The following is a 57,671-nucleotide window of genomic DNA, read 5'->3' on the forward strand; positions in this document are numbered from 1 at the left end:
TTACCATGCGTTACATCGCAACGTTTATGAGCTTTGAGAACCAGTTCCTGAGCACGATCTTTACGGTTTGATTCATAGATTTTTAATGCAGATTCAACGTCTTTCGTTTCAGAAAATGCTTTACCTAGCTCGACTGCGTCTTCCATTGCAGAACAACCGCCTTGGCCAATATCTGGTGTGGTTGGATGCGCAGAGTCACCTAATACAGCAATACGACCTTTTACAAAATGAGGTAATGGGGCGGCATCATGCACTTCAACACGATTGGTTGTTTGCGGATCAAGGGCATCGATTAAGGTTTGAACAGGTTGACACCAATCAGAAAAATAACCTTTTAAATCAGATCTTAAAGTAGTGCGATCTTCCTCCAATCCAATTGGCAACGGTACATCAAAGAAGAAATAAAAACGATTATCAGCAATGGGCATCAATGAGACACGTTGACCATCTCCAACAAAAGTTGTCCATTGCTCTGCAGGTGCAATCGCTTCATCAATTTCAACCAAACCATTCCAGTTAACATAACCTGCATAGCGGCGTTCAAGTTCATAACCAATCACATGTGAGCGAACCGTTGAAGCAACACCATCAGCGGCGATCATAAAATCTCCCTTAGCAATACTACCATCTTCAAAATATGCAGTAACACCATTATCATCTTGCTCAACACTTTGGATACGCTTACCAAACTGCACTTTATCTCGGCCCCAATCATCGATCATCATTGATTGTAAATCAGCCCGAGAAACAGGACATGGACGTTCACCAACGGCTTCGATCAAAGGAGCAAGGCTAAACTGAGTCATCACTTGCCCCGTTTTGGCTTCCTGATAAGCCATGCTTAACATCGGCCCTCCAAGCTTATCCATGATATACCCCATCCCGAGGTGGTTCATGCATTTAACACCATTTGACCACACTGAAATAGCTGCACCAACAGGTTTCATCTCTTCGACCGCTTCAAAAATCTCACATTCGATGCCCTGTTGCTTAAGCGCTGCAGCAGCAGACATTCCGCCCATACCTGCACCAATAATCAATGCTTTCATAATTACTTCCCTTTCATCTCAATATTATTCACTTACATAGAAAACGAATTTATAAGCTTTCTAAATATCTTAAATTTCTTAATTAAATACTTTCGGTACTTGCTTGTTTAAACACCGAAATATTTTTCTTACTTAAACTGATATAAAACACAGCACCTAGAATTGCCCCAAGTAACCATGCATAGCCAGATAGTGCGGCTAATGCGTCAACCCAAACAGTTGCAATTGAAAAAATAGCACTGATAGAAAAAGCAATTAATGCTGTTTTATTCCAACCATTTGAGAAATAGTATCGACTAGTCGGTGACGAATTATAAAGCTCGTCAATGTGAAGCTTTTGCTTACGGAATACGTAATAATCGGCGACCATAATCCCGTATAATGGCGCTAAAGTAGCTCCCAAAGTATTAACAAATCCGCCAATACCAACCTGACTAATAAAACTCGTCCATAATGCACCAATAACCAAAGCAAAAAGAGAAGTAATCATGCCAGCTTTTTGAAAATTTATTTTAGCTGGGGATAGGTTCGAAATACCATTTACTGCAGGAATGAAATTTGCGACAAGATTAATACCAACGGTCGCAGCAAAAAAAGTAATCGCAGCAATAATACTTAATAAGGTGTTATCTGCTTTTTCTACAATTGCGGTTGGATTTGTTAGCTGTTCACCATAAACTACTGTTGCCCCTGCAGTAATTAATAGCGCTAAAGTGGAAAATAAAATCATATTAATAGGTAGCCCAGTAAGGTTCCCGAAACTAACAGCTTTACGATCCTTGGTATAACGAGAAAAATCACTGAAATTAATCATAACAGCAGAAAAATAAGCGACCATAGTACCAACAATAGCAATAAACCCTTTCATCTCCGTACTAAAACTTGCATCTTCTGATTTAAAAATCGAATTAGCAGAGGACAATAATTGACCATCTGATTTCTGCCAAAGCACCACGAGTAAACCGATCATCACGACATACACAAAAGGCCCTGCAAGATTAAGGAATTTACTCACCCAAACCATGCTTTTTGAAAAAATGACCATTTGTAATAACCAAACAATAATAAAGGAAAACCAACCTAATAACGTCATGCCTAGGTAAGAGTCTCCTTCTGATACGCCGGTAAGCGTAACTAATAAAAGATGTAAAGCTGTTGAGGCAAAATAAGTTTGAACACCAAACCAAAATACCGCCACTATAGCGCGTAATAATCCGGGCAACTTAGCACCCTCGGTTCCCATGCTGGCTCGTGCTAATACCGGATAGGGAATACCATAATCAACCCCTGCACGTCCTGATATATTGACCAAAAACATGACCAATAGTCCTGATACAATTAACCCTGCAAATGCAGTCCATCCTGTTACACCATAGCCAATAAATAAAGAAGCAACTAAGGTATAACCAAACAAACTCTGGATATCATTCGCCCAAATATTAAAGACTTCGAACCATCCCCAATTCCTTTGCTCTTTGGTTAAAGGAGAAAGTGTTCCATTATTATTCATCTCTTCATTCGACATATTTTGCTCTCCTTTGATACTTTTTTATATCTAGCTAAAAAATTGTATACAATAAGAAAGGCAAATGTCGTGCCAACAGCTCTAAACCCGCGATACCAAGGATAACAACCTGACAGATCGGTCAATTTTTATTTCAGAGCACCAACAAAAGGCACAAACAACCATTATTGGTGCAAAGTAAAGTGCATTTACAGCATTATTCTTCTTCACTATTTATAAGTAGAGGATCTAAATTATTGGCACATTTCTCGCTTTAATTTAAAATAAAATATTGTATACAATTATAAATATCCATAAATACAAAGAGCTAAATGATGTTAACTGACGATGAGATATACCAAAAGATATTAAAAGCAATCGTGGAACATCAACTTCCTCCCGGTACTCGACTACCGGAAGATAAGTTATCAGAAGCATTTGGTCGAAGTCGTACCGGTATTAGAAAGGTATTACAAAGATTAGCAATTGAACGTGTTGTCGAAATCAAGCCGAATAAAGGCGCACAAGTTAGTAGTCCGAGTGAGCAAGAAGCGGAAGAAGTATTTGCAAGTAGAATATTAATCGAGCCTATTTTAATGCCCGATTTAATCTCTCGATGGACTAAAAACAATGCTCTACATTTTCGTAAAATGGTCGAAGCGGAACACCTAGCAGAACAACAAGGTGATTTAGCACAATCAATTCAGCTTACTGCTAAATTTCACTACGAATTAGCTCAATGTGCAGGCAATTCAGTAATGGCAGAATTTATAGGCCAACTCTGTAATCGTTCCTCTCTAATTATTGCGGCCTATGGCTCAAATAAAAGTGTGAGTTGTGACTGTGGCGATCACGGTGAGTTACTTGATTTAATTGATGCAAATAGTGAACAACAGGCAATTAAGTGGATGGAGCACCATCTGCTAACGATTAAAGGATCGTTAACCTTGAAGAGTAAAAGCAATCAAGCCATTAATTTTCATCAGCTTTTTACCGAATAAATAATGATGAATATAGTATATCAACAGGGAGAGGTTTAACCCCATGAATGAAAACAATCCACGCGACTATATCGGCTACGGACGAGACAATGTACCCGATGCGAATTGGCCTAATAAAGCAAAGATAGCAGTACAATTTGTCCTTAATTATGAAGAAGGCGGCGAAAATTGTGTCTTACACGGTGACCCCCATTCCGAAACATTCCTATCTGAGATAGCAGGTGCCGAAGCTTACCCTGAACGTCATATGAGTATGGAATCTCTTTATGAATATGGCTCCCGCGCAGGTGTTTGGCGTGTTCTTAATGAATTTAAAAAACGTGAAATTCCGCTAACTATTTTTGCAATTGCAACGGCGCTGCAACGTAATCCGGAGGTCACTAAAGCCATTATCGCCGATGGTCATGAGATTGCTTGTCATGGATTAAAATGGCTACATTACCAAAGTATGCCAATAGACGAAGAACGCGAGCACATGCAGCAAGCGCTCGCAATTATTGAAAACTTAACCGGTAATAAACCCATGGGATGGTACACCGGACGCGACTCGCCAAACACTCGAGAATTAGTCGCAGAACAAGATCAATTACTCTACGATTCAGACTATTACGGTGATGATTTACCCTTCTGGATGCAAGTCCCTAGTAAGGAAAACACGCAACAAACTCGCCCACATTTAGTCATTCCCTATACCCTTGATAATAACGATATGCGTTTTTCATCTCCCTACGGCTTTAGCCATGGTGAGGAGTTTTATCAGTATCTAAAAGATAGTTTTGATTGTCTTTACGCAGAAGGAGATAGCAAACCCAAAATGATGTCGATTGGATTGCATTGCCGTGTCATTGGCAAACCAAGCCGTTTTATGGCATTGAAGAAATTCTTAGATTATGTTCAATCCTTTGATGATGTTTGGATTGCACGAAGAGATGAAATTGCACAGCATTGGATAGACAATCATCCGTATTCTGAGAAGTAAAAATAACCAAAAGCGACGAACTGCAAAGTTCGTCGCCACGATTATTAGAGATAATTATAGCTATTGTAGATGGTTATAGCTTTCAGTCGTCAGTAAAAATCAACACCCTAACCACAATGACTTGGTGCGCACAGCACCCCAAAAGCTTACCGCTGACTAAACCTCCCCCTTCGCAGCTCGGCCTCTCGGAGCTCGGAGCACGTATTATTACTACCAAACCAAACGGCTAGGGACTTTGACTGACAGCTAACCGCTGACGGCTAATTTCTTAACCATCTCCACCAAACAAGTCAGCGCAACACCAACATCCGAAGTCATCACTTGCTCCCTTGGATTATGGCTAATACCTTTTTCACAGCGCACAAATAGCATTGCAATATCTGCTATTTTAGCAATAACCATCGCATCGTGACCTGCGCCACTGTGTAACAAACACGCTTCTTTTTGTGTTTGTTGCTCAACCACTTCAGCCCATTGCTGTTGTAACTTTGAATTACAGGGAACCGCTTCGGCTTGGTAAATTTTTTCGCTTTGGAATGTTAACTGACGTTCTTGAGCAATTGCTTCTAGCTGATTCAATAAAGTAACACAGCTACTTTCTAAAATAGCTTGATCCTGACTACGAATATCTAATGTAAAATTCACTTCTCCCGGAATAACATTAACGGCACCGGGTTTAACCTCACATTTCCCCACGGTAGCCACGACATCGTGATTACTCGCAAAATATTCTATCGATGAGATCATTTGCGCGACACCACACAGTGCATCTTGGCGAAGATCTAAAGGCACAGTACCTGCGTGCCCCGCCATGCCTCGAACATTAAACTGGTAGCGTTTTGCACCGGCAATGGCAGTGACCACACCGACGGCGAGATCTTTACTTTCAAGCACAGGGCCTTGCTCTATATGCACTTCTAAGTAAGCAAGTAGTTGCTCTTTGGTGTATTGATCATGGCCAGCTATCTCTGGCTGTAAACCAAAATCAAGCATTGCTTGTCTCATCGAAATACCGTCGTTATCTTCGATATCCAACCAGTTTGATTGAAAACAACCAGCAACCGCACTTGAACCAATTAAAGTAGTATTAAAACGTGTACCTTCTTCATCGGCAAAGGCAACGATATCAATGTTAAACGGAAGATCAATATCAGAGAGCACCTGCATCGCTTCAATGGCTAACAACACTCCTAGGTTACCGTCATATTTTCCAGCATTAGCAACGGTATCACTATGGGAACCAATCATCAGTGTTGGTAACGTTGGATTACTGGCAACTTTTCTACCCCATTGATTACCAACACTGTCTTCCCACACCTGTAAACCAGCCTCTGTCATCCAGTCTGCTATTTGCTGATGTGCTTGCCTATGCTCGGGGGTTAAATAAGCACGAAGCAATCCCCCCTCCATCGCAGTAAACTCAGCAAGTTTATTGGCCTGTTGCATGATTTTACTGGCACTTTGATTGATTTCCATAGTCATTCCTGTGTTAATTTACGTAAAACTGCATGGCAGCTTTCACCGCTTGTCCCGGTGCAATTTTAGCGTTATCTTTTAACAAAATAGCTTCAAGCGCAGCCAATGTAGTCAGTACACACTCTTGACGAGCATTAAATCCCATGGTGCCAATACGCCAGATCTTTCCGTGTAATGGGCCAAATGACGTACCAATTTCAATACCAAAGCAGTTCAATAATTCCTGACGAACTTTTTCACCATCCACTTCTGCGGGAATATACACACCAACAACGTTGTTCATTTTGTATTTAAGGTTACCGAAGAGTTTCAAGCCCATTGCTTGTAAACCTGCGACCATCGCATCACCCGCTTGTTTATGACGCGCAATCACATTGTCTCCGCCCTCTTCAAGGTAAAGTCGTGCACACTCACGCGCTGCATATAACATGCTTGTTGCTTCGGTGTGATGGTTTAAACGATCAGGTCCCCAGTAATCCATAATCATGGCTAAATCAAAGTAATTGGATTGAATAATCGCGCCTTTACCGGCGATATGATGCTCAGAACGAATGCCTGCTTCGATATGTTTACGACTATTAATCACTTCAGCACACTTATCGCTTAAGGTAATAGGTGAACTTCCTGATGGTCCACCCAAACATTTTTGTAAGCCTGAAGAAACCGCATCTAAATGCCACTCATCAACTTTTAAATCGTTACCTGCAATCGATGCAGTTGCATCACAATAGAATAAAACATCATGACGTTTACACACTTCACCAATTTCAGCTAAAGGTTGATTCATGGTGGTCGATGTATCGCCTTGCACCGTTGCCAATAATTTAGGTTGGAAGGATTTAATCGCTTCCTCCACTAGCTCTGGTGGACACACTTCACCCCATTCAATATCAATGGTTTTAACCACAGCACCAACACGTGTTGCGATTTCACAAAGCAAATGACCAAAACGCCCCATCACTGGAATTAAGACTTTATCACCGGGTTGTAATACGGATACTAAGACTGCTTCGATACCTGAGCGCGCGGTGCCATCGACTAACATTGTTTGTTTATTTTTAGTTTCAAACAAATCACGGTATAGGCTTTGAACTTGATTCATATAGCCCGTCATTACAGGGTCGTACTGACCAATTAAAGCAGAAGAGAGAGCTTGATGAACGCGTGGGTAGGCATTAATTGGCCCAGGTCCCATTAATAATCGAGTTGGAGGATTAAGCGTTTCAAAAAGGTTATTCGTTGTCATTTTTTTCTCCAAGTAAACTACGGCCATCACTACGAGGGTCGCTGGAAGCAGTCGTATTGCCCATTGTATCAAGTACAATCGCGCCGGCATGCCCCATCAATTCATTATTATCAGCAACGCTGGTAACATCATGTCCAAGGGCTTGAAGTTCAGCCCCGTAAGTTTGGTAAAGTTGTGTTTCTAAACGTAAGTTATTAGTGGTATCACCCCAAGTACGACCTAATAACCAACGAGGTTGTGCAATCGACTCAGATAACGTCATGCCTTGATATAAATAACGACTAAATAAACAAGCTTGGGTCTGTGGTTGACCTTCACCTCCCATGGTCCCGTACACGATCCGGCGACCATCCTTAAGTTCAGCATAAGCAGGATTTAGGGTATGAAATGGTTTTTTCCCCCCTTTTAACACATTATGATGACTCTCATCGAGGGTAAAACTCTTGCCACGAATATTCCAAATAATTCCGCTGTTTGGTAAAACAACGCCGGATCCAAACTCCCAATAAATACTTTGAATAAAACTCACCATGGTGCCATTTTTATCGGTAGCCCCCATCCAGACGGTATCGCCGGGTTTTGCAATATGTGGCCAAGGTAATGCTTTTTGCATTGAAATATTATTAACGCAGTCGATGATCACTTCATCGTTTAACCAAGTTTGTAGGGGGGTATCTAAATATTCCGGATCAGTGATCTGCTGATCGCGAATAATAAATGCTTGCTTCGTTGCTTCAACTAACAGATGAATATGATCACATTCAGATTTTGCTTGGTCGGCAAGTTGATCATAGATAGCGAGGGTTAGCAACGATGCTAATCCCTGAGTTGGTGCATCTAAATTATATAAATTCCCCTTCGAAGTCGTAACCGTTAAGGGAGCCATCACTTTTGCTTGGTAAGATTGAAGATCAGAAAGTGTAATGGGGCTACCTGCAGACTTAAGATCCTTCGCTACCTGTGATGCTAATTCGCCACGATAAAAACTCTCTAGGCCCTGTTCTGCTAATTTTTTAAATGTATCTGCAAGTGGTTTATTTGTTAGATTACTACCAAGGGAAAGCACTTTTCCATTATCTAAAAATGCCGAACTAAAATGCGTTAAATTTTCTAATCGCTCAAAGGTCTTAACGCTCGCATCAACTAAACTTTGCGTCACTTCAATACCTTGTTCTGCCGCATCAATTGCTGGTTGCAATAAAGTTTGCAAACTCATACCCGAGTTATCTATCTCTAATGCTTTTTGCCAGCCAGAGAGAGTACCTGCCATCGTAATCGCTGAGCGACCTCCTGCTTCTGGGATTTCCCCCTGTAAACGATAGCTTTCAACATCAATATTGATTGCCGCTGCGCCACAGGCATCAATCGCAATTGGTGCTTGTCCGGGTTTGCTAATAATCCAAAAACCATCGCCACCAATACTATTCATATGAGGATATTGCACCGATACCATAGCAGCCGCAGCCACCATTGCTTCGCTTGCCGTGCCACCTGAATCTAGAATAGCTTGACCAACTTGTGCTGCTTTATAATGCGGGGCTGTAAATGCCGATTGATATGCCACGTTGTTACTCTCCTTTTAAAAGCTGTCCAGCCGTTAAAAGCTGACATTCTTGATTCGGTAATCCCATTACAGAGACACCACAAGGGCCTTCCGACAAGCCATTCATCGGTAAATGTAATTGTGGAAAACCAGATAAACCGGCAATACTGGTTAAGCCCATTAAATTTGAACGATAAGCTGCAAGCACATCCCCTTCCATCGTCAATTCAGGAGGCCCTGATGGGGTTGTTGGTATCACCCAAAGCACTTCATTGGCATGTAATTGTGTGGTTAATTGTTGTTGAAAGTTTTCTTGTTGTTTTTGTGCTTCAACGTATTGATCACGACTAATACCGCTTGACCACTTAACCCGCGATAAAATAGCAGGATCTAAGCTATCACCGTACTCAGCTAACCATTCGCCATGTTTCTCTATAATTTCAAAGCCCTGAATAGTACGGAATAACTCGCTTAATTCAGTTAAATTCCACTGGCCTTGTGCTAAAAAATCACCTTGAATTAATTTCACCCCCGCTTTCTCAAAACATGTTTGTAAACGTGCTAAACGCTGATCACTAAAATAAGGAAGAAAACTATTATCCAGATAAAAAGCATTCACATTTTGAATCGCTTCATTTTCTGGTACGAGGGCTTTATAAATTTTATTTAATAACTCAAGGTCGCGCGTTAAAATGCCAGCTGTATCGAAGCTTTTCGATAATTCAAAACAGTTTGATAAATCGAATTTACCTAATGTTGGACGCAATCCGAATAACCCACAATAGCTAGCAGGTACACGTATCGAGCCTCCCGTATCGGTCCCGATAGCAAAATCAGCCTCTCCACGCGCAACGGCAACGGCACTACCACTTGATGAACCGCCAGGAATACATGCCGGCGCAACAGGGTTGATTGGTGTACCGTAATGAATATTTTGTCCATTAAGGCTATAGGCAAGCTCATCGGTTTGCACTCGGCCCACACATTCTGCACCGTGATTTAGAAACGTAAGGATTAAAGATGATGTCGCGGTTGCGGGGGGATGACTTTCGAGCCATTTCGGATTACCCGCGCCGGTTTGGTAGCCTTTAACATCAAACAGATCTTTAAATACAAAACTGTAACCAGATAATGCACCACTTGACGTGGGGACGATTGAATCTGGGCCCTGTGTACAATAAACCTCTGTATCTTTAATCATTGTTATTGTCCTTTAATTAATCCGTCGCCAGTTGTTCTGCTTGCGCACTTTTGGCTGCATATCGATTCGCTAATACAGCACAGTAGAAAATTTGAATGGGGTGATAAAGCATAATAGGTAATAGCAACATTCCCAATCTTGGGTCTGCGCCGAAAATAACCTTCGCCATTGGCACACCAGCCGCTAGGGTCTTTTTAGTTCCACAAAAGACAGCTGCGACTTCATCGGGTTGTTGAAAACCGAAACGACGTGCAAACCATTGCAGAGAGTGCACCATCACCAATAAACAAACAAAACAAATAATAATCGATGTCGCTAGCATAGAGATAGTGAAACCACTCCAAATACCATTTGCAACTGAATCACAGAACGCACTATAAACAATCAGTAAAATGACATATTTATCGACTTTACCTACTACCGATTTATGTTTTTGTGCAAACTCTAATAAGTAGGGGCGCAATAACTGCCCAACAATCATTGGTAATAATAATAATTTAGAGATCGAAATAACCGATGCCATTAAATCTAATTCCGCACCTTCAAACCCCATAAATAATTGAATCAATAACGGCGTAATAAATACCCCTAAAATACTTGATAAAGAAGCATTAAAAATAGCACCAGGTACATTACCTTTACCGACACTTGTCATTGCGACCGAAGAAGAAATAGTGCTCGGTAAAACAAATAAATAACAAAAACCAAAGGCAAGCGCAGATGGCATATAAGCAAGGAATGTTGAACCAAAGATAACCCAAATTAACGGATAAATAGCAAAGGTGGCAAGCTGAATAAAGATATGTAAACGCCAATTCGATATACCTTCTTTAATGGCCTTTGGCGATAAACCTAAACCATGTAAAAAGAACACGAGTGCGACACCAATACCGGTGACAGCATCAAGATGTAACACACCGCCCGACTTGCCTAAATCTGACGATATTACCGCCAGCCCGATTGCCACTAGCATCCCGACCAGAAACCATTCTTTTTTCAATTTATTAATAAAAGCCATAAAGTATTTTCTTCTCAATTAGTATTCATTTTGCCAAGACCTAACAGAAGGTCAGGTACATGTTTATTATTTATCTATAACTGTGCTTGACTAAGTAAGCCCAAGAAAAGAGCAGTTATCACTCGAGTTCATTTAATGCCGTATAACTTGCACTAATTTTGCGACTAATCTTTGATGCTTTGCTGTCTAAATGAATATAAATCCGGTTAACCAAATACGACACTAAACTCATCGGTACGGCATAACTATCTAATGGGATTTGATTATTCATAGAACAAACCAATACCTGACTAACATCGTTAGCATATTTCTGACCAGATTGATCGGTAATCAGCAATACGCGTTGTTTAGATAACTGTTCAATAATTTTTGAAAAATTATTCACTCGACGGCGAATGCCTAACACAATCACAAAATCATCGGGTTCAATAGCATTCAAATCCTCCCCCAAGGTTTGCCCAGGCAGGGGTAATAAATCAACGCCTGCTCGACACTGCATTAACTGCTGACGAAAGTGCATCGCTATCGGATAACTATTACGATAACCGATAATTTTTACGCGCTTAGCCGTCGCAATTTCATCAATTAAGTGATCTAAATTCATTTCACTTAACTGTTTCCATAACAGCTCGAGAGATTTAACTTCCTGTTGTAACGCCGAGTCATCAATATTCGTCGTCAAAACAGGTACCCCCTGTTCACGTTCCACCATCATTTCACTACGTAAAGCGAGGTGATCGTCATACCCTAATTGACGAATAAAACGACTGACACTGGCCTTTGATACCCCACATGCCTCTGCAATTTCTCCCGTGGAAAGCATTAAAATCTTTTCCGGATTATGTTGCAGGTAATCGGCAATACTACGACTACTCTCGGTTAATTTAGGATAATGTAAGGTGATGCGTTCAGCTAAGGAGTTACTTATATTGGTCATAATTCAACCTTTATCGAAACCTGTCTATCGGATAAGTACAATATTCAACCAATCTATTGTAACAATCGTTTCATAAAAAGCAAATTACGTACCAATTGAAACAAAAATATAACTACCATTACTTATCAGTTAGTTATAGGGAATTTAATAAATGTGAATAATATTATTTATTTTTATTGCAGTTAAATAGTGCGGCAATGCACCGAGGTTGTGCTGAAATGGTCACCTCTATCTCAAAATGTTTTTTGATTTATGACGCTTCACTCAGCTTAGAGTCACAGCAATGAATCCCCATCAGTTGAAAGATTCAGAAGTGTAAGCTCTTTATTCTACAGGTAGACATGCTAGCTACGTGACATTCGGAAATAAACCAATCTATATAGGAAAGACAACACTTACTGCTGATTATGAACAAGCTAAATCTGAATAAGATAAATTACGAGATTAAATATAATCAAAATGATTAAATGAAAAGTTATCATGTAAATAATTAACTTTCTTCAGTATATTTAAACTTAAAAACGCATTACACCTAACAGTAAACTGTCATGTAATTAATAAAAATAAATTTAGGAACAACATGAATTCAATCGAGCTTTTTGCTGGCGCGGGTGGTTTGGCACTTGGCTTAGTAAATAGTGGTTTTCAACATAAAGCCATTGTTGAAGTAAATAAAGATGCGTGTAAAACAATTCGAAATAACAATGTATTTGATTATGGTAAAAAACTCTACGAAGGCAATATAATTAATTTTGACTATACAACGATTGAAAATGAAATAGATCTTATTTCAGGTGGACCGCCATGCCAACCTTTCTCACTAGGTGGGAAATCACAAGCAAATAACGATTCAAGAGACATGTTTCCTCAAGCCGTTAACGCGATTCGTGAAAAAAAGCCCAAAGCATTTATTTTTGAAAATGTTAAAGGATTAATGAGAAAATCCTTCGAACCTTATTTCAAATATATTATTTTGCAACTTCAATATCCTTCCATAGAAAGATCAACCAATGAATCATGGGAACAACATCACGCTGCATTAGAAAAGTATCACGCTCAATCCGCACATACAGGCTTAGAATATAATGTAACTTACAAACTAGTCAATGCGGCTGATTATGGCGTACCACAAAAACGAGAACGTGTATTTTTCATTGGGTTTAGAACTGACATTCATATTAATTGGACTTTTCCTGAACCAACACATTCTGAAGATGCCTTAATATGGGAAAAATGGATTTCTAAAGATTACTGGAAGCAACACCAATTATTGGTACCAACAATAGATGAAAAAACATTAAAAAAAGTAGAAAAAATTAAAAAGAAATATGGCTCATCTAAACCTCAATATTTACCTTGGGTAACAGTTAGGGATGCGATATGCAATTTACCCGATCCTCAAAAGGCACACGCAAAGAACTTTAATCAACATATTTTTAAAGGCGGAGCAAAAATATATCCAGGTCATACGGGGAGTTATATCGATGATCCTTCTAAAGCACTCAAAGCCGGTACTCATGGTGTTCCCGGTGGAGAAAATATGATTCGATATGAAGATGGGAGTGTTAGATATTTAACGGTAAGAGAAAGCGCAAGAATCCAAACCTTCCCAGATAACTTCCAATTTGAAGGCTCTTGGAGCGAAGTAATGCGACAACTGGGTAATGCAGTACCCGCTAAATTAGCAGAAAAAATTGGCTTATCAATCTTTAACGCATTAATTGAAATAAAAGGTTTAACCTAATAACAATTTTACTCAAAAATAAAGATGCTTTTTAACTTGTGCGACTTCTTCTTTCATTGCACCAATAAAAATTTCAGTTAAAGGATTCAGAGGGCGATATTTGGGTAAAATAACACTAAATTTAAAGGGGTGAGAAAAGGCAATAGGCCGTATTTTAAAATCATCGCCCTTAAAATCATAGGCGGTTAAAGGATTTATAATTCCAATACCTAACCCAGAACGAACAAGACAACATAGCGAGGTTGTCGAGGACGTTTCGATAACGTGATTGCGCTTAATATGCTGACTATCAAAAATTCGGTCTAACTTTATGCGGTAGGGATCGTTCGGAGAAAGGTTAATAAAATCATGATCGGATAAATCGCTTATCGTAATCTCTTTATTGGATAACAGAGGGTGATTATTAGGCATCACACACACTTCATTCCCTTCAAAAATTTCTTCAGAGTAGGTATCAACGGGTGCATCTTGCTTTTCTGATATCCCCAAATCAAAAAGTTGATTTGATAGTTTTCTTTCCAAAAAAGGTGAGTCTTCTAATAAAATAGATATATTACTATCACCTGCAATTTCTTTAAAACGTTTACATGCACCGGGAATTAACGCGTGCGCAAAGGTCGGTTGAGCAATGATTGATAACTGACTAAGCGTTTCCTCTTTCAAACCTTTTACCATATCCGATATTTTTTCAAGTCCCACATAAGCACTTTTGATTTCCTCAAATAAACGATAGGCATTGGCCGTTGGTTTGAGTCGTCCTTTAATTCGTTCAAACAACAAAAAACCTGCAATATCTTCCATTCGCGCAAGCTCTCGACTAATCGTTGGTTGCGAAGTCGAGAGCATTTGTGCTGCTGCTGTGACGGTATTTGTTGTCATCAACGCATGAAAAACGTCAATGTGTCTATGGGTTATTTTAAGCATATATCAAATCCGAATAGATTACTTAATTATTGATATTTTACATTTTTATAGACCAAAAGCATTATTAGCATCAACGAATATACAAAGGGTAATGGATAAAAATGAATTTAATTAGATATATCAAAAAAGAATTATATGTAGAAGATTGTGCAGTCAGTAGATTAGTAGAAAAACATTCAACACCGTTGTTTGTCTATTCTAAAGCCATGATCGCACATAACTGGAGACAGTTTGAATCACCCGAATTTAAAAACAAACAGATGGTTTGCTATGCCGTTAAAGCAAACAGTAATATTTCGATATTAAGCACCCTTGCTAAACTTGGAGCTGGATTTGACGTCGTATCTCAAGGAGAATTAGCCAGAGTAATTGCTGCAGGCGGTGATCCTAAACGCATTATTTTTTCAGGTGTGGGTAAAAAAAGTAGTGAAATAGCCTATGCATTAGATGCCGGTATTTTTTCTTTTAATGTTGAGTCCGAAGCAGAGCTTTACCGTATTAATAAAGTCGCTGCTGGCATAAATAAAATAGCGACCATTTCGATACGCGTAAATCCCGATGTGAGTGTGGATACACACCCTTATATTTCGACGGGGCTAAAAGAAAATAAATTTGGTGTCAGTATTGAAGATGCGAAACCTTTATATATCCAAGCAAAAACACTGAGTCATGTATCACTCAAAGGTATCGATTTTCATATTGGCTCCCAAATTACTGACATTTCCCCCTTTCTAGATTCAATCGATAGAATGCTACAACTAATTGATGAATTGAGCGATCTCGGCATTTCATTGACACATTTAAATGTCGGCGGAGGCATTGGAGTTCAATACGATAATAAGTCACCATTATTAGCAACAAACTATGTAAAAGCAGTATTTGAAAAAGTTAAACAACGCGATTTAACGCTTATTTTTGAACCTGGCAGAGCTGTTGTTGCCAATGCAGGCGTTTTGATCACCGAAATAGAGTTGATTAAAAATAATGGTGAGAAAAACTTTGCGATTGTCGATGCCGCCATGAATGATTTATTGCGCCCCGCACTTTACGGTGCTTGGCACAATATACACCCCGTCGTTGAGCACGATAACTTAACGAGTAAAGTTTATGATGTCGTCGGACCCGTTTGCGAAAGTAGTGATTTTTTAGGAAAAAACCGCACACTAGCGATTGAAGAAGGAGATTACCTAGCAATTTTTTCCACGGGTGCCTATAGCTTTTGCATGAGTTCTAATTACAACAGCCGCCCTAAAGCCGCTGAAGTATTAATAGATGGCGACACAGCTCATCTGATTAGTAAACGCGAAAGCATCAATGATCTGTGGCGCAATGAAGTACTAATCAAATAAGTACATTTATCAAAAACAAAGCGGCTTATGCTGCCGCTTTGATTACTTTTTACAAGCAACGATTTGCACCACGGCACTTTCGCCCTGATGGTATTTACCTTCTGAAATATGCCGATCAATTTCTTCACCGATAATAAATTCAAGACCATGAAGTTCACTTTCTAAGGATTCTAATGACATAAATAATGCTTTTTGCGCAGCAGGAGGACCACCAATACCCTCCATTTCTAAATGACGCTCTGTATATGCTTCCAAAATAAATATGCCTGTATCGCTCAAAGAATTAACCACTTGACCATGAATATTTTCACGTATAAAAGGCGGTACATGCGCTGTGATAGAAACAATGCCATCCCAAATCGCATTGCTAAAATCATAATCATTCAAATCAGTAACAACCGTTGAAATGTTAACCCCCTGCTGAGCAGCAAATGCTTTTGCTTTTTTAAGTCCTACAGCGGATTGATCGACCGCCGTTACGTCATAGCCTTGCTTTGCTAAAAACACGGCATTGCGACCTTCACCTTCAGCCAAACAAAGGACTCTTCCTCCCTTTGGTATTCGATGATACTCCGCTTTTAAGAAATGATTTGGCTCGGTGCCATAGGCAAAGCTTTCTTCGTTATAACGTTGATCCCACATTGGCATTCCTTTATTTACGATTTAAAAACTGATATTTAAAATAATTAGTATTCGAAATAATTTAACTGGTTACTTTACCAATGCATTACACGCGATAACAGATAAATCAACACTTGCGTGGTTAAGCAGATGAAAAAAGTGATACTAAAATTAAGCAGGTAGTGAGGAAGATAAAATAGCGGAATTTAAAAATAATGTTAAGCGCCGACTTTGACGCTTAACATATTAAGTGTGATTAGCCGTTAGAAACAAGTTCCATGCTAAATCCACCTAAACCAGCAAAGGTGACTTCTGCTTTAGAGCCAACGCCTACATTTTCATCATGTACGCCAGTAATAGCGCCCGTTGATGCCATTGTACCTTCGGGTAATTCTTTACCCTGTGCTTTCATGTGCTCAATTAAGAATTTCACTGCACCGTATGCGCCGACAAAACCAGAATTAGGTTTAACCGGACCAAATAATTTACCATCAATCGTGATTGATACATCAACATCAAATAGATCAACGTTTTTCCAATCTTTCACTTCTGGGCCAATAATACAACCTTCATTGATACCAAAGTCACAAATAACAGCCATTGAACCAACGTTATTCACATCTTGGATTGGGCTACTTGCCATTTCAAAACCAATAAAGACACGTTTGATAACGCTTCTAATTTGCTCTTCAGTGATACCCGTTGCAGGTAGATGCGACGTATCACCTAACTCCATGACGTATTCCACTTCATAAGCTGAATAACCGTCTTTAAATACAGGCATTAATAAACGTTCACTACCGTCTGTATACTTAACCATTTTTTCAAAAATAGGCCCACATAAACGCACTGCATTTAGCTTTTCTTGTAGGTCAGGTGTAATACCACCAATTTTCCAACCAACAATTTTGTCATCAATTTTACTGATGCTACGATCTTGGATTTTATAAGCCGTTTCTAATGTCGTCGGTAATTCACCAGGAAAATCAGGTAAGCCAGTACTTGTTTTACGTGCTTCAAGCAATTTGTCTGAGATTTCTGCGATATAGCTATCGGACTGAGTGTCGATCAACGTCATGGGTAAACCCTCTAATGTAAATAAATGAATTTCACTATATAGTAATATTGTAGTATTTAAAGTTATGTGTAAACAAATAGTATATTAAGTGATTCCTTATTTTTGTGCAAAAGCGCGCATCTTTGATAAAAATAGCGATTATTTACTGACTTTTTATTCACGATCAATACCACTACTTTGAAAGCAGAATCACTTAATCTAAACCGTGTATAATCAGAAACACTTGATTAATTTTGATAGGAATCATCCGTGAAAAACTTACGCCCCGCCACCGCCAATGATATTAATCGTATTTCTGCGATCGAAAATGCGTGCTTCCCAGAAGCTGAAGCTGCCAGTTTAGATTCATTTAAGAAACGATTTGCAGCCTTCCCTGAATGTTTCTTTGTATTAGAAATAGAGGGAGAAATTGTCGGTCACGTAAATGGATGTATCTATGACCGTCCAGAATTGCCCGATGCATTGTATGCCGATGCGACACTTCATTGCCCAAATGGTCAATACCAAACGGTTTTTGGTTTAGCTGTGTCGCCTGAATACCAGCGCAACGGGTACGCATCTTTATTGATTCAGCATTTAATTAAAGTAAGCCAAAAACGAGGACAATTAGGCATCGTGTTAACCTGCAAAGACTATTTAATCGATTTTTATAAACGTAATGGATTTGAACATTTAGGGCAATCAGCATCAAGCCATGGCGGTGTTAGTTGGAATGATATGCTACTCACCTTTTAATTTGGCAACTATCTTGCTTATATACCCGTTACCATTCAAGATGCAGAAATCAGCAAGACGAGAGGTGAGCAGATTCTAAGCATAAAGGTGAAGATCTAACGGGTTAAATCGAGACTTTATAACAACGAAAATGTTTGCCTCTCATCTTGCCCTGCAGGTCACTAGCTCGAACACCAATACTGCGTTATAACATTCGATAAGGACTAGCCATTGTCATCATGTTACGCCTTGGTATCCGAGCTAGTGACTGATAAACGCATCTTGATTGGTAACAGGTATAACACTAATTGATAACATCAATCATGCTGCCGATGACAGGGATTATTGAGATATTTATCTTACACGCTCAATTCAGCAATCACATAAATAGACCAAGGCTTCATCATGAACTTAGACACGCGATGGCTCGAAGATTTTTTAGCGCTTGCAGAAATTCGTCATTTTTCTAAAGCAGCTGAGGCGCGACATATTACTCAACCCGCTTTTGGTCGTCGCATTAAAGCACTTGAAACGGCTGTCGGTCATACCTTAGTGGATAGAAGTACTACACCGATTGGTTTAACACCAACGGGGCGTCAATTTCATTCAACGGCACGAAATATATTGGTACAAATGCATCAAGGCGTCGAAAATTTAGATCAATTAAATGCCCCTTTACTCAACCCAATTATTATATCCTGTCCACATTCATTGGCCTCTCCCACTTTGATAAACTTAATTGATAGCGTCACCAATAATAATCAGACGCTACCTTTTTCCATTGATATATTACGCGTTGAAGTGGGTATTGAAGCACTAAAGGAGGGCAATTGTGATTTTCTGTTTTGTTTTGAATTGATGGAATTAATGCAACCTCCCTTTACCAATATTCGTTTGGGTGATGGCCAGTTTCTGTTGGTTTCTGCCGCTGATCGAGATGGGCAACCGCTATTTAATCTTAATATGCCAACGTTACCTTATTTGCGTTATACATCGGGCAGCAATTCAGCACGCCTCATTGAACAATATCAACCTTCGTTGGATGTGAAATTGTCCGGTGTGTTTGAATCGTCTATGTGTCAAATGCATAAGGAGATGGTGCAACGAGGAAAAGGTGTTGCTTGGTTACCTGACAATTTAATTCAGGAAGAACTCAATAGTGGTCAATTTATCGCTCTCAATCCAAGCCGTTTGCATATTCCCTTTCAAGTGCGCCTATACCGCAACAATGGAACCTTACACCCCGATGCAGAAAAATGGTGGGATCATTTAGATAATGCTTGTCAAAATGGCTGCCAATTAATCTCACCGTGGCAAGAGAAAAAAGGCTAATTCCGCTAATGCCAAATTAACACTAACGAAGCCAAAACAGCATTTCACATTATCCTCATTATTGATAATACTTTTCGGTATTGATTATTTACGTAATGAGAGATTCATGAAATCACTATCCCTAGAGGATTTTTATCGGCAAATCCCCAAAGCAGATATCCACTACCATTTACTTGGTGGTGTTCGCTTACACACGATGTGTGATTTCGCTAAAAAATATAACGTTGCATTAACCGAAGCAGATGCGAAGGCCTATTACCGCGCTTATCAACAACCGGGAATGAAACGTAAAGGAGGTATCGATGCGCTCACTTTTCTATATCAAATCATGCGAGAAGCTGCCGATTATCAGCGTGTTATTTTAGAAGTAGCAGAAGATGCACAACACGTAGGCTTACGTTATATAGAAACCTTTTGGAACCCCAGCGATACTCACTTACCCTATAATGAACTTAACCAAATAATGGTTGAAGCTGCTGATATGGCAGAACAATTATTTGGCGTCATCATTCGCTTTATCCCTTCTATCAATCGCGAAAAAACACCTGAGATTGCAGTTGATATGGTTAAAACATTAATTCAATGCCCTCATCCTTACGTATTGGGTATCGGCATCGATTACCGCGAAGAAAATGCGCCCGTAGAACATTTTTGGAAAGCTTACTCATTAGCGATGAACAATGGATTAAGATTAACCGCCCATTGCTCCGAATTCGGCTTGCATTGGCGCAATGTTGAAACCGGTATTGAACTGATTGACTGTGAACGTATTGACCACGGTTATACCATTATTGATAATCCAGAACTTACACAAAAATATGCACAACTCGGCATTCCTTTTACGGTGATCCCATCCAATACACACTACTTGAAGCAATGGCCAGATAAGCAACAATGGCGTACGCAACACCCTATTCGAGCCATGGCAAAGGCGGGATTGAATATTATCCCCTGTACCGATGATTGGCACATTCACGCAACCAACAGTGCAAATTGTTATCGGGTATTGGTCGAAGAATTTGGATTCGATTTAGATAGCCTACGCGTTATCCTCGCTAATACTATCGATGCCTGCTGGGTCCCCCAGATACAAAAAAACCAATGGAAAAGCCTTTGGTTGTCAGAATTTGATCAGCTCCGAAATAGATTAGTAACGGAACCATCCATTAAAGAAGATCATCGAATTAGATATCAAAGAATACACGCTTAGGAGAGAGCATATGAAAACTGAAATACAATCGAGAGGGAACATTGCCCGTTGGTTCAAGTTCCAAGAAAATGGGACAACAATGCGAAAGGAGATCATTGCTGGCTTAACCACTTTTGCGACCATGGCGTATATTATTGCCGTTGTCCCCGGTATGTTATCCAAAGGCGGTTTACCCTTCGATAGTGCATTAACGGTCACCATTTTAATGACCATTATTACCACGGTTGCAATGGCTATTTATACTAACCGCCCCTTTGTACTTGCTCCCGGATTAGGTAGTGTTGCGATTTTCTCGTTTACGCTGCTAGGTAATGATGTCCCGCTCAGCATTGCGGCAGGCATTGTATTTATCAGCGGTTTTTTATTTATGTTAGTTTCATTTTTCGGGGTGCGTGATTTTGTGGTTCGGGTCATCCCACACAGTGTTAAAGTGTCAGTCGGCGTGGGGATTGGCCTATTCATCGCCCTACTTGGGTTTAAGCACGCAGGGATTATCGTTGCCAATGCCAAAAAGAATGTTCTAATATTCGGAGATTTAACTGCAACGACTTCGTTACTCGCTATTTTTGGCTTCTTCCTGGTTTTATTTTTCACGACAAGAAAAATTCAAGGTGGGATTATTCTTTCTATTATTACCACCACATTAATCAGCTTACCCTTAGGTATTTCTCAAGTACCGGACCATTTCTTTAGCCTGCCAGCCAACATAGACAGCATGTTTATGCAACTCGATATTATTGGTGCATTAGATCCAACATACTTGCCATTTCTCTTAGCCTTTTTTATTCCCGACTTTTTCTCAACATTAGGCACCTTACTCGGTGTCGGTGGACAAGCAGGGTATCTCGATAAAGATGGAAATTTACCGGGCATTGAAAAAAACTTCCATGTCGACTCGACCGCAACCACCTTTGGCTCGTTATTCGCTTGCCCAGTGCTCACCACTTATCTAGAAAGCTCTGCTGGCGTTGAAGCGGGTGGCCGCACCGGATTCACTGGAATTGTTACCGCAATATGTTTCCTCGCAACACTCTTTATCGCCCCCATTGCAGGAATGATCCCTAGCGTCGCGACGGCACCGGTACTCATTTATATCGGCATTTCAATGATGGGTTCAATCAAAAAAGTTAACTTTGATGATATTACTGAATACTTCCCTGCCTTTGTTTGTGTGGTCATCAGCATCTTCACCTTCAATGCGGGTAATGGAATTGCTGCTGCGATGTTAGTTTATGGCTTTTTAAAGGTAATCACAGGCCGTTATAAAGAAGATCATTGGTCTGTATATGTGATTGCACTGTTTATGATTTACTATTTCTATATCGTTGCAGGACACTAATCATCAATATCTAAAATGCCTCTTACTTTGAGGCACTTTTCCATTAATCCCACCTCGCTAACTATTACATTATGACACTGTAAAAATTTCATACTTTATCTCATCCTCTTTCTCACCATGCAAAATATACCTTTAAAAACAGCAAGTTAAAAACTGGCACAGTCTTCGCTATAGCTAGATGGATAGATAGACAAATGACATACGTTTCAAATAAAGGAGAAAAATATGAACAGCATGATTACTCGTATCGCACTTCCTACTGTACTACTTGCATCATCAACGGTTGCATTGGCAAACCAACAAACATGGAAAGAAGAATCTCTCGATGCATGGATAGATGGCAAAGCTGAAACGATTTTATTATTTAATCCAGATTTAAATTCCTTCGATATTAATACCCATGTTAACCATGGTGTGATCACCTTAACCGGTGACGTAGATAATCGTATAGAAAAATTACTCGCAAGAGAACTGGTTGAAGATTTGGATGGTGTTGAAGCTGTCGATAACCAACTAACTATTTTAAACACCCCCGTTGAAAAGAATCGTAATAATAAAGCATTAGTTGCTTTAACGGATGCAAAAATCACCACAGTGATTAAAACACGACTATTAATGGAAGACGACATTAGCGGCTTAGATATTAACGTAGACACCAATGAGCATACCGTCGAGTTAACTGGCGAAGTTGCTTCTGTTAAACAACATGATTTAGCAATGAACATCGCACGTAATACGCAAGATGTGAAACATGTGATTAATAATCTAGAAGTCATCCAATAAATACAGCTTATAGAAAAGGAGAAACATTATGCTTCGCTGGGTACTTATTTTTTTAGCCATTGCATTAATTTCAGCAATATTCGGATTTGGTGGTATCGCAGGTGCTGCAGCAGGTATTGCTAAAATTATTTTTTATCTATTTGTTGTCCTATTCATTATATCGCTCGTGTTAAATATGATGAATAACACTCAAAAATAAGTGGGAATATTATGATTCAATTAAAAAATTGTAAGTCTTTTTTAGCCATTTCAAGCCTAGTTATTTTACTCAGTGCCTGTTCCGAAGGCCCAGCAGAAAAAGCAGGTGAAAAATAGATGATGCATCTACCGATGTACAAAATAGCATTGAAGATGCCTGTGAAAATGTAAAGGACACCCTGAATGCCGAAGATAAAGATTGTTAACCTCTGCCATTCGCTTTACTGAAAATGATGTCTCCCATCATTTTCACCTTTACTCACTTCGTACAAGGAATAAATTATGAATAATATTTTTGATACATTACGCGAAAGCCATGAAAAACAACGTTTATTATTGGATACATTAGTTTCAACAACCGGTGATTCATCCGCAAGAAGAGAGTTCTACAATGAACTAAAACACGAACTTGAACAACACGCGATCGCAGAGGAACGTTATTTTTACGCGCCTTTAATTGAGCAGGATAAAACCATTGAGATGTCGCGACACGGTATTGCAGAACACCATGCTATCGATAAGATAATTGCACAACTCGACGACACGGACTTTAGTTCACCCGGTTGGTTAACAACGATGCGATCATTAAAACATAAAGTATCGCATCATCTTGAAGAAGAAGAACATCGCTTTTTTCAAATGGCAGGCAAAGTCCTAACAGAACAACAAAAACACACCTTAGCGGAACAGTACAATAAAGAAATGTCGTACTAGTATTTCAGCGCATACGATAATCGATAAAATGTTTGATTGGCTAAGGAGATCTCCATGTTTATTACCAAATATTATTTATTAGGTGCCCTGTTAAGTTTAGCGTTGGCTTGGTTACTTCCCACCCTATTACTGACATTACTATTTTCATGGGTTGCATTATCATTAGCCATCGTCAGCATAGCTTATCTTATTGATATACCTTCCATTTTCCGTAAAAACAATGATGGGAAAATTATCTGGTGGATCCGCTGGGCCTTTATCCCCTTTCTACTCGGCGTAAGAGCCTATAATGCCTGGGAAAGAAAGCACGATGATGTGCCGCCAATACAAAAAATTGCTAACCACCTGTATTTATCAAGACGCCTTTTATCATCGGATCTCGATTACCTAAAATCACAAAATATCGACTGTATTATGGATGTTACGGCTGAATTTGCAGGGCTCGAAAGTGCAATGACCGATAAACACTTTGACTATCTGACCATTCCCGTCCTCGATCATAAAACACCGTCTTTGCATAAACTCCGTCATGCTCTGTATTGGATCGATACGCAGGTGGCGCAATCTCGTTCTGTGGTTATCCATTGTGCACTCGGGCGTGGTCGTTCGGTATTTGTTATGGCGGCTTATTTATTGAGCCGCGATCCTTCATTAAGTGTCGACCAAGTACTAGCACAAATAAATGCAATTCGTTCATCGGCACAATTGAATAAGATGCAATATAAAGTCCTCAATACCGTTCGTAATAAAAAACAACTTCAATTGCCAAAACCGACTTGGATGATTGTTAATCCTGTTTCAGGTGGTGGTAAATGGGCGAAGAATCAACAACAATTAATACGTGAAATAACCACTCAACATCGCCTGCAAATAGTAAAAACAACACCTGAGATTAACGCTAAGCAGTTAACTCAACAGGCCAAGCAAGCGGATGTTAGTAATATTATTGTTTGTGGCGGCGATGGCACGATTACCGAAGTGGCCAGTCAAATTGTTGAATCTGACGTTGTACTCGGTATTGTTCCCTTTGGAACGGCCAATGCATTAACCCATGTCCTTTACGGATTAGAAGCAAAGTTTTCGCCAGTAGAAAGCGCCTGCACAGCTATTTTATCAAATAATGTCCGTGATATTGATACGGCAACATGCAATGAAGACCTGATGTTATTAGCAATGGGAATCGGTTTCGAACAACAAATGATTGAGTCGGCAAATCGGGATAATAAAAATCAACATGGCCAGATAGCTTATTTGACCGGTTTTTTTAATGCTGTCGCAGGTGATGATTCACAGCAATTGACCGTTCAAATTGATAATAAACCAATCCAAGAACTTGATGTACAAAGTTTAGTGGTTGCCAATACCGCACCTTTTAGTACCATGCTAGCCCATGGCGGTGATGCGCCAGAACCCGACGACGGTAAATTGCATATGACTTATTTAGACCAAACCAATTCAATGGCTGAACGAGTTATTGCATTATCAGACCTTGCCCTATCGAGTATTGGCGCACAGGACAATGCATCTCTATTTAAATATGACGCTGGTAGCCATATTAAAATTTCAGCAAATAAAACCATTAATTATGTGATTGATGGCGAAACACATAGCGCCGAACACATTAATATCACTATCTTACCTTCATCACTAAAGGTCCGCGTTCCTTAACCTTAACAATGTTGAAATGATTTATTCTTCGACTTGTTTTATATTTTATTTCTAAATGTAATCATTTAATGATAAGAAAAAATGATGTATTTTAGTGTTATTTATAAATCATAAACAGTGCCACTCTTTCTAATAGAAAGAAGTACCGTTTCGAACAACAAGCTGTTATGTGCAAAGGAGTTTAGCCATGATTGAAGTATATACAAAAGAATATTGGTTAAATGAATTAAAAGATTCAGCTAGCTTTCTAGAAAGCCTTTACCGTAAAACGGTATGGGACAATGAACTTGAATTTAAAACTGAAAAAGCAATTTTTGTTGGTTTTTATGCAATCAGGAAACTTAAAGAAAGTAAGCTATTAAGTTCTTCTATCTGTGGGTTTAATACCCGTTTAATCTCTTATCCAATTAGAATTGAATTGGTAGATGATAAAGAAGAAAAATGGTCTAAAAAATTCAATTTTAACCAAAGTATTAAAGAAGAATTAGCTTTAGAACAACTTTGTAATCAATTTATACATAGCATAATTTACTCACCTTTTGTTCCTGATGGTATGGTTTGTGCTGGGTTCTTTTTTGCATCCGACAAAGAATGTAAAAAACATGTTTACTATGTGCAATTAATTAAAATCGTCAATATATTTCTTAGCGTGGCACATAATAAGAAAATAAACTTAGAACTAGAAATAGATGGTCTAAACGTAAGTGCCAAAAATCTAAAAATGCACACACAACAAATAAAAATATAATAACTTTTGGATAAATTAGTACCTAAAAATTTCTCTCACATAAAAATATTAACCACTTTCTCAAGTTCATATAATCAACTCGCACAGCTTAACTTCGTCACAAATTCAATTTTAACAATCCCTTTGTGATTACCTTTCACAACAAACTATAAGATTGACAAAATCTCATTATATGGCGACTATGAATCTCTGAAACAATGGAATCGCTATTGAGAGAGCAATCAAATGGACAAGTTAAGTTTGTTGTTAAGTGTCAAGAACGAATTATTACGTCAGTCTATTATTAGTCAACCTGAACTATCCCAGTTCGAAACCGTTGAATTAACAATTGCACAGAATTGGATTTCACAGATTGAAAATGACGCACCTGATATTGCAATTATTGAGATAAATGGCTTTAGTCAGGCAGACTATCAAGCACTGTCTAAGCTCGATGCATTATTAAATGAGATGGACTTAATTTTAATTAGCTCTGGTGCGCCGAATATTCACCTCGACAAATTAATGCAATTTGGTGCTATCTTCCATTATCGTATGCCCGTTGATACGAAAATTTTAGCAGAAACATTACGTGATGTTCGCCAATCTTCCATCTCGAAAAGTTCCGTTGGCCAACGTGTTGCAACGAGCGATCTTGACCAGTTTGGATTATTAATCGGCTCATCTTACCCCATGCATAAGCTTTATCGCATATTACGTCGCGTAGCAAAAACCGATGCCTCTGTCTTTATTGTTGGTGAAAGTGGTGCAGGTAAAGAATTAGTCGCACAAACAATTCACCTTGCAAGTGAACGAAGCCAAGCACCTTTTATTGCAATCAACTGCGGTGCACTCAGTCCAGAATTGATTGACAGCGAGCTATTTGGCCATAAAAAAGGCGCGTTTACCGGTGCAGATAAATCCCATGAAGGGGTCTTTAAACAGGCGGAAGGTGGAACATTATTTCTTGATGAAATTACTGAAATGCCGATCGAGCATCAGGTTAAATTACTACGCGTATTAGAATCGGGTGAATACCGTCGCGTCGGAGGCCAAACCTTACATTTCACGAATACGCGGATTATTGCTGCAACCAATCGAGATCCACAAACGGCTATTGAAGCGCAATTTCTAAGGGAAGATTTATATTTCCGTTTAGCGGAATTCCCAGTCGTTATTCCACCATTGCGCGATCGCGGTGAGGATATTACTGGCTTAGCCAAGCATTTTATTGCTCATCAAAATGCCGAACAATCGGTTAAAAAAACCATTTTGGAATCCGCATTAACTAAAATTGCAGATTACGATTGGCCTGGCAATGTCAGGGAACTTAAACATGCTATCGAAAGAGCATTTATACTGTCTGATGATGTAATTAAAGAATCGCATTTAGTCTTTGATACTGCACCATCAGAACAAAATGATCAGCTTGATGACCTAGTCCCTGCAGGGGTTTCCCTTAATGATATTGAAAAAGCGGCAATCGTTAATACCTTGGATAATAACGACGGCAATAAAACCAAAACAGCCCAGGACTTAGGCATAAGTGTGAAGACGCTTTATAATAAACTCGATAAATATGAAGCTTCATAAGCCTATCCCCATTAACGAATTACCTTGCTCGTAGCACTAAATGGGTGCGACCAAATATATCTAAACGTTCCAATAGTGTATTTAAACAAACGAGCAAAGGCACACCAATCAACATCCCCATACTGCCCCATAACCAGCCCCATAAAATCAACCAAATAAAAATAATTAATGGGTTAAGGTTAAATTTTCGACCTAATAATGTTGGGGTTACAAATTGGCTTTCAATCATATTAATGGTCATATATGCAGCCACGATTAACATCGCTATGCTAACCGATTGAAATTGTACATAGGAAATTACCCCAAAACACACCATTGAAATCAACGGCCCAAGATAAGGAGCAAAGTTCATAATCCCTGCAAGAGCTCCCCACACAAAGGGATCTTCAATACCAATAATAAAAAATAAACTACCGACTGCGATACCAAGTCCGACGTTTATTAAGGTCACTGTACCGATATAACGTGATAAGTCTTTCTGAATACTTCTGACCAATTCGACGGTAATACGTTTATTCGAAAAATCATCAAACTGCATAAGTAAGCCGGTAAATAATGAACGGCCATAACTCAACATAAAATAAGCCATAAACAACGCAATCATAATCTGCGTAATAATCGTTGGCGTGATGACGGCAATACTTTTAACTAAAGAAACGACGGTATTACTTTGAAATTCACCGACATTACTTTGGCTAACAATATTACTACTCGATAAGGCACCTGTACCGTCATCGTTGGTTGCTTTAGTCATTTCCTCTGATACATCTTTTACTAACTCAGGTAACTTAGCCCACCACTGCTGTGCGGGTTCTGTCAAAATAGAAGCCCCTGCAAATAAAATTCCAACAATTAAACAAATAACAGTCAAAACCCCCATCGCTCTTGGCACGCCAATCCTCAAGAAATAATTTACTAAAGGGCTGCACAGTAACGCAATAAAAGTACTGAGTACGATGGGGAATAATAATGATTTTGCGATATATACGGTGGCGGTAATCACAATAAAAAATAAAATCCAGAACCCAATATGATAGAGGCTTTTACGGTCATGTGCGACTTGCTCATGCTCCGTTCGCTGAACAATTAACGCCGTACTCTGAGTGCTGTCTTTATTGTCATTTAACATACATGCTCCTTATACCCGTTACCAATCAAGATGCGTTTATCAGTCACTAGCTCGGATACCAAGGCAAGGCGTAACATGAAGACCTTTCGAGCGATTAACTGCGTTAATCCTCTATCGGTAGATGTAAAAACAAGACTTTACATCTTTAATGGCTAGTCCTTATCGAATGTTATAACGCAGTATTGCCATGGTTTATAAGAAACGAGCTAGTGACCCACAGGGCAAGACGAGAGGCAAACATCTTCGTTGTTATAAAGTCTCGATTTAACCCGTTAGATCTTCACCTTTATGCCTAGAATCTGCTCACCTCTCGTCTTGCTGATTTCTGCATCTTGAATGGTAACGGGTATATATTTTGCTCATTGAATTGCTTAAAGAATTTAAAACCTAAGGAACCAATGGGGTAAATATAATTAATTTTTTTCTGATACTTAATCATTATAATCGTCGCAAAAGCGATACCGCCTGCAACCTTAAAAGGATTTTTTCTGGTATAGCTTTTCGCCGACACTAACAAACGCGTTAATAATAAAGCGGATTTATTAGCAAATAATTTACCTTCCATACGTTTACGTTTAATCTCTCGATTGAGATGCTTGATAGATGACATTGACACCTTCCTCCAATTGAGCAATCGTATCTTTAAATCCGAAATGCTTAAATAAGCGTTTTTGCCAATAAGCTAAACCACCTAATACGCTAGTTATAGTGGCTAAAAAAATGCCAATCGCAGCAAGTAAATTGTCAGTAAAGTAATAGGTGATCCCACCAGCACAAACACAGACACTAAATACAAATAATATGAGTAGTGAGATAAATAGTAGTTGGCAAAAGATGAATTGTTTTGCTGCAACAATATTACGTTGTACTTCAATCAAAAACAGTTGGAGAGTTGACTCAGACCATCTCCCCATCTCCTGAGATAATGCAGATACCCGATTAAAAACCGCTTTTAGTTGATCAATTTGAGCGTTGAACTCCGCTGAATTGAATGGAGTATCCGATTGAGTATCTTCGTTACTTTTATGTCCAGATGCTGGTTCATTACTGTTTTTCATGAAGATACCTCTTCCATTATTTAAGCAATTTTGAGACAGCCCAACCGGCGATAAAGGCACAACCAACGCTCAATAATGGGCGCTCTTTAATAATACTTTCAGTCTGGCTAGTCACTTTTTTGACTTTATCGGTACCTTCTCCAAGCTTTTCTTTGGCTTGCATTTTTAATGAATCAACGGTTTCAGATGCCGCTTCTCCTGCTAATTGATAAGCATCTTCCATTTTTTCCTGTGAACTTTGCGTTTTTGCTTTTGATGTAGCCATAATAAATCTCCTAAATAAATAACATGAATCAGAAAATAGAGAGTGATGACGATTCAAAAAAATGAAACATAAATCTTCCCATCTATCGGGTTGTTCAATTAACGTATTGCGAGATGTATGCCAAAAACATAACCAACTGATAAATAAAGAATATTAATCAAATTAAAAAGAAGAGAAGATTTTTATTTGTACTTTTTACCGATGATTTACAGCAACCCTGTAAAAGTTACGCAAATAGAAGAAGGCAGTATCACGAAGAAATATTAAAATAAAAAGCATGCTAACGAGAAGGTGAAAGCATGCCCAGAAAGAGACTAAGCTGCGTAACAACTATCCCAATCGCCATAGTTTGCATCACCCACTAAAACCTGTACTTCAACATCACCAAGTTGTTTTGCAATAACCGCACTTGCCACTTCTAGCACGGCATTAACATCTTGTTGTTCAGTAAAGAAATTAATTGCGACATGGTACTGATCATTGAAATACGCAATAAACAGATCCCAACCTTGCTGTTGTTGACATGCCATTAAGGCATCATCCACTTCGTCGAATTTTTCGATATCGCCACTAAAGCGCATTTCTGCACAACTAAGAGAAAAAGGACCAATAGCCATTTTTTTCATATGACGTGCTTTGTGATGACTTTTAACGATTGGCTTAGCCAGTTCTGGTACATTGATAATATTCATAAGTTACCTATTTAGAATTTGAATGATGAATGCAATTGGACGGCAGCTTAGACTAGCTTGATACGGTAAGCAAGCTAAATAGAATCGAGAGAACAAACAAAAACGGCCTATAACAATGACGTTAAAGGCCGTTTAATATTATCATGTTGAACTAGGTTACAATTACTATTCCTGCAATTCAGGTGTTTTTAAAAAGTAAGATTCAGCCAGCTCATTATGAATACCTGCCAAATCAATTTGAATTTGATCCACATAACGATGCAGATAACCATTCTTAAGTGCTCTGACATCTTTATGTTTTAAATCGTATATCGTTTTATCAATAACCTTAATTATTCCACTAGAATTAAGTAAGGGTTCGCTCAGTGATTTTAATTCGTACAGGCAGAATAAAATTGAACGCGGAAAAACTTCACTGTGCATAATAAATTCAATTACATCTGAACGTTGTACACGCACCCCCATTTGCTGACGATACATCTGATAGGCACTTAATGAGCGCAACAAGCTAATCCATTGAATATTTTCATAGGGCTTCGCTTCTTCCGTAGTGATCAATGTTTCAGAACGAATATCTAAAATACGCGAGGTCATATCCGCACGTTCAATAATCGAACCAAAGCGGATAAACGTATAACCTTGGTCATGATTTATCGTCGCATCAAGGGAGCCAAAAATAAGGTGCGCGGATTCAATAATCTTTTTTAAATAAGCAAATCGACCACGTTTACTCAGGCCTTCATTTTGATTATCTTTGACGTAATAATATAATAAATTAATCTCTTCCCACACATCTCGAGGAATAACATCTCGAATGGTACGCGCACTTTCACGGGCAGACATAATCGAATTTAAAATAGAAGAGTTATTATCCTTACCCACTAATAAATAGCGTAATGCCTTTTGCTCTTCGTAATCGGTATGATTTTCCTGATAAGCTTGTCGTGCACCAATAATATCGACTAGGGGCTCCCAACCTGCACAAACACCTTTGGGCAAATCCATCATGAGCATGTTATTCACATTGATCAAACGTGCGACATTTTCAGCACGTTCAATGTAACGTGATACCCAATATAAAGTTTCAGCTACTCTTGATAACATATTATTCAGCCTCTTCGTCAATAATCCATGTATCTTTACTACCGCCACCCTGCGATGAATTCACGACTAACGACCCTTTCACCATCGCAACTCGTGTTAATCCGCCCATGGTCACTTTAGTATCATGACCAGAAGAAAGCACAAAGGGTCTTAAATCGACATGACGGCCATCGGGCTCAATGCCATCTAAGGTCGGTACCGTTGATAAACTCAAGGTCGGTTGTGCCACCCAGTTACGCGGATCGGCCTTAATTTGTTCAATGGTTTCTTGCTGTTCTTTTTTGGTTGATTTAGGACCAATTAACAAACCATATCCACCAGACTCATTCGCAGGCTTCACCACTAATTTTTCAATATTTTGGATAACGTGATCGCATTCTTTTTTATCAAAACATTTATAGGTCGGTACATTTGCTAATTTAGGGTCTTCACCAAGATAGTATTTAATGATTTCTGGTACATAGGCGTAGACAACTTTATCATCAGCAACACCAGCACCAGGCGCATTAACAAGGGCAACATTCCCCTTCGACCAAGCACGCATTAACCCCGGCACACCTAACTGTGAATCGGGTAAAAAGACTTCCGGATCTAAAAACAGATCATCAATACGTCGATAAATAACATCGACACGCTGCAACCCTGTGATAGTGCGCATATACACACAATCGTCTTTTTCAACCACTAGGTCTCGCCCTTCAACTAACTCACACCCCATTTCCTGAGCAAGATAACAATGTTCAAAGTAAGCAGAATTAAATACGCCAGGCGTTAAGACGACAACTTCAGGTTTATCCTGTTTACGAGGCGACATCGCCGCTAACATATCAAATAACTGAGAAGGGTAATCATCGACAGGAAGGATTGGGACTTGTTCAAATAATTCGGGGAAGACACGTTTCATTACAGAGCGATTTTCTAACATATAGGAAACGCCCGAGGGAACCCGTAGGTTATCTTCCAACACATACATGGTGCCATTGCCATCACGTACTAGGTCAGAACCACAAATATGCGCCCATATTTTATTCGGAGGATTAATACCAACACACTGTTTACGAAAGTTAACTGACTTTTCGAGTAATTCGCGCGGAAATACGCCATCTTTTATTATTTTTTGATCGTGGTATAAGTCATCAATAAATAAGTTTAATGCCTCAACACGCTGTACTAAGCCCGTTTCAACATTGTTCCATTCTTTGTTGCCAATGGTACGTGGAATGATATCAAAGGGCCATGCTCGGTCAATCATGCTCCCTTCGTTGTAGACGGTAAAGGTAATCCCCATCTCTTTAATGGCTAAGTCAGCAACCGACCTAGCCTTTTTTAACTCTTCTGTACTTAAACTAGAAAAAAACTGAGCTAACTTTTGCCCGTGTAATCTGACGTTTCCCTTTTCGTCAATTAATTCATCAAAAAAGCCATTCGTTTGGTACGCTTTCCAATCAATCTTCATACACCTTACCTTTTTTTAAATAATCAAATTATTTAAAATCATTTAGTTATTAACGTCACTCTAATCGAATCATATCCACCGCAACATCTAGTAACTGACTGCCTCCACCAAATACAACTCCTTTTAAGGGAGTGACATCAGAAAAATCCCGCCCAAATGCGAGAGATATATGTTGATCGTTAGGTAACACATTGTTAGTTGGATCAAAGTCAATCCAACCAACGCCTGGTAGAAATACGGAAAACCATGCATGCGTTGCATCGGCACCTTCTAACTTTTCTTCTCCTTCTGGCGGTAACGTTTCAATATATCCACTGACATATCGTCCCGCTAAACCAATACTACGTAAACACGCTAACGCAAAGTGTGCAAAATCTTGGCAAACGCCCTTTTTTTGTGCAAAAACAACACTTAACGGTGTGCTAATCGTAGTAAATCCCGGATCATATTGAAATTCATGAAAAATTCGTGCCATCAAATCTTCACAGGCGGAAATTAGATTCGCCCCCGGACAAAATGAGATAAGTGCATACGCTTTAATGCCTTCGTCTATAACAGTAAATTGCGAAGGTATAACAAATTCAGCACTCTGCAATAATTCCGATGAGTTGGGCTCAGCAAGTAAATCGCGTACGCTTTCCCAAGGCATATCAACAAGACTAAAATCAATATTCGGCTTGGCTAATAATTCAACTTCACTGGTCATCGTAACGGTTAATTCTCGATGCTGCGTGGCAATTTCAAAGACGGTAACAGTATTATCAAAATAATCCTGAAAATGGCGTAAGTAACTCACAGGTGGAAAAATTTCAATTCTGCTGTTGTGACACACTTGTCCCTGATTCGTTTTCGGGGTTAATCGCGCCTGATTTTGGCATAAACTCACAAAATCCGCATATTGATAAGTAGTTGAATGTTTTATTCTATATTTCACGATTGGGCTTGCTCAATATTGGTCCAATTCAATTTTTTAGCTGTTTTAGTGTGAGAAAAATATTGCAGTAATAATACATCGCAAAATGTATCTAAATTCACACGTATATTATGGCTAAAATCAATTAACTGTTTTCGCTGCCCATCTTCACATTCCTGTAAATAATCTTTTTCAGTTAAATAACAAGTCGTTTTAGATAACAAAATGGCCTTCTCATGCGCCGCAATAACACCTGGCCGACGCTTAGTGGGTAAGTGTTGGCAGAGTTGATGAACTTGCTCTAACTGGAATAACAGAGAACGAGGATATTCAGCATCCAATAATAATAGCTCAATTCCTGTTCCAATACTTTGATACATACGATAACGGCGTTTGTGGGTCACTAAACTGACTTGAGAACTGAGTACCGCTTCTAATAATCCAAGTTCTTCCGGTTCGTCTAACTCCTCAGATAATAAGGTTAAACTCAGAGAGGTAATTTGAATACTGCGTTCAATCCTACGCCCAATTTCCAATAAAAACCAACCATTACTATTTGGCATACAATCAGAAATCGAGCCATTAAAAGCCATAATCGAACCAATAATTTTATCTAAACTGCTTTGTATTGCACGGGTCGATATTTGAATAGTCGCTTTTTTTAGTGATTCTATTTGTTCATTTACTTCTTCAATAATACGGCGACTATCGTGGGATAATAATTCTTGAACTTGTACCGCAGCATTCGACAAATATTTTAAGGTATTAATAATACTACCAGCACATTGTTCATCGGCAAGTAATTCAAATGCCGTTTCCTTTGATAGCGTCGGATCAAAAATGGTTAATGTCGTTTTTTCATTTACATAGGGGTAAACAATATGTTGTGACTTAATTGCACTTAAAAATCGAGTAACTAAATTGCGGCGCATCACATCGGGATAAATCGCTAATTCTGTATATCGATCAATAAAAATACGTAAAATACGAATTGTATTTTCACAACGCTCTAAGTAACGACCTAACCAGAATAAATGCTCAGCGGTTCGGCTTGAAATAACACCTTCCAGTAAACTCACATCCATCCGTTTTTTAATTGGTACCGGTACAATATGTGCTTCTGACTCAAAACTAGCCGCTCGGTTTATCCACGTATCTTTAATCCAACCGGAGGCCGTCGGTTCATTGCTTTTTTCATTCGAGAAGCATAATGCGGAAGGCAATACCTCAACACCGTGATCAGTCGTTAAGGCATAACATCGAAATACCACGGGTTTTGAGACCAACTTACCGTCGTGCCAGAAAGGGGCGCTACTAAAAACCGGTTTATCTTGGAAATAATAATCTTCAGGGTGCTTCGCAATAAGTTCCTTTATCTTTTCAGCATCCGCCACACCGTCTAATTTGAGGTTTTTATCCTTATAACAGGCCAATTCAAGCAAACTTAACTCTAAATTATCTGCTTGCTCAACACTATAATAATTAGGGCCATTAATGATCAGCGGTTGATTCAATAATTTTTCAGACAAGGTACTCAAATGACATTGAATCGCTGGCGACAATAAGACACCACTACCAAACGGATTCAATACCTTAACAGACCCTTCTCGTACCGCTTGTAATAACCCAGGAATACCATGCAATGAATATTCTGTTTGTTCTAAAGAATCGATACTGCGATCGGGGATCCAACGTAAAATAACGTTAATTTTCCCCAACCCTTGTAACGATTTTAAACAGACTTCCCCGTTACGCACGGTCAAATCGGCACTTTGTACCAAGGTATAACCGAAATAGGTCGATAAAAAAGCATGCTCATTATAATTGGGGTCGTCGATACCTTGGGTAAGAATAACAATCCGAGGGTCGTCCATATAACGTGTATATTCGTTAATACATTCTTCGTAAGTATCTAAAAAGTCTTTAATTTGCTGCACATTACATTCTGCAAACTCTTCCGCCATTACACGTCGAGCAATAATACGACTTTCTAATAACACCCCTAACCCGAGTGGACACTGGCAATGATCTGCTAAAACTTTAAATTCACCCGATGGCGTACGGTAAATATCCATCGCCGTAAAAAATAGTTTTAATTCGTAGTTAGGTAAGCTGAAGCCTTCGCGGAGATAATTACTATCTTGATATAATTGTTGAGCGGGAATATCACCACTAATCAATAAATGTTGTTCGCCGTAGATATCCTGTTGAATTTGGTTTAGAAGCTGTGTTCGTTGCTTGATGCCTTCCTCAAGTAACGCCCAATCGTCTTTAGAAAACATAAATGGTAGCGGATCAAAATGCCATTGTTGATTGCTTTTATATTTAATATTGCCATTTTGTAACAGTTGGCTAATCTCAAAAGCACGCCCACTAATATCCTGCGCCGATAAGCTAGAAAGACGATTGAATAAGGTATCCCAGTGTTCGGGGTTAATGCCACTGTGATTGGCTAGTTCATCATGATTATGTAACTTATTCAGATATGAAGATAACCATTTAGGTAATTCCTGCGCGGCGTTATTTTTTATATACAAGCTGACCATGCTCCCTGACAATTTTAGGGCCTATCACAGACCCTAATCATTCCACCTTAAATAATTTCAAAGTGGAATGATACATTTATCTATCTTTATTTAAATGATGGTTGTCGACGCAAATCTAAGGTACTTGGGTAATCTGCATTAATGCTTTCTTCTGGCGGTACAACATACTCACTTACGGTTTCAGCCGTTTCAAAATGATGTCGTGCAGCTGAAGGAGTCCAACTTGGTCCACCCGATGCCAATAATGAAGGTGTATGCCCATGTTCCCAGAATCGTGCAACGCGACGTCCTTCTGCTTCAAAGGCATTCACCGGCAAGCTTTCTGGATTACGGCCCCCCGCATGACTCACATGATAAACAAACCCGCCCATTGAGCGACCTTCCCAGGTATCGATTAAATCAAATACCAGTGGAGCATGTACACCGATGGTAGGATGCAATGCAGTGGGTGGTTGCCATGCACGGTAACGAATACCCGCCACCATTTCATCTTTCGCTTTACCTTTCACTGCTTTCAATGGCACACGACGGCCATTACAAGTGACGATATAACGTTCTCCAACCATCCCCGTCACTTTAATCTGTACCCTTTCTAGTGACGAATCAACATACCTTGCAGTACCCGACGCACTGGACTCTTCACCTAATACATACCAAGGTTCAATCGCCGTTCTTAGCTCCATGGTGACATTGTCAAGCTCACGCGTCCCACACACTGGGAATCTAAATTCAAAGAAGGGGTCAAGCCAACTTATTTGGAATTGATACCCTGCATTTTGTAAATCTCGACACACTTCCGATAGGTCATGCTCAACATACTGTGGCAATAGGAATTTATCGTGTAACTCGGTACCCCAACGTACTAGCGGTTTGTGATAAGGCTTTTGCCAGAACCAAGCCAAGAGCGTTCGTAACAGTGCCATTTGCACCAAACTCATTTGTGCATGCGGCGGCATTTCAAAGCCCCTGAATTCAACAATACCTAAACGACCCGTTGCAGAATCCGGTGAATATAATTTATCAATACAGAATTCAGCACGATGCGTATTACCGGTTAAATCCACCAATAAATTACGTAATAATCTATCCACTAACCAAGGCTCTGGTACTTCACCTTCAGGCATATGCGAGAAAGCAATTTCTAACTCATACAACAATTCATCACGGGCTTCATCAACACGTGGCGCTTGGCTGGTTGGGCCAATAAATAAACCAGAAAATAAATAGGATAACCCTGGATGATGTTGCCAATAGGTAATAAAGCTTCGCAAAATATCAGGTCTACGTAGAAACGGGCTTTGCTCCGGCGTTTCACCACCGAGTGTAACGTGGTTACCGCCACCGGTGCCGGTATGACGACCATCGGCCATAAACTTATCCGTCCCCAAACGCGCTTGTTTCGCTAGACCGTATAGGGTTGTTGTTCTTTCAACCAATTGATTCCACGACGTTGAAGGGTGAATATTGACTTCGATAACCCCCGGATCTGGGGTCACCGCATATTTTTCCACACGACTGTCTTTGGGTGGGCTATACCCTTCAATAATAACCGGCATAGATAATTCTTTAGCCACAGATTCGACAGCAGTAACGATCTTCATATATTCTTCGAAATGACTGGTTGGCGGCATAAAGACATAAAGACGCCCTTCTCTTACCTCTAATACCAGCGCCGTTTTGATCATCTCCTTACCGATAAATCCTTTCTTAGCTTTTTTAGTTTTAGCAAAGGTTTCAGGAATATCAAAGGGGTCGCGGTCAATAATATTATCAGTCCAATCAAGACTGTCTAAGGGTAAACGATAACCTAATGGTGACTCACCAGGTAAAAGGAAACAATGACCGCGTTTAAATTCCCAATCACATGATTGCCAACAATTTTTCCCATCATTCCACTTAAGTGGTAAGGCATAACCAACGGGCTTTTCAATCCCACGTTCCATTTTAGCCAATAGGCCTTTACGACTCATTGCATCAAGCAATTCTGGTTGTTCTGGGTTCAGTTCAACGGGCAATGAAGCTTCCTGCCAAAGATGATAAAGAATATCTTCGTAGGCTGTCGTCAACGCTTTTGTATCAAGTCCTAATGATTTACACAATTTATCTGCAAACTTTTTAGTATCCGTATGATCTAATTTATAATCTTTGTTCGGATCGCCTAATAAGCTTGGGTCTTTCCATAATGGCACGCCATCTTTACGCCAATAGCAACCATATTGCCAGCGCGGTAAAGGCTCACCAGGATACCATTTACCTTGGCCATAATGAGTAAAACCGCCCTTCGTAAATACCTTATTCATTTCCACAAATAAGGTTTGAGCTAATACTCTTTTTTCTTTCCCATCGGCTTCAGTATTCCATTGAGGATGCTCCATATCGTCTATCGATATAAACGTAGGTTCTCCCCCCATGGTTAAATGAATACCTTCTTCAGTAAAGACATCATCAACCTGTTGACCTAAACGATTAATTGCAGTCCACTGCGCTTCTGAATAGGGTTTCGTTACACGAGGATCTTCATGTACTCGCGTTACTTTATTATAAAAACTAAACTCAGACTCACAATCATCGATACCGCCAGTCACCGGTGCGGCAGAACTTGGCTCTGGTGTACCCGCAAGTGGAATATGACCTTCACCAGCGAACAAACCTGAAGTCGGATCAAGACCAATCCAACCAGCGCCCGGAATATAAACCTCCGTCCATGCATGTAAATCAGTGAAATCTTCCTCAGGTCCACTCGGACCATCTAAGGACTTCTCATCGGAGGTTAATTGCACCAGGTAACCAGAAACAAATCTTGCAGCTAACCCCAAATGGCGAAACAATTGAACTAATAACCAAGCGGAATCGCGACATGATCCGGTTTTCTTAGTAATCGTTTCATTCGCAGTTTGCACCCCAGGTTCAAGACGAATACCGTAGCCAACTAAATTAAAAATAGCTTGGTTAACTTCAACTAGGTAATCAACACTTCGAATGGGCTTTTCTGGTCGTAAGGATTCAATTAACTCCAAAAATTTAGGACTCGCTTTACGCTTTTTAAGGTAAGGAGATAATTCAGCTTTTGACACCGCATCATAAACAAATGGAAACTCTTCGGCATACTCCTCTAAAAAGAAGTCGAAGGGATTAATAACGGTCATTTCTGCGATTAAATCGACTGTAAAACTGAATTCAGTGGTGGGTTGATTAAAAACGACTCGTGCTTGGTAATTGCCGAAAGGGTCCTGTTGCCAATTAATATAATGATCTTCTGGTAATATTTTTAAAGAATATCCTTTAATTTTTGTGCGGCTATGTGGTGCTGGACGTAAGCGGAATATATGAGGCCCCATATTAACAGACCGATCGTACTTATATTGAGTATGGTGTGAAATACCAACGGTTATTGTCATCGATTAATTCCCCTTTAATAATGATGTAGTCATATACAAAACGTCTGACTTAAACTCTCTTTACGATTAAGAAGTGCAATTTCTATTCCACTTTACTGGTGGAGCAAACTATGTATGTCACGCTACTTGAAATATGTATAAATATGCTAATTAAACAAATATTTACCTTTAAAATAATGTGGAAAGCGAATAAAAAATCAGCTAATGGTGCAGAAAACGCACCAAAATAGTACTAAAAATATCGAATAATTAACTTCTATCAGAATATACTCAATTTCATCATTTGAATATAAAAATACAAATTAAGATAGAATACATCGCTGCATTTCTTTCTAAACGAATAACAAACCAAGATATAACCCCCCTCCCAATTAGACACTGGAAATGAATAACAAATAGTTCTTAATAAAACCAGATTAAACATCCTTAAAGGTGCTACAATAGAACGAAATTTAACCGTTTTATTTCATAGTAAAATGAACATGCGGTTTTAGTATGACACTTCCGTTAATCTTTCATCATCTGATACTTAACGCGGTCCCTATACTCACTCATTTTATTAACACTTATAAAATAAACCACACTCATACTAATTAGGATATTTTTATGCAAAAGCTAACCGATATTGGCGAAAATCTTGTCAATAATATAGCGTCACGTTATGGCCTAAGCCATGATGCAGTAGTCCACATGTTAGTTGCTGTAAACAATGGTGGCGGTTCAATGGCTCAATTCAATTGTCCCGAACTTGGTGGTTCAGGGCAATGGATGCGAGGAGGTATGACAATGGTCGGCGACATGTTCAACAATGGTTTAAAAAATACCGTTGATAATCTATGTAACGAACTTGCCGATATACTCGTCAACAATCAAGTATTTCCAGTTATTCCCGCTGGCACGCCAGGTAGTAATCAATGGTGGCCAGGTGATTTAGGCACACCCTTTAGCAGTGGTGCTCAAAATAACATTCGCTACGCTGTTTTCCCTAACCGTTTAGCCGTTGAGTTAAATGGACAAGTTTCTGTCTATGACACATTAGATAACAACATTAGCGGTGTAAGCCAACAACAAGGCGGTAATACCTCTCTGACGTTTAGCAGTCAATGGGGCAACATTAGCGTTAGCAGTTTACCTTTGCTTTCAGGACAAAGTATCGAACCACCGCAAAATAACTTTGCCGAACCCGCAATGGCACCACAACAAGATATGACACCAATGCCCGAGCCGGTTAATACAATAGAACCCATGAATACGGCTACACTCGATAGCACAGCACCACAATATTCAACCAATGAAACCCTTGAAATTATTGAAAAACTGGCACAACTACGAGATATTGGTGCGCTCACTGAAGATGAATACAACGTTAAAAAAATGGATTTATTAAAACGTATTTAGCCACACCATCATCTATCATTACGGTTTACTTTTTCTCAATTTTTTAAGGCAAAGTAAGCCGTTAGGATAGTTAATCTCTTAAGCCTTCTTTTTATCAATTCGGTACGTAGATGAAAACATTCCAATGTAATTGCAACAATGAACCCACTTTATTTTTTGAAAGCAGCCACTGTCTTTCTTGTCATAAAATAGTCGGACTAGACGATGACTTCGATCAAGTAGAACCCTATGAATTAGATAAAGAAACAGGCCTTTTCTTCAAATCATCTGAACCGCAAATTTTTTATAAAAAGTGCGATAACAATGCCCATTACCACGTCTGTAATGGCATGGTGAATCTTAATACCTTTGAACCAGCAGAAGACAGCGATGAAGTACTTTGTTTTGCCTGTCGATTTAATGAAACTGTGCCAGATTTAACCGTTCCAGAACATATTCCTCTGTGGAAAAAAATGGAAACAGCGAAACGCCGCGCTTTATATACATTAAAGGCATTGCCGGTACCTTTACGCAATATCAAGCAAGATCCTGAAGGTGGATTAAGCTTTGATTTTACGACCGATCGCAACGTAAAAGATCATTTTGCGAGCAAACTCCCCGACCATGAAACCGTTTTTACCGGCCATGATGCAGGGCATATCACCATTAACCTTGCCGAAGCTGACGACGTCGCTCGCTCACAAACCAAAATTGCAATGGGTGAGAAATACCGCACTTTACTTGGCCACTTCCGTCATGAATTAGGACACTATTACTTCGATAAATTAATTATTAACTCGCCGGAAAAGCATACCTTATGTAAACAATATTTTGGTGATGATGAACTCGATTACCAGGAAGCACTCAAACATCATTATGAAAATGGTGCCCCTGCAAATTGGCGCGATACCTTTATCAGCAGCTATGCGACCATGCATCCCTATGAAGACTGGGCTGAAACCTGGGCACATTACATGCACATCATCGATACTTTAGAAACAGCACAAAATTTTTCTATTAGTAGTTCAACATCGCATGCAACGGAAGAAACAGAGGAAGTCGGTGAATTACGTTTACCGCAGGATGCTTATTACTTCTCGGCACAAACATCAATTACTGACATTTTAGATGCGTGGGTTGATTTCTCGGTGATCCTTAATTCGCTCAATCGTAGTATGGGACTACCCGATGCCTATCCTTTTGTACTTACTCAAGCAGTACGTACCAAATTAGCATTCATTCATCACGCAATTCATAATCGCTTACATTTGTTGCCTGAATTAGAAACCGAATCGAAATAATAAGCGCTTACAACAGGCAACCTAGTGTTGCCCGTTGTGACACTTTAAAAAAACTGATAAAGACCATAGGTTAAAGCTGCACCTACACAAATTCCAATAAACAGTGACATATAATCAACACGACCAAAGGGCACATATTTACCTTCCCAATTATCAACATTGCCAAGCTTTTCAATTTTTGATTTATTATTTGTAACGCCGGGATTTGGACAACTCATGATGAACTCCTTATGGCTTAGCTCGCTTTAATAAAACTCAACTAAATTATAGGGAAATAACCGCTGTATTCTTTGACTCACTCAGCAGTTATAACAATACAAGTCGCCGCTTAGAAAGCGGAATTTAATTCTTATTGAGAATTACGTTACATAATCATTGAGGTTTATATCCAATAACTGACTAAAAGCGTGAATCGCCGTATCCACTAATTCATTGGCTTCAAATTCATCACCGATAATACCACCTTCGATCCACAAACCATCAAGCACGGCATTACACGCAATACTTAACCGACGCAACTTCTTATCCGTCATTGGTCTCTTCTCTTGCCTAAACATATCAGCAATCAAATCTTGAATATGATGACGTAATAAGTGGTAGGTTTTTTTATGGCTTTCACGCATCGAGTCATTATGAAATAACAACTGAAAAAAACCGGCCCAAATTGCCAATACCTGCACATCAATAACGGGCGGTTTCACCGAAGCTTGCACAAACATCGCCATACGTGTTTTTGCACAATCATAATCACCTTCTGATGCACTCGAAGCAACATCAATCAAACGCGTCATATGTTTTTCATAGGCCGCAATAATTAACTCATTTTTACTTTTAAAATGATATCTGATCAACCCTTGAGTCACCTTTGCTTCGTCAGCAATAGAGCGCACGGTGGCCGCTTTCACTCCACCAGCAGCAATAACACGTAGAGTCGCATCAATCAATTCATCCTTGCGAGTAACAGGTGTTTCTTTTGGGGTTGGCATTGATTTTCCAGTCATGGGCAAATTACTTTAATGAATTTAATTATTTAAAAAAGAAAAAACATTATACCCGTGGTACTTGATAATTAACATCAACAACAAAACTATACACTTGTATAAATTAATACAAGTGTATAAACTAAATTTAATGATTAAATACCAATTCTTTTAATTAGATGAACTATTTGGATGCAGGAAAAATGTATGAAAATAAGGCATTAATTGCAGTAGCTAGTTGTTCTAATTACAAAATCAATGACCAAGCTAGCATTTATTTTAATAAGTAGATAATTATTGGATTTGGTATCACAGCAAAGGAAATAAAACATGGCTGATTATGGTTGCCAATTGATGGCGAAAAAAATGTCTCACGTATTAATGCGTCGTCCAGGTAAAAGCTTATTAGAAGCAGATCCCGCAGTTTGGCATTACAACCACTTTTTTAATGCAGAGCAAGCCATTAAAGAATACGACGAATTTGCAAAACTAATTGAAGCCACGGGTGCTGAAATTACATGGATAGAAGATCAAGGCGATGGCCTATCCGACGCAATGTTTACCCGCGATTCATCATTAATCACCAAAGCTGGCGCGATTCCATTACGCATGGGCAAATTATTACGAGCCGATGAGCCGCAGTTACATGCGCAAATCTATCAAAAAATCGGTATTCCGATCCTTGGGGAATTAACTGGCAGTGCCATGATAGAAGGTGGTGATACGATTTGGTTAAACGAAAACACACTGATTGTCGGTCTCGGATTCCGCTCGAATGAAGAAGGCATTCGCCAACTCAATGCATTACTTAATCCGCACGGCATTACAGTGCTAGGTTTTGATATGCCCTACTGGTCAGGTAAAGAAGCTTGCTTGCATTTAATGTCAGTCATTTCCCCATTAACCGAAACCAAATACCTAGTTCACCCGCCTTTAATACCGGCGCGTTTATGGACGTTAATGCAAAATGAGAATATTGAATTAGTGGTCGCCCCTGCCGATGAATTCGAAGCGTCATTTGGCTTGAACTTGAATGTATTGCCCACATCACCTGACAACTGCATCATGATTGATGGCTTTCCAAAAACTAAAAATGTGATGGAAGACAATGGCGTGAACGTCACAGTGTTTAACGGTGACGCATTGTGCATGGCCTGTGAAGGTGGCCCAACTTGCTTAACGAATCCAATTTATCGCGGTTAACAAGCCGTAGATTGTCTCATTGTGTTTAGCAATACAATAAGGCTATACCCAAGCTACCTGAAAATGCAGATTCAAGTGGTTTGGGTATATAAAACATTATTTATTTTTTCCACTAAATTCCGTTAACCAGTATAGAAATGCAAGCGCACCAAACGCCCCGCCTAACCACGACACACCTGACCAACCGCCAAATTCAAAGACATAGCCCGAAGAAGCCGAACCCACTACGCCACCAAAGAAAAAGCAGGTCATATACGCCGTTGTAATTCGACTTCTCGCCGCTGGATTTAAGGTATAAATAACACTTTGATTTAAGATATGCGATCCTTGCTGACCCACATCAAGCAATATCACGCCAATCATAATTGCCACAAGATGCTCACTAAATACTCCCATGATCATAAAAGAAATCATAATTAACGACAGTAATAATCCAGTACCTAAACGTGTACCGCCATTGTCATGTAATTTCCCTGCAAAACTGGCACTCAACGCCCCCGCTGCACCGAGCAAACCAAACAACCCAATGATTGAATCACTATAGTTATAAGGAGGTTTAGCTAACAGAAAAGCCAATGATGTCCAAAACACACTAAAGGATGCAAAACCTAATGTACCGTAAACAATGCGGCGGCGTAACAAAGGCTCATCACGAAATAAATGCATCACCGAACCAATCAAGGCTGGATAGGACATACGCGTTTCACCATAACTATTAGGTAACATCTTCCATAGGATAACGGTTTGAATCAGCATGCTACAGGTGGCAACACCAAACACCGCTTGCCAACCATAGGCATCGGCAATCACACCCGACACGGTTCTCGCTAGCAAAATACCCAGTAATAATCCTGACATCACTCGGCCAATCACCGCACCACGCTGCCCTTCTTCGGCTAAAGCAGCCGCAAAGGGCACTAATACTTGTGCAGCAACAGCTGTTAAACCAATTGCCAAACAAGAAAATAAAAACATACCAATGCCCGTCGATATTGCAGCACCAGCCAATCCAATCGCCGTGCCCGCTGTAACAACCGTAATTAAACGGCGTCGTTCAAGCAGATCGCCAAGTGGAACAATTAAGACTAAGCCCAACACATAACCTAACTGGGTCATGGTAATAATCAGCCCAGTAGTACCAATAGATGTACCAAACACCTCAGCTAGGGTATGTAATAAAGGCTGTGCATAATATAAATTCGCCACCGCCATACCGCAGGCAATCGCCATCACATACACTAATAAATTATTGGGCTTTAACGACGGCACGATTGCAGACGCGTGATCGTCACGATCATTCGATTGATTAGTCAAAACAGGTTAACCTCTAGGCTGAAAATAAAGACTGGAAAATAGCGAGCAGAAAGTCACTGTTGATAATGATAACCTGTCAATGCAAAGAATGTAACGGCTAAAAAGAAAATCCCCATTTCCAATCAAGATAGACCTTGTATGGCAATGAGGATAGAGACAAAAAGCCCCCCCCCCCTTAAAAGACAGCCTCAATATTTAATTCATTACGAATATTCAGTGGCATATGTTTCTTCGTAAGAGTGAGAGTACAACTCAAATAAGTTACCAAACGGGTCTTCTAGATAAACCATTTTCGCTTGCTTACTCTCATCTTCTGGATGGTAACGCATTACATCCATACGTACTTTACCGCCATACTGCTCTGTACGCGCCATCGCCCCTTCAAAGTCATCGGTTTGTAGGCAGAAATGGAAGATACCAAGGCGAGAGAAATCAACCACGTGGCGGTCATCGCGGTCAATCATTTCAAACATCTCAACACCAATACCATCCGTTGTCACAAGATGTGCAATATTAAACCCTTTAAACCCCTCACCAAACACCGCAACACACATTCTGCCAATCGCAGTTTCACGTTCTTCCTGTACTTTAGTATTATTCATTACAATACGAAGCCCTAGCGCTTTAGTGTAAAACTCAACGGCTTTATCCATATCACCCACCATAATACCCACATGATTCATTTTCATAACGCTCTCCAATAAGATGTTTTTAAATTCATTGTTTGTTTCGACGAGGTGATGATAAGTGGAAATATAGATAAATTAAAATTATGATATTTTATTAAGTTGATAACAAAAGTTTATATATATTAAAAACACATACTTCTATATTTTTGCAATTTTATTGCTAAATGTGTAAATTACGACCTAAGTTATTGATAAAAAATAGGTATCTTTATTGAAAACAATATTTTCAATAAATTTATAAAAAACCTCCCATAAATATTTAAAGGATTATTAATGAATAAGATTATTACCACCTGCCTGATGTTAACTTCCCTTAATGCGCTTGCTTCTACTTTAGAATCAAAATCAATAAAACTAGTAAAAAAATATAGTTCAACAATAGCTTGTTCTATTAATAAAGACTCATACAAAGCAGAAGGAATAACAGACAATTATGATGAATATGTAATAGTGTATTGGGAAGGTGATATTGGTTGCAGTGGCGGAAATGGTTCAATAAATGGGGAGTTCACTGTCGTTAGCAAAACCCACTGGGGCGATCTTATGGTTTTGCCTAAAATTCAACAACCTGAAACTAAGTTAGTCTGTGTTGATACAATGGTTAATAAAAATGAACTTTTAAATGTGAATGGTATAGGTTATGGTCCAAATGATCATCAAAGAACTCCAAATACTCGTTTTCAATACACTTTAAAGTTAGATAATTTAAATAATAAATTTGAAGTTGTTAAACAGGTAGATAACCCTAATATCAAAATTGATAATGAGTGCACTAGTAGAGTTAGATGATAAAAATACATTATATTATAACCAAATTGACTACGCGATCTCCTTCCATTTTTCATATTCATTAAAAAGTGATTGAGCAGTCTAAGACTCATAAAATGGTTAGAAGCAACCTTTCCTTTGATTACTTTTCTTTGCCTGAGCAAAGAAAAGTAATACGCTATCAAAGCGGAATACCAACAATAAAAGATACATCAATAGCAACAAGCGAAAGCATACGAAAAATACAAATTAAACACCAAGTTATTCCCGATAAAACCACTCAGCCATAACATATAAAATTAATATTAAAATACACTAATAATAACAAACGAGAGCATATAAAAAAATAAAGGAGTTAACTTGCGAACGAATTATATAATGATTGATCTAGAAAATGTTCAACCTCAAAATTTACAATTACTAAAAAAGAATGATTTTAAGGTGATTGTTTTTGTAGGAGAAAAACAATCAAAACTATCATTTGAGCTTGTAGCAGCAATGCAAAGTCTAGGAAGCAATGCTGAGTATATAAAAATAAATGGGAATGGCCCTAATGCATTAGATTTTCATATCGCATATTATATTGGTGATATTTCTGCAAAAAACTCAGATTGTTTTTTTCATATAATCTCCAAAGACACAGGCTTTGATCCTTTAATTGATCATTTAAAATCTAAAAAAATTCTTGCTAGTCGAGTTAAAGATATTGCTGATATACCATTTCTTAAACTCACCACTACTATATCTGTAAGCAAAAGAGCCGATACTATTATTAAACATCTGAAAGGAAGAGGAAATGCAAAACCAAAAACAGCCACCTCTTTAATAAACACGATAATTTCATTATTCCATAAAACACTTAATGAAAAGGAACTAAATCAAGTTTTAAATGAATTACTTAAAAGAAAAGTAATAATAAAAAATGGCTCAAAAGTAACTTATAAGTTAACAAGTTCATCCTCAAAAATTTAAGAAAACAATCAAAGGGAATTGATATGTCAGAAAAAGAACACACGGGAAGTTGCCATTGTGGTGAAATCCAATTCAAAATCATCACCGACTTTGCAGAAATAACCACCTGTGATTGCTCAATTTGCCGCCGAAAAAATGCATTAATGGTCAAGGTACACGAAAGTAAATTTACCTTAATCCAAGGCAAAAATTTTTTTTCTGAATACCAATTTCACACCCATACCGCCCATCATTATTTCTGCAGTAAATGCGGCATTTATCCATTTCATCGAAAAAGAGTCACGCCAGACTATTACGGTATCAACGTCTTCTGCTTAGCAGAGTTTGATCCTGAAGGTATTCCTATTCGAGCGACGATTGGCGCGGGCATGAAATAATCCCACAAAATTAGGTTATTGCTATAACCTCAAAAAATGTAACAAATACAATAATGGACAAACAACAAAAGGATCAGTAAATGTTAAAATATATTTTAATTATCGCGGTGGCATTTGGTGCCTATAAGGGCTTTATGGAATCCGATGGTTTCGGCTTACTGGGCAACACAATCACCTCCGATGACTACCATTTTGAAGTCACATTTTCCAGCAAACCCGAAATGAAAACCAATACGGTTAATCTTCCCGGTTACCCTGAAATGAAATTAACGAGTTACAGTACTAAAGAAGATAATTTATTCTGTATGGCTTCCGCTTCGGATTTTTCAAACCAAACCGAAGAAGTCGGTAGTCTTTATGATCAAATCGATTCTGCTGAAAGACGTTTATTAAACTCTTTTGGTGGCTCAATAATCAGTAGCGATACAATTTACAAAGGAAGTATCGAAGGTTATGAAATTAATTCACAAACAAAAGATGAAAAACTAATAAAAAATCAAGGATTTATTAAAAGTGAAATTCTTTATACCTTAATGTGCCATTATGACGACGATGAAAAAAATAAATCAGCAGTGAAAGACTTTATGTATTCATTTCAATTTATTTAGTACACAAATATTAACGTTAACGAAAATGGTAGAATCTAGGGTAACCATAAATTGATTAATTTTAAACGTTGGTTATCCTACTTATTATTTTAAATTCTGCGTAGTCAGTTGGTTGGTAAGACACCAATAAACACAAGCGAAATCTTACAAAAAAGACGAGATTCCCAATAAAATACTTTGGGAATGACGAGATAATAGGCCAAGGCGTTCACTTATCAGCAACACGATATCCCTCGTTTTTTGAATTAAATCAACTAAAACCAGATATTCTTTAGCATTACTGTTAATATCGTCAGCCATAACACTTTCTTTGTGAATTTTTTTCAAAATTTCATTGCGCACCTATCTGGTTCAAAGTGTTAATTAAATCATACAATAGTCTTCGTATATCAGTCATACCAAGGTCTAGCCTTCGCACCAAAAAATAACTAAAAATCATATATTGCACCGTTTTTGGGATCACTTTAAAACGATTTAGTTTTAACCGTTTTACTGTTGAACGATCGTATATTTATACTGTAATCTAAAAGCAGAGCAACCATGAAAGACTATCAAAACAGCCTAAAACAAGGAGCTTAAATTGAATTATTCACCATTTGTGAATCGAATAAAGAGCCAGGGAGGCAAAGCATGGGATATTCATTTTGAAGCCCTTCACGATCAAAAGAAAGGAGCCGATGTTATTGTCCTTAGTGTCGGAGACCCTGACTTCAACACCCCCGATATTATTTGTGAAAGTGCAATTAAAGCAATTAAAGAAGGCGATACACATTACACAGAAACCTGTGGTCAAATTGAATTACGTGAAAAAATTGTTGAGCGTTTTAACCTAACAACACAATACCCGATTACTTTTGAACAAGTCGCCGTGCTTCCCGGCACACAAAACGGACTGTATTGTGCTGCAGCTTGCCTGCTAGACCATGATGATGAAGTGCTTGTACTTGACCCAGCTTATTTAACCTACGAAGCAACTTTAAGGGCTTCAGGGGCAACCGTCGTGATGGTTCCCACCATTACCGATGAATATTTCCGATTAGATCCAATCGCTCTTCGAAACGCCGTCACTTCAAAAACCAAAGCTATTTTCTTCGCTAATCCGAACAACCCGACTGGTCGAGTTATGTCGCGTGAAGAACTCGAAGAAATTGCCATTATCGCAAAAGAATTCGACCTTTGGGTTGTGACCGACGAAGTGTATAACTGTTTAAGCTTTGAGAAAGAAACCTTATCTATTCGTGATTTAGAGGGTATGTCTGAACGTTGTGTTGTTTTATGTAGTTTGTCTAAATCACATGCAATGACCGGCTGGCGTACCGGTTGGATGATCGCAAATAAAACGATGATTGAACATGTTGAGCAAGTCGCTTTGAATATGTTTTACGGTTTACCCGGTTTTATTCAGCAAGCCGCAGCCACTGCACTCGATAATTACGATGAAATAACCCAATCCATGCGCGATATTTATCGTAAACGTCGCGACCTAACCTTAGACGCATTAAAAGACTGCCCTGCTATCAAAGTATTAAAGCCCGATGCAGGTATGTTTTTATTATTAGACCTTCGTGCGCTGCCAATGTCGACCGAAGATTTTGCCTGGGCACTTTATAGGCACAAGGGAGTTTCAACCTTAGATGCCGCTGCATTTGGTAAGACTGCCGATGGATTTATTCGTATTTCCTTTACGGTAGATGATGCACAGTTACTCGATGCTTGTACTCGTATCACCGCCTTTGTTACTGATATTATTAATAATAAAATTACCATCGAAAGCAAACAATCAACCAACACAGCGCAGGCCACAATCCCTGAAAGCGGTATTATTTTACCGAAAAAAGTTATTGAAGTAGTGAAGTTACACAAAAGCTTCGGCGATCATGAGGTGCTTAAGGGCGTTTCACTTTGTGCAAGAGAAGGTGAAGTTATCTCACTGATTGGTGGTTCTGGTTCGGGTAAAAGCACACTCTTACGCTGTATTAATATGCTAGAAGTCCCTAATAAAGGCTTAGTGTATGTCAATGGTGAAGGTATCAATATAGATATTGACCATAAAGGTGAACCCTTTGTAAGTGACCAAAAACAATTACTCGATATCCGTTCTCGCCTTGGTATGGTCTTTCAAAACTTTAACCTATGGCCGCACCGCACGGTACTCGAAAACTTAATTGAAGCGCCTATTCACGTTTTTGGTGAGTCGAAAGCGGAAGCGATTGAACGTGCAGAAGGTTTGCTCGAACGTGTTGGTATGTCTCACAAACGCGATGAATATCCTGAATTTTTATCGGGTGGTCAACAGCAACGTGTTGCCATTGCACGCGCACTAGCGGTAAAACCTAAAGCCATGTTATTTGATGAGCCAACCTCAGCGCTTGATCCTGAGCTCGTGGGTGAAGTATTAAAAGTGGTTCGTTCCCTAGCGGAAGAAGGTCGAACGATGATATTAGTGACCCATGAAATGGACTTCGCTCGCGATGTTTCTTCACATATTGCCTTTTTACATAAGGGCGTTATTGAAGAGCAGGGTAAACCAAATGATATATTTAATAACCCTGAAAGTGATCGTTTCCGTCAATTTATTAGTACGCAATACAGCCATTAATTAGGAGAAGATCAATGAATGACGCTTTTCAATTAATAGGCTTTGATGAAGGTGCTTGGGGCCCGGCGCTAGCAAAGGCGACCGTAGTCACCATGGAAATTTCAATCGGTGCTTTTATAGTCGGAATATTACTCGGTTTGGTCACCGCATTGGCTAAACTTTACGGTAACTCAAAACTTCAAACGATTGCGAAAACTTATACAACGATTTTTAGAGCCGTCCCTGAGTTGTTACTGATCATATTATTCTTTTATGGTGGTAGCGCCTTAATCAATTCAATTTATGCTTACTTCGGTCATGATTCTGTCGATGTTGCTGGCTTGCCTGTGGCTATCGCTGTATTGGGATTAGTCCAAGGTGCCTACGCCTCTGAAATTTTCCGTGGTGCTATACAGTCGGTCAATTCAGGGCAAACAGAAGCAGCCCTTGCTTATGGCATGAGTAAAACTAAAATATTTTTTCGGGTAACCTTACCGATTATGGCACCGTTGGCCTTAGCGGGTTTATCTAACCTGTGGGTTAACCTGATTAAAGACAGTGCATTGATCAGTGTTATCGGTACAAATGAACTGCTGTATACCGCAAAACAAGCGGGGGGTTCGACACGTGAATATTTACTTTTCTTTTTAACTGCCGCCTTTATTTATTACGTGATTACACTCATCTCAAGCTATCTCTTACGCATACTTGAAGTTTATTTACGCCGCTGGCAACCAAAGCACTAAGGGGAACAACGTGGATATATTACTTGAGTACTCAGATTTACTTTTGGGGGGCTTAAAGATAACTTTTTATCTTTTAGTTATCTCCTTTATTTTCGGATTCATCTTTGCCATTGCCGTTGCTTTGGCACGTTTGTCTAAATTTAAATTAATCGCTTATCCCGCATTTTTATTTACTAGCGTGATCCGTGGTACGCCCTTATTGGTGCAAATTTATATTTACTATTACGGATTAGGCGCAGCTTTTTCTCAAATGCCTTGGATCCGCTCTAGCTTTCTGTGGTCTTATTTAAGAGATGGCTTTTGGTATGTAGCCATTGCTTTAATTGTATCAACGGCAGCTTATTTAGGCGAAGTTATTCGTGGTGGATTATTGGCTGTACCTAAAGGTGAAATAGAAGCTGCACGGGCATTTGGGATGACGTCAACGAAAACATTATTTCGCGTGTCTTTACCAAGAGCGCTTTATCAACTCGCGCCAACGTTGGCTGGTGAAACCGTCTTACTACTTAAATCAACTGCATTGGCTTCAACCATTGCGGTAGTCGACTTACTCGGGGCTGCGAATCAGGTGCGTTCTATCACCTTTGAAATTTACAAACCCTTGCTACTGGTCGCTGCTATTTACATCATTATTACTTATATCATTGAACTCTGTTTTGCGCAGGTTGAAAAACGTATTCCAGTAAGAAGTTAGTTTCAAATTTTTATGCAACGATGAATGGCTGTTTTTCAGTCATCCACTTTTATTTAAAAATAAAATGAGCACATTATATGTTCAACATTAATTACTCAATAACAAGGAAGAAAAAATGAAAAAAGCACTACTCGTAATCTCAATGGTCTTAACAAGCCTTTCGACGCAAGCCGCCGACATTATCAAAATTGGTGTAGCTGCGGAACCTTACCCTCCTTTTTCAAGTAAATCTGCCGATGGCACCTGGCAAGGTTTTGAAATTGACCTTATTCATGACGTCTGTGAAAGAGCGCAACTTAATTGTGAAATTAAAGATATTGCCTGGGATGGTATAATTCCTTCATTACAAGGCCATAAAATTGATGTAATTTTCAATTCAATGTCAGCGACTGCTGAACGTGCTAAAAAAGTATTATTTACTAACCCTTACTATAATACATTACCCGCTGTTGTAGGCTTAGAAGGTCAAAAATTTGCATTCGATAAAGCAACCTTAAAAGGTAAAATTATTGGTGTTCAAAATTCAACAATTGCTGCCATTTACATTAAAGAGAAAGCCGGTAAATTAGCAACAATTCGTTATTACGATACGCAAGATGCCGTCAACTCTGATCTACTAGCTGGTCGTATCGACTTCATGTTATCCGATGATATTTCTGCCGTGCATTTTTATAAGAATAATAAAGCAGGTCTTGAGTATTACGGCCCAGTTACCTATGAAGAAAGTTTAGGTAAAGGTGTTGCTGCTGCGGTTCGTCTTGATGAAACGGCATTAGCCGCGAAGTTAAATACGGCTATCGATGCACTTGTGGTAAGTGAAAAATACAACGACTTATCAATGAAGTACTTTGGTACAAATATCGCGCCATAGTCTGTTATAGGCAGGGAATGATAATTATCGTTTTCTGCCTATTTATTCTACCGTATACAATCCTGCTTGATATCCCTTTGCCCAATTCCGACAAATTTTTAATGCACTTTCCAAGGACAAATCTTCTGGCGCTAAACACAAACGCACCCACAAACCATCTAATAATGCCATAAGCCCCTGTGTCGCTAAGGCAATATCTGTGTTTTCTAATCCTTTTTCATGATTAATTTCTATCAATAAGTGATTAAGAATTTCTTCTATTCCACCATTCACGGCTTCGTAAGCATTAGCCATATCCTCGGAGTCACTCACCAAGCTCCAAAATACTAACCACGGTTTTAATAAGTCTTGCTCGAAGAGTTGTTCAGAAAAACTACAACAGAAAAACGCATCAAGTTGCTCCGAAGCCGAATTATTAGATATTTCGAGATAACCAGAAATAGATCGCAAAAAATCATCGGACATTTCTCGATAAGCACAGGTTATTAGTGAATAAATAGAACCAAAATGATGATTAACCAAGCCTTGAGAAACATTGGCTTCCTTCGCGATTTTACGTACTGATAGTCCTGCATATCCTTCATTAATTAAGCTCCGAATTGCACTTTTAATTAATAATGCTTTTCGCTCATCTGGTTCAATTCGATCAAATTTCTTAATGCGCATAACAGGTCTATCTGCCTTATTTTATATATACAATGTAAGACTATGAAAGTCAGGCTCAACTTAAACCAAATACCCCGTAAACATCAAGTGTATGAGGCTGTTTTTGTTATAAATAATGCTATTTAACTGACACATCAATCAGAGAAGTATTAATAGAATACTCATTATGAGGATAGGCGAACAATGTAAAGAAGTACTAAAAAAAACACCCTTCTATTAATGCAATAGAAGGGTGTAATAATCAATCGTCGAGATAATATTGAAAAATAAACGTAACTACTCAGGCCGTCGCCCTTTAAGCTTATTTCATCGTTGAAAAATGCTCATTTAAACCATTAAAGGGGGCTGAGTAGTTACAAATAAACTTAGTTAATCGCAGCAAGGGCCGTCGATACTTTCGCAGCAACCTCCGGCGTTACCCAGCTATTCCACGTTTCAGAATAATTTTTCATGAAGTAAAGCATCGCTTCTTCAGGAGCAGCACCTTCATCTTCCATCCATGCAAGTAACTTGTTTAAATCCTTATTCATGAAGCCACGTTTAGCGAGATATTCACCAACAACAGGATGATTTTCTGCAAATTCACTCGTTGTAATAGTGTAAACTTTTGCTCTTGGGTACATTGTCGCTTTCGGATTTTCACAATTTTCTTTAGTCATACAGAAGTAAGCTTCTTCATCGACACCGGTTCCGAAATCAACATTCACCATATTATAGCGACCTTGAATAGGCGTTGGTGTCCAGTAATAACCAAACCACCCTTGATTACGCTCATAGGCTTTCACTAAGGAACCCGATAATCCGGCACTTGAACCGGGATCAATCAATTCAAATCCAGCTTCTTTTAAACCCAGTACATCAAATAAATTTTGGTTAGTCGTTTGACATTTCCAGCCTGCGGGACAGTTATAAAGCGCACCCAATTCAGGGTTTTCTGGATTAGGAAAAAGTTCAGGGTGTTTCTTGATGCCTTCGATAGTACTCAGTTCAGGGTATTTATCGACCATATAACCCGGTATCCAGAAACCTTCTTGGCCGCCTTCTAACAGGGCTTTACCGACAATAGTAATGCGTTTTTCTGCAACACCTGCATCAATAGTGCCTTTGATTGCGTTTGTCCAAACTTCTGGCGCGATATCAGGTTGGCCTTTTTCGATCATGGATGTTGTTGTCGGCACGTTATCGCCAGGTACAATTTCAGTTTCACAACCAAAGCCATGATCCAGTATAAAGTCATCAATATGCGCGATCATACTTGCAGAATTCCAGTTCATATCTGCAATCGTGACCTTGCCACAATCTTCTGCTTGCGCTTGTGTACTCATTCCGCCTACAAGTGCAAGTATCGGTAGTGTCCATTTCATAGTGAATCCTTTTATGTTTTATATACATGTGTTTATAAATTGACTTTAAATACTACACAATAAATAATTAGAGCTCAAACCATTTTATTTGGTTATCATGTTACAAATACCAATGACACAATAATATAAACCAATAAAAATTATCACCAAAAACCTTAAACACCTGTTAAAAAAAGAATAAATATAACATACAACACCTATAATTTTCATTGGTCACAGCTTTACTTGAAGGAGATCGTTACAGCTCTAACCATTTAGTTCATCTGTTAATAAATTAAGATTTCCATTGCTACACGTTATTAACTGGTTTAAGGCGTAATATAGCGAAGATGCTTTTGTCGAAAAAAACATAAAAATCAATGTAGTAACAGTGATGTTAATCGCTTAAATTGCAGAGTAACGGGTTTGATGAGAGACTAATGAAACAACAAGAGGTTTCGTTCTCTTTCTATCGAGCTATTGTTACGCTTTTAGTTATTGCCATTTATAAATTTGTTAGTTTTAAGGAGAAAAATAATATGTTGCAAGGGAGTATAAGCTTAGGCGAACGTTTACCTGCTCTTTTGGTTGCGCGTGGTATTGATATTGTCTTTGGTATCCCCGGCGTCCACACGGTTGAAATGTATCGTGGTTTACCAGAAAGCGGCCTACGCC

The 57,671-nt window shown here is 39.0% G+C and carries 54 protein-coding genes and 2 pseudogenes (2 of these 56 only partly in view); 28 read left to right on the top strand and 28 right to left on the bottom strand.

The window, feature by feature from the left end; genetic code table 11:
- A protein-coding gene (gene hpxO / locus ACR30L_RS19050) for an FAD-dependent urate hydroxylase HpxO (RefSeq protein ID WP_435235810.1) crosses the window boundary here: on the bottom strand, positions 1–1,049 show its 5' portion. The gene continues 106 nt to the left of window position 1, outside the view; 1,049 of the gene's 1,155 nt are visible here — the first part of the coding sequence; the start codon lies at positions 1,047–1,049; the stop codon falls past the left edge of the window.
- Between the two features lie 82 nt (positions 1,050–1,131).
- Complete coding sequence (locus tag ACR30L_RS19055; RefSeq protein ID WP_435235811.1) at positions 1,132–2,574, bottom strand: NCS1 family nucleobase:cation symporter-1; 1,443 nt, start codon at positions 2,572–2,574, stop codon at positions 1,132–1,134.
- 311 nt (positions 2,575–2,885) lie between these two features.
- Between ACR30L_RS19055 and ACR30L_RS19060 the strand changes: the two genes are divergently transcribed.
- Positions 2,886–3,554, top strand: coding sequence for a GntR family transcriptional regulator (locus ACR30L_RS19060; RefSeq protein ID WP_435235812.1), 669 nt, complete (start codon positions 2,886–2,888; stop codon positions 3,552–3,554).
- Between the two features lie 43 nt (positions 3,555–3,597).
- Positions 3,598–4,533 carry an allantoinase PuuE gene (gene puuE, locus ACR30L_RS19065; protein ID WP_435235813.1) on the top strand — a complete coding sequence of 312 codons (936 nt, stop codon included), beginning with the start codon at positions 3,598–3,600 and terminating at the stop codon, positions 4,531–4,533.
- A gap of 246 nt (positions 4,534–4,779) precedes the next feature.
- Here the strand turns inward: puuE and ACR30L_RS19070 are convergent, their stop codons facing one another.
- From ACR30L_RS19070 to ACR30L_RS19095, 6 genes are all read right to left on the bottom strand, one after another.
- Positions 4,780–6,009 (bottom strand): allantoate amidohydrolase, encoded by a 1,230-nt coding sequence (locus tag ACR30L_RS19070; protein ID WP_435235814.1) that lies wholly within the window; start codon positions 6,007–6,009, stop codon positions 4,780–4,782.
- A 13-nt stretch (positions 6,010–6,022) separates the two neighbouring features.
- The gene (locus ACR30L_RS19075; protein ID WP_435235815.1) at positions 6,023–7,255 is read right to left on the bottom strand and encodes a pyridoxal-phosphate-dependent aminotransferase family protein; all 1,233 of its coding nucleotides are present in this window, start codon (positions 7,253–7,255) and stop codon (positions 6,023–6,025) included.
- Positions 7,242–8,819 carry a gamma-glutamyltransferase family protein gene (locus ACR30L_RS19080; protein ID WP_435235816.1) on the bottom strand — a complete coding sequence of 526 codons (1,578 nt, stop codon included), beginning with the start codon at positions 8,817–8,819 and terminating at the stop codon, positions 7,242–7,244. The genes ACR30L_RS19075 and ACR30L_RS19080 overlap by 14 nt, the downstream gene beginning before the upstream one ends.
- Positions 8,820–8,823: 4 nt before the next feature.
- Positions 8,824–9,999, bottom strand: coding sequence for an amidase family protein (locus ACR30L_RS19085; protein WP_435235817.1), 1,176 nt, complete (start codon positions 9,997–9,999; stop codon positions 8,824–8,826).
- A 16-nt stretch (positions 10,000–10,015) separates the two neighbouring features.
- Positions 10,016–11,017, bottom strand: coding sequence for a bile acid:sodium symporter family protein (locus ACR30L_RS19090; RefSeq protein ID WP_435235818.1), 1,002 nt, complete (start codon positions 11,015–11,017; stop codon positions 10,016–10,018).
- Between the two features lie 118 nt (positions 11,018–11,135).
- Positions 11,136–11,954, bottom strand: coding sequence for a MurR/RpiR family transcriptional regulator (locus tag ACR30L_RS19095; protein WP_435235819.1), 819 nt, complete (start codon positions 11,952–11,954; stop codon positions 11,136–11,138).
- 580 nt (positions 11,955–12,534) lie between these two features.
- Here ACR30L_RS19095 and ACR30L_RS19100 point away from each other — a divergent pair.
- Positions 12,535–13,698 carry a DNA cytosine methyltransferase gene (locus tag ACR30L_RS19100; RefSeq protein ID WP_435235820.1) on the top strand — a complete coding sequence of 388 codons (1,164 nt, stop codon included), beginning with the start codon at positions 12,535–12,537 and terminating at the stop codon, positions 13,696–13,698.
- A 12-nt stretch (positions 13,699–13,710) separates the two neighbouring features.
- On the opposite strand, the gene ACR30L_RS19105 is transcribed toward ACR30L_RS19100, so the two are convergent.
- On the bottom strand, positions 13,711–14,622 hold the full coding sequence (locus tag ACR30L_RS19105) for a LysR family transcriptional regulator (protein WP_435235821.1): 912 nt from the start codon (positions 14,620–14,622) through the stop codon (positions 13,711–13,713).
- A gap of 101 nt (positions 14,623–14,723) precedes the next feature.
- Between ACR30L_RS19105 and lysA the strand changes: the two genes are divergently transcribed.
- Complete coding sequence (gene lysA / locus ACR30L_RS19110) at positions 14,724–15,971, top strand: diaminopimelate decarboxylase (RefSeq protein WP_435235822.1); 1,248 nt, start codon at positions 14,724–14,726, stop codon at positions 15,969–15,971.
- A 42-nt stretch (positions 15,972–16,013) separates the two neighbouring features.
- On the opposite strand, the gene ACR30L_RS19115 is transcribed toward lysA, so the two are convergent.
- Complete coding sequence (locus ACR30L_RS19115) at positions 16,014–16,613, bottom strand: SAM-dependent methyltransferase (RefSeq protein WP_435235823.1); 600 nt, start codon at positions 16,611–16,613, stop codon at positions 16,014–16,016.
- A gap of 235 nt (positions 16,614–16,848) precedes the next feature.
- Entirely contained in the window at positions 16,849–17,670 is an 822-nt protein-coding gene (locus ACR30L_RS19120; RefSeq protein ID WP_435235824.1) for a 2-keto-4-pentenoate hydratase, read from the bottom strand.
- Positions 17,671–17,919: 249 nt separating this feature from the next.
- Between ACR30L_RS19120 and ACR30L_RS19125 the strand changes: the two genes are divergently transcribed.
- From ACR30L_RS19125 to ACR30L_RS19175, 11 genes and pseudogenes are all read left to right on the top strand, one after another.
- Positions 17,920–18,405 (top strand): GNAT family N-acetyltransferase, encoded by a 486-nt coding sequence (locus ACR30L_RS19125; protein WP_435235825.1) that lies wholly within the window; start codon positions 17,920–17,922, stop codon positions 18,403–18,405.
- A gap of 384 nt (positions 18,406–18,789) precedes the next feature.
- Positions 18,790–19,716 carry a LysR substrate-binding domain-containing protein gene (locus tag ACR30L_RS19130; RefSeq protein WP_435235826.1) on the top strand — a complete coding sequence of 309 codons (927 nt, stop codon included), beginning with the start codon at positions 18,790–18,792 and terminating at the stop codon, positions 19,714–19,716.
- Between the two features lie 106 nt (positions 19,717–19,822).
- Positions 19,823–20,926, top strand: a complete 1,104-nt coding sequence (locus ACR30L_RS19135) for an adenosine deaminase family protein (protein ID WP_435235827.1) — start codon at positions 19,823–19,825, stop codon at positions 20,924–20,926.
- 10 nt (positions 20,927–20,936) lie between these two features.
- Positions 20,937–22,265: an NCS2 family permease gene (locus ACR30L_RS19140; RefSeq protein WP_435235828.1), complete on the top strand. Its 1,329-nt coding sequence runs from the start codon at positions 20,937–20,939 to the stop codon at positions 22,263–22,265.
- Between the two features lie 225 nt (positions 22,266–22,490).
- Positions 22,491–23,048 (top strand): BON domain-containing protein, encoded by a 558-nt coding sequence (locus ACR30L_RS19145; RefSeq protein ID WP_435235829.1) that lies wholly within the window; start codon positions 22,491–22,493, stop codon positions 23,046–23,048.
- 28 nt (positions 23,049–23,076) lie between these two features.
- Positions 23,077–23,247, top strand: a complete 171-nt coding sequence (locus tag ACR30L_RS19150) for a DUF1328 family protein (protein ID WP_435235830.1) — start codon at positions 23,077–23,079, stop codon at positions 23,245–23,247.
- 11 nt (positions 23,248–23,258) lie between these two features.
- A pseudogene (locus tag ACR30L_RS19155) lies at positions 23,259–23,452 on the top strand (hypothetical protein).
- A gap of 76 nt (positions 23,453–23,528) precedes the next feature.
- Positions 23,529–23,960, top strand: coding sequence for a hemerythrin domain-containing protein (locus ACR30L_RS19160; protein ID WP_435235831.1), 432 nt, complete (start codon positions 23,529–23,531; stop codon positions 23,958–23,960).
- Between the two features lie 54 nt (positions 23,961–24,014).
- Entirely contained in the window at positions 24,015–25,628 is a 1,614-nt protein-coding gene (locus ACR30L_RS19165; RefSeq protein WP_435235832.1) for a diacylglycerol kinase family protein, read from the top strand.
- A 187-nt stretch (positions 25,629–25,815) separates the two neighbouring features.
- Positions 25,816–26,376, top strand: coding sequence for a hypothetical protein (locus ACR30L_RS19170; protein WP_435235833.1), 561 nt, complete (start codon positions 25,816–25,818; stop codon positions 26,374–26,376).
- Positions 26,377–26,601: 225 nt separating this feature from the next.
- A complete protein-coding gene (locus ACR30L_RS19175) occupies positions 26,602–27,948 on the top strand; it encodes a sigma-54 interaction domain-containing protein (protein ID WP_435235834.1) in 1,347 nt (448 codons plus the stop codon).
- A 19-nt stretch (positions 27,949–27,967) separates the two neighbouring features.
- Here the strand turns inward: ACR30L_RS19175 and ACR30L_RS19180 are convergent, their stop codons facing one another.
- The 10 genes from ACR30L_RS19180 to ACR30L_RS19225 all read right to left on the bottom strand — a co-directional run bounded on the left by ACR30L_RS19180 (position 27,968) and on the right by ACR30L_RS19225 (position 40,509).
- Entirely contained in the window at positions 27,968–29,077 is a 1,110-nt protein-coding gene (locus ACR30L_RS19180) for an AI-2E family transporter (protein ID WP_435235835.1), read from the bottom strand.
- Between the two features lie 292 nt (positions 29,078–29,369).
- Positions 29,370–29,687: a hypothetical protein gene (locus ACR30L_RS19185; RefSeq protein WP_435235836.1), complete on the bottom strand. Its 318-nt coding sequence runs from the start codon at positions 29,685–29,687 to the stop codon at positions 29,370–29,372.
- On the bottom strand, positions 29,653–30,135 hold the full coding sequence (locus ACR30L_RS19190; protein ID WP_435235837.1) for a hypothetical protein: 483 nt from the start codon (positions 30,133–30,135) through the stop codon (positions 29,653–29,655). The genes ACR30L_RS19185 and ACR30L_RS19190 overlap by 35 nt, the downstream gene beginning before the upstream one ends.
- A gap of 16 nt (positions 30,136–30,151) precedes the next feature.
- Positions 30,152–30,400: a hypothetical protein gene (locus ACR30L_RS19195; RefSeq protein WP_435235838.1), complete on the bottom strand. Its 249-nt coding sequence runs from the start codon at positions 30,398–30,400 to the stop codon at positions 30,152–30,154.
- A 314-nt stretch (positions 30,401–30,714) separates the two neighbouring features.
- The gene (locus ACR30L_RS19200; protein ID WP_435235839.1) at positions 30,715–31,092 is read right to left on the bottom strand and encodes a hypothetical protein; all 378 of its coding nucleotides are present in this window, start codon (positions 31,090–31,092) and stop codon (positions 30,715–30,717) included.
- Between the two features lie 165 nt (positions 31,093–31,257).
- Positions 31,258–32,196, bottom strand: coding sequence for an alpha-E domain-containing protein (locus ACR30L_RS19205; protein WP_435235840.1), 939 nt, complete (start codon positions 32,194–32,196; stop codon positions 31,258–31,260).
- Between the two features lies 1 nt (position 32,197).
- On the bottom strand, positions 32,198–33,652 hold the full coding sequence (locus ACR30L_RS19210) for a circularly permuted type 2 ATP-grasp protein (protein ID WP_435235841.1): 1,455 nt from the start codon (positions 33,650–33,652) through the stop codon (positions 32,198–32,200).
- A gap of 55 nt (positions 33,653–33,707) precedes the next feature.
- Positions 33,708–34,586 (bottom strand): transglutaminase family protein, encoded by an 879-nt coding sequence (locus tag ACR30L_RS19215; RefSeq protein WP_435235842.1) that lies wholly within the window; start codon positions 34,584–34,586, stop codon positions 33,708–33,710.
- On the bottom strand, positions 34,583–37,102 hold the full coding sequence (locus ACR30L_RS19220) for a circularly permuted type 2 ATP-grasp protein (RefSeq protein WP_435235843.1): 2,520 nt from the start codon (positions 37,100–37,102) through the stop codon (positions 34,583–34,585). Before ACR30L_RS19220 ends, ACR30L_RS19215 begins: the two co-directional genes overlap by 4 nt.
- Before the next feature lie 95 nt (positions 37,103–37,197).
- Positions 37,198–40,509 carry a DUF2126 domain-containing protein gene (locus ACR30L_RS19225; protein ID WP_435235844.1) on the bottom strand — a complete coding sequence of 1,104 codons (3,312 nt, stop codon included), beginning with the start codon at positions 40,507–40,509 and terminating at the stop codon, positions 37,198–37,200.
- A 606-nt stretch (positions 40,510–41,115) separates the two neighbouring features.
- Between ACR30L_RS19225 and ACR30L_RS19230 the strand changes: the two genes are divergently transcribed.
- Entirely contained in the window at positions 41,116–41,907 is a 792-nt protein-coding gene (locus tag ACR30L_RS19230; protein ID WP_435235845.1) for an SHOCT domain-containing protein, read from the top strand.
- Between the two features lie 110 nt (positions 41,908–42,017).
- Positions 42,018–43,187 (top strand): zinc-binding metallopeptidase family protein, encoded by a 1,170-nt coding sequence (locus tag ACR30L_RS19235; RefSeq protein WP_435235846.1) that lies wholly within the window; start codon positions 42,018–42,020, stop codon positions 43,185–43,187.
- A gap of 44 nt (positions 43,188–43,231) precedes the next feature.
- Here the strand turns inward: ACR30L_RS19235 and ACR30L_RS19240 are convergent, their stop codons facing one another.
- Both ACR30L_RS19240 and ACR30L_RS19245 read right to left on the bottom strand, forming a co-directional pair.
- Positions 43,232–43,405, bottom strand: a complete 174-nt coding sequence (locus ACR30L_RS19240; RefSeq protein ID WP_435235847.1) for a hypothetical protein — start codon at positions 43,403–43,405, stop codon at positions 43,232–43,234.
- A 141-nt stretch (positions 43,406–43,546) separates the two neighbouring features.
- Positions 43,547–44,173, bottom strand: coding sequence for a TetR/AcrR family transcriptional regulator (locus ACR30L_RS19245; RefSeq protein ID WP_435235848.1), 627 nt, complete (start codon positions 44,171–44,173; stop codon positions 43,547–43,549).
- A gap of 324 nt (positions 44,174–44,497) precedes the next feature.
- Here ACR30L_RS19245 and ACR30L_RS19250 point away from each other — a divergent pair, with 324 nt between their 5' ends.
- Positions 44,498–45,370, top strand: a complete 873-nt coding sequence (locus ACR30L_RS19250) for a dimethylarginine dimethylaminohydrolase family protein (protein WP_435235849.1) — start codon at positions 44,498–44,500, stop codon at positions 45,368–45,370.
- A gap of 96 nt (positions 45,371–45,466) precedes the next feature.
- On the opposite strand, the gene ACR30L_RS19255 is transcribed toward ACR30L_RS19250, so the two are convergent.
- Entirely contained in the window at positions 45,467–46,684 is a 1,218-nt protein-coding gene (locus ACR30L_RS19255) for an MFS transporter (RefSeq protein ID WP_435235850.1), read from the bottom strand.
- 203 nt (positions 46,685–46,887) lie between these two features.
- Positions 46,888–47,373, bottom strand: a complete 486-nt coding sequence (locus ACR30L_RS19260; RefSeq protein ID WP_435235851.1) for a VOC family protein — start codon at positions 47,371–47,373, stop codon at positions 46,888–46,890.
- Between the two features lie 273 nt (positions 47,374–47,646).
- Here ACR30L_RS19260 and ACR30L_RS19265 point away from each other — a divergent pair, with 273 nt between their 5' ends.
- From ACR30L_RS19265 to ACR30L_RS19280, 4 genes are all read left to right on the top strand, one after another.
- Complete coding sequence (locus ACR30L_RS19265; protein ID WP_435235852.1) at positions 47,647–48,162, top strand: hypothetical protein; 516 nt, start codon at positions 47,647–47,649, stop codon at positions 48,160–48,162.
- Between the two features lie 357 nt (positions 48,163–48,519).
- Complete coding sequence (locus ACR30L_RS19270; RefSeq protein ID WP_435235853.1) at positions 48,520–49,113, top strand: PIN domain-containing protein; 594 nt, start codon at positions 48,520–48,522, stop codon at positions 49,111–49,113.
- A gap of 23 nt (positions 49,114–49,136) precedes the next feature.
- A complete protein-coding gene (locus ACR30L_RS19275; protein WP_435235854.1) occupies positions 49,137–49,490 on the top strand; it encodes a GFA family protein in 354 nt (117 codons plus the stop codon).
- A gap of 80 nt (positions 49,491–49,570) precedes the next feature.
- Complete coding sequence (locus ACR30L_RS19280) at positions 49,571–50,098, top strand: hypothetical protein (RefSeq protein ID WP_435235855.1); 528 nt, start codon at positions 49,571–49,573, stop codon at positions 50,096–50,098.
- A gap of 144 nt (positions 50,099–50,242) precedes the next feature.
- Here ACR30L_RS19280 and ACR30L_RS19285 read toward each other — a convergent pair whose 3' ends face one another.
- Positions 50,243–50,398, bottom strand: a complete 156-nt coding sequence (locus ACR30L_RS19285; protein WP_435235856.1) for a hypothetical protein — start codon at positions 50,396–50,398, stop codon at positions 50,243–50,245.
- Positions 50,399–50,696: 298 nt separating this feature from the next.
- Here ACR30L_RS19285 and ACR30L_RS19290 point away from each other — a divergent pair.
- The 5 genes and pseudogenes from ACR30L_RS19290 to ACR30L_RS19310 all read left to right on the top strand — a co-directional run.
- Positions 50,697–51,812 (top strand): annotated as a pseudogene (locus tag ACR30L_RS19290) (pyridoxal phosphate-dependent aminotransferase); the annotation flags it as partial.
- 108 nt (positions 51,813–51,920) lie between these two features.
- A complete protein-coding gene (locus ACR30L_RS19295) occupies positions 51,921–52,697 on the top strand; it encodes an ABC transporter ATP-binding protein (protein ID WP_435237926.1) in 777 nt (258 codons plus the stop codon).
- Between the two features lie 14 nt (positions 52,698–52,711).
- Entirely contained in the window at positions 52,712–53,422 is a 711-nt protein-coding gene (locus ACR30L_RS19300; protein WP_435235857.1) for an ABC transporter permease, read from the top strand.
- A 10-nt stretch (positions 53,423–53,432) separates the two neighbouring features.
- Positions 53,433–54,116, top strand: coding sequence for an ABC transporter permease (locus ACR30L_RS19305; protein ID WP_435235858.1), 684 nt, complete (start codon positions 53,433–53,435; stop codon positions 54,114–54,116).
- A 115-nt stretch (positions 54,117–54,231) separates the two neighbouring features.
- Positions 54,232–54,987 (top strand): transporter substrate-binding domain-containing protein, encoded by a 756-nt coding sequence (locus ACR30L_RS19310; protein WP_435235859.1) that lies wholly within the window; start codon positions 54,232–54,234, stop codon positions 54,985–54,987.
- A 42-nt stretch (positions 54,988–55,029) separates the two neighbouring features.
- Here ACR30L_RS19310 and ACR30L_RS19315 read toward each other — a convergent pair whose 3' ends face one another.
- Positions 55,030–55,653 carry a TetR family transcriptional regulator C-terminal domain-containing protein gene (locus tag ACR30L_RS19315; protein WP_435235860.1) on the bottom strand — a complete coding sequence of 208 codons (624 nt, stop codon included), beginning with the start codon at positions 55,651–55,653 and terminating at the stop codon, positions 55,030–55,032.
- A gap of 365 nt (positions 55,654–56,018) precedes the next feature.
- Positions 56,019–57,017 (bottom strand): glycine betaine ABC transporter substrate-binding protein, encoded by a 999-nt coding sequence (locus ACR30L_RS19320; RefSeq protein WP_435235861.1) that lies wholly within the window; start codon positions 57,015–57,017, stop codon positions 56,019–56,021.
- A 419-nt stretch (positions 57,018–57,436) separates the two neighbouring features.
- Between ACR30L_RS19320 and ACR30L_RS19325 the strand changes: the two genes are divergently transcribed.
- Positions 57,437–57,671, top strand: the 5' portion of a protein-coding gene (locus ACR30L_RS19325; RefSeq protein WP_435235862.1) for a 5-guanidino-2-oxopentanoate decarboxylase. The gene runs 1,466 nt beyond the window's last position; the window shows 235 of its 1,701 coding nt (coding positions 1–235); it begins with the start codon at positions 57,437–57,439; its stop codon lies off the right edge, out of view.

It is taken from the genome of Psychromonas saccharinae, assembly GCF_051201515.1.
Classification (GTDB): Bacteria; Pseudomonadota; Gammaproteobacteria; order Enterobacterales; family Psychromonadaceae; genus Psychromonas.

Bases quoted from the DNA above. Each gene is read 5' to 3' on its own strand.
- ACR30L_RS19055 (WP_435235811.1), bottom strand. From the start codon at position 2,574: ATGTCGAATGAAGAGATGAATAATAATGGAACACTTTCTCCTTTAACC.
- ACR30L_RS19060 (WP_435235812.1), top strand. From the start codon at position 2,886: ATGATGTTAACTGACGATGAGATATACCAAAAGATATTAAAAGCAATC.
- puuE (WP_435235813.1), top strand. From the start codon at position 3,598: ATGAATGAAAACAATCCACGCGACTATATCGGCTACGGACGAGACAAT.
- ACR30L_RS19070 (WP_435235814.1), bottom strand. From the start codon at position 6,009: ATGGAAATCAATCAAAGTGCCAGTAAAATCATGCAACAGGCCAATAAA.
- ACR30L_RS19075 (WP_435235815.1), bottom strand. From the start codon at position 7,255: ATGACAACGAATAACCTTTTTGAAACGCTTAATCCTCCAACTCGATTA.
- ACR30L_RS19085 (WP_435235817.1), bottom strand. From the start codon at position 9,999: ATGATTAAAGATACAGAGGTTTATTGTACACAGGGCCCAGATTCAATC.
- ACR30L_RS19090 (WP_435235818.1), bottom strand. From the start codon at position 11,017: ATGGCTTTTATTAATAAATTGAAAAAAGAATGGTTTCTGGTCGGGATG.
- ACR30L_RS19095 (WP_435235819.1), bottom strand. From the start codon at position 11,954: ATGACCAATATAAGTAACTCCTTAGCTGAACGCATCACCTTACATTAT.
- ACR30L_RS19100 (WP_435235820.1), top strand. From the start codon at position 12,535: ATGAATTCAATCGAGCTTTTTGCTGGCGCGGGTGGTTTGGCACTTGGC.
- ACR30L_RS19105 (WP_435235821.1), bottom strand. From the start codon at position 14,622: ATGCTTAAAATAACCCATAGACACATTGACGTTTTTCATGCGTTGATG.
- lysA (WP_435235822.1), top strand. From the start codon at position 14,724: ATGAATTTAATTAGATATATCAAAAAAGAATTATATGTAGAAGATTGT.
- ACR30L_RS19115 (WP_435235823.1), bottom strand. From the start codon at position 16,613: ATGTGGGATCAACGTTATAACGAAGAAAGCTTTGCCTATGGCACCGAG.
- ACR30L_RS19120 (WP_435235824.1), bottom strand. From the start codon at position 17,670: ATGACGTTGATCGACACTCAGTCCGATAGCTATATCGCAGAAATCTCA.
- ACR30L_RS19130 (WP_435235826.1), top strand. From the start codon at position 18,790: ATGAACTTAGACACGCGATGGCTCGAAGATTTTTTAGCGCTTGCAGAA.
- ACR30L_RS19135 (WP_435235827.1), top strand. From the start codon at position 19,823: ATGAAATCACTATCCCTAGAGGATTTTTATCGGCAAATCCCCAAAGCA.
- ACR30L_RS19140 (WP_435235828.1), top strand. From the start codon at position 20,937: ATGAAAACTGAAATACAATCGAGAGGGAACATTGCCCGTTGGTTCAAG.
- ACR30L_RS19145 (WP_435235829.1), top strand. From the start codon at position 22,491: ATGAACAGCATGATTACTCGTATCGCACTTCCTACTGTACTACTTGCA.
- ACR30L_RS19150 (WP_435235830.1), top strand. From the start codon at position 23,077: ATGCTTCGCTGGGTACTTATTTTTTTAGCCATTGCATTAATTTCAGCA.
- ACR30L_RS19160 (WP_435235831.1), top strand. From the start codon at position 23,529: ATGAATAATATTTTTGATACATTACGCGAAAGCCATGAAAAACAACGT.
- ACR30L_RS19165 (WP_435235832.1), top strand. From the start codon at position 24,015: ATGTTTATTACCAAATATTATTTATTAGGTGCCCTGTTAAGTTTAGCG.
- ACR30L_RS19170 (WP_435235833.1), top strand. From the start codon at position 25,816: ATGATTGAAGTATATACAAAAGAATATTGGTTAAATGAATTAAAAGAT.
- ACR30L_RS19175 (WP_435235834.1), top strand. From the start codon at position 26,602: ATGGACAAGTTAAGTTTGTTGTTAAGTGTCAAGAACGAATTATTACGT.
- ACR30L_RS19180 (WP_435235835.1), bottom strand. From the start codon at position 29,077: ATGTTAAATGACAATAAAGACAGCACTCAGAGTACGGCGTTAATTGTT.
- ACR30L_RS19185 (WP_435235836.1), bottom strand. From the start codon at position 29,687: ATGTCATCTATCAAGCATCTCAATCGAGAGATTAAACGTAAACGTATG.
- ACR30L_RS19190 (WP_435235837.1), bottom strand. From the start codon at position 30,135: ATGAAAAACAGTAATGAACCAGCATCTGGACATAAAAGTAACGAAGAT.
- ACR30L_RS19195 (WP_435235838.1), bottom strand. From the start codon at position 30,400: ATGGCTACATCAAAAGCAAAAACGCAAAGTTCACAGGAAAAAATGGAA.
- ACR30L_RS19200 (WP_435235839.1), bottom strand. From the start codon at position 31,092: ATGAATATTATCAATGTACCAGAACTGGCTAAGCCAATCGTTAAAAGT.
- ACR30L_RS19205 (WP_435235840.1), bottom strand. From the start codon at position 32,196: ATGTTATCAAGAGTAGCTGAAACTTTATATTGGGTATCACGTTACATT.
- ACR30L_RS19210 (WP_435235841.1), bottom strand. From the start codon at position 33,652: ATGAAGATTGATTGGAAAGCGTACCAAACGAATGGCTTTTTTGATGAA.
- ACR30L_RS19225 (WP_435235844.1), bottom strand. From the start codon at position 40,509: ATGACAATAACCGTTGGTATTTCACACCATACTCAATATAAGTACGAT.
- ACR30L_RS19230 (WP_435235845.1), top strand. From the start codon at position 41,116: ATGCAAAAGCTAACCGATATTGGCGAAAATCTTGTCAATAATATAGCG.
- ACR30L_RS19235 (WP_435235846.1), top strand. From the start codon at position 42,018: ATGAAAACATTCCAATGTAATTGCAACAATGAACCCACTTTATTTTTT.
- ACR30L_RS19240 (WP_435235847.1), bottom strand. From the start codon at position 43,405: ATGAGTTGTCCAAATCCCGGCGTTACAAATAATAAATCAAAAATTGAA.
- ACR30L_RS19245 (WP_435235848.1), bottom strand. From the start codon at position 44,173: ATGCCAACCCCAAAAGAAACACCTGTTACTCGCAAGGATGAATTGATT.
- ACR30L_RS19250 (WP_435235849.1), top strand. From the start codon at position 44,498: ATGGCTGATTATGGTTGCCAATTGATGGCGAAAAAAATGTCTCACGTA.
- ACR30L_RS19260 (WP_435235851.1), bottom strand. From the start codon at position 47,373: ATGAAAATGAATCATGTGGGTATTATGGTGGGTGATATGGATAAAGCC.
- ACR30L_RS19265 (WP_435235852.1), top strand. From the start codon at position 47,647: ATGAATAAGATTATTACCACCTGCCTGATGTTAACTTCCCTTAATGCG.
- ACR30L_RS19270 (WP_435235853.1), top strand. From the start codon at position 48,520: ATGATTGATCTAGAAAATGTTCAACCTCAAAATTTACAATTACTAAAA.
- ACR30L_RS19275 (WP_435235854.1), top strand. From the start codon at position 49,137: ATGTCAGAAAAAGAACACACGGGAAGTTGCCATTGTGGTGAAATCCAA.
- ACR30L_RS19280 (WP_435235855.1), top strand. From the start codon at position 49,571: ATGTTAAAATATATTTTAATTATCGCGGTGGCATTTGGTGCCTATAAG.
- ACR30L_RS19285 (WP_435235856.1), bottom strand. From the start codon at position 50,398: ATGGCTGACGATATTAACAGTAATGCTAAAGAATATCTGGTTTTAGTT.
- ACR30L_RS19300 (WP_435235857.1), top strand. From the start codon at position 52,712: ATGAATGACGCTTTTCAATTAATAGGCTTTGATGAAGGTGCTTGGGGC.
- ACR30L_RS19310 (WP_435235859.1), top strand. From the start codon at position 54,232: ATGAAAAAAGCACTACTCGTAATCTCAATGGTCTTAACAAGCCTTTCG.
- ACR30L_RS19315 (WP_435235860.1), bottom strand. From the start codon at position 55,653: ATGCGCATTAAGAAATTTGATCGAATTGAACCAGATGAGCGAAAAGCA.
- ACR30L_RS19320 (WP_435235861.1), bottom strand. From the start codon at position 57,017: ATGAAATGGACACTACCGATACTTGCACTTGTAGGCGGAATGAGTACA.